This is a genomic window from Klebsiella sp. CB_Kp196, from assembly GCF_040061575.1.
Classification (GTDB): Bacteria; Pseudomonadota; Gammaproteobacteria; order Enterobacterales; family Enterobacteriaceae; genus Klebsiella; species Klebsiella michiganensis.
Genome location: NZ_JBEAFH010000058.1, coordinates 1 through 57,671, shown reverse-complemented (window position 1 = coordinate 57,671; position 57,671 = coordinate 1). Strand labels below are relative to the sequence as shown.

At 56.8% G+C, this 57,671-nt stretch carries 48 protein-coding genes (1 of these 48 running past the window's edge); 12 read left to right on the top strand and 36 right to left on the bottom strand.

The window, feature by feature from the left end; all coding sequences use genetic code 11:
• Positions 1-219: the 3' portion of a DUF4440 domain-containing protein gene (locus tag ABLU87_RS21285; RefSeq protein ID WP_122116664.1), read on the top strand. It extends 159 nt beyond the left edge of the window; 219 of the gene's 378 nt are visible here — the last part of the coding sequence; its start codon lies off the left edge, out of view; its stop codon occupies positions 217-219.
• 65 nt (positions 220-284) lie between these two features.
• On the opposite strand, the gene rpoS is transcribed toward ABLU87_RS21285, so the two are convergent.
• The 13 genes from rpoS to cysG form a co-directional block, all read right to left on the bottom strand.
• Positions 285-1,277, bottom strand: a complete 993-nt coding sequence (rpoS, locus tag ABLU87_RS21280; protein WP_004104962.1) for an RNA polymerase sigma factor RpoS — start codon at positions 1,275-1,277, stop codon at positions 285-287.
• A 159-nt stretch (positions 1,278-1,436) separates the two neighbouring features.
• Complete coding sequence (gene nlpD / locus ABLU87_RS21275) at positions 1,437-2,498, bottom strand: murein hydrolase activator NlpD (protein WP_223852525.1); 1,062 nt, start codon at positions 2,496-2,498, stop codon at positions 1,437-1,439.
• 182 nt (positions 2,499-2,680) lie between these two features.
• Positions 2,681-3,307 (bottom strand): protein-L-isoaspartate(D-aspartate) O-methyltransferase, encoded by a 627-nt coding sequence (locus tag ABLU87_RS21270; protein WP_009651549.1) that lies wholly within the window; start codon positions 3,305-3,307, stop codon positions 2,681-2,683.
• A complete protein-coding gene (gene surE / locus ABLU87_RS21265; protein ID WP_025106440.1) occupies positions 3,301-4,062 on the bottom strand; it encodes a 5'/3'-nucleotidase SurE in 762 nt (253 codons plus the stop codon). Before surE ends, ABLU87_RS21270 begins: the two co-directional genes overlap by 7 nt.
• A complete protein-coding gene (gene truD, locus ABLU87_RS21260; RefSeq protein ID WP_122116665.1) occupies positions 4,043-5,092 on the bottom strand; it encodes a tRNA pseudouridine(13) synthase TruD in 1,050 nt (349 codons plus the stop codon). Before truD ends, surE begins: the two co-directional genes overlap by 20 nt.
• A complete protein-coding gene (ispF, locus tag ABLU87_RS21255; protein ID WP_004853615.1) occupies positions 5,089-5,568 on the bottom strand; it encodes a 2-C-methyl-D-erythritol 2,4-cyclodiphosphate synthase in 480 nt (159 codons plus the stop codon). Before ispF ends, truD begins: the two co-directional genes overlap by 4 nt.
• Positions 5,568-6,278, bottom strand: coding sequence for a 2-C-methyl-D-erythritol 4-phosphate cytidylyltransferase (gene ispD, locus ABLU87_RS21250; protein WP_004853617.1), 711 nt, complete (start codon positions 6,276-6,278; stop codon positions 5,568-5,570). The genes ispF and ispD overlap by 1 nt, the downstream gene beginning before the upstream one ends.
• A gap of 19 nt (positions 6,279-6,297) precedes the next feature.
• Positions 6,298-6,615, bottom strand: a complete 318-nt coding sequence (ftsB, locus tag ABLU87_RS21245) for a cell division protein FtsB (RefSeq protein ID WP_004104977.1) — start codon at positions 6,613-6,615, stop codon at positions 6,298-6,300.
• Between the two features lie 140 nt (positions 6,616-6,755).
• The gene (locus tag ABLU87_RS21240) at positions 6,756-7,082 is read right to left on the bottom strand and encodes a DUF3561 family protein (protein WP_014839365.1); all 327 of its coding nucleotides are present in this window, start codon (positions 7,080-7,082) and stop codon (positions 6,756-6,758) included.
• Positions 7,083-7,135: 53 nt separating this feature from the next.
• On the bottom strand, positions 7,136-7,741 hold the full coding sequence (cysC, locus tag ABLU87_RS21235) for an adenylyl-sulfate kinase (RefSeq protein ID WP_004124289.1): 606 nt from the start codon (positions 7,739-7,741) through the stop codon (positions 7,136-7,138).
• On the bottom strand, positions 7,741-9,168 hold the full coding sequence (gene cysN, locus ABLU87_RS21230; RefSeq protein WP_049071674.1) for a sulfate adenylyltransferase subunit CysN: 1,428 nt from the start codon (positions 9,166-9,168) through the stop codon (positions 7,741-7,743). The genes cysC and cysN overlap by 1 nt, the downstream gene beginning before the upstream one ends.
• 9 nt (positions 9,169-9,177) lie before the next feature.
• Positions 9,178-10,086, bottom strand: coding sequence for a sulfate adenylyltransferase subunit CysD (gene cysD / locus ABLU87_RS21225; RefSeq protein WP_004104981.1), 909 nt, complete (start codon positions 10,084-10,086; stop codon positions 9,178-9,180).
• A gap of 9 nt (positions 10,087-10,095) precedes the next feature.
• On the bottom strand, positions 10,096-11,502 hold the full coding sequence (gene cysG / locus ABLU87_RS21220) for a siroheme synthase CysG (protein ID WP_180978530.1): 1,407 nt from the start codon (positions 11,500-11,502) through the stop codon (positions 10,096-10,098).
• 246 nt (positions 11,503-11,748) lie between these two features.
• On the opposite strand from cysG, the gene ABLU87_RS21215 reads away from it, so the two are divergent.
• Positions 11,749-12,804, top strand: coding sequence for an aminopeptidase (locus ABLU87_RS21215; RefSeq protein ID WP_025106436.1), 1,056 nt, complete (start codon positions 11,749-11,751; stop codon positions 12,802-12,804).
• Between the two features lie 252 nt (positions 12,805-13,056).
• On the opposite strand, the gene ABLU87_RS21210 is transcribed toward ABLU87_RS21215, so the two are convergent.
• From ABLU87_RS21210 to cysJ, 6 genes are all read right to left on the bottom strand, one after another.
• Positions 13,057-13,974, bottom strand: coding sequence for a DMT family transporter (locus tag ABLU87_RS21210; protein WP_122116666.1), 918 nt, complete (start codon positions 13,972-13,974; stop codon positions 13,057-13,059).
• Positions 13,971-15,119, bottom strand: a complete 1,149-nt coding sequence (locus ABLU87_RS21205) for a cysteine desulfurase family protein (RefSeq protein WP_122116667.1) — start codon at positions 15,117-15,119, stop codon at positions 13,971-13,973. The genes ABLU87_RS21210 and ABLU87_RS21205 overlap by 4 nt, the downstream gene beginning before the upstream one ends.
• 18 nt (positions 15,120-15,137) lie before the next feature.
• Complete coding sequence (locus ABLU87_RS21200) at positions 15,138-15,980, bottom strand: hypothetical protein (protein WP_227633893.1); 843 nt, start codon at positions 15,978-15,980, stop codon at positions 15,138-15,140.
• Between the two features lie 617 nt (positions 15,981-16,597).
• Positions 16,598-17,332 carry a phosphoadenosine phosphosulfate reductase gene (gene cysH / locus ABLU87_RS21195; RefSeq protein ID WP_122116669.1) on the bottom strand — a complete coding sequence of 245 codons (735 nt, stop codon included), beginning with the start codon at positions 17,330-17,332 and terminating at the stop codon, positions 16,598-16,600.
• Positions 17,333-17,430: 98 nt separating this feature from the next.
• Positions 17,431-19,143, bottom strand: a complete 1,713-nt coding sequence (gene cysI / locus ABLU87_RS21190; RefSeq protein ID WP_122116670.1) for an assimilatory sulfite reductase (NADPH) hemoprotein subunit — start codon at positions 19,141-19,143, stop codon at positions 17,431-17,433.
• Positions 19,143-20,942 carry an NADPH-dependent assimilatory sulfite reductase flavoprotein subunit gene (gene cysJ / locus ABLU87_RS21185; RefSeq protein WP_122116671.1) on the bottom strand — a complete coding sequence of 600 codons (1,800 nt, stop codon included), beginning with the start codon at positions 20,940-20,942 and terminating at the stop codon, positions 19,143-19,145. Before cysJ ends, cysI begins: the two co-directional genes overlap by 1 nt.
• Positions 20,943-21,372: 430 nt before the next feature.
• Between cysJ and queD the strand changes: the two genes are divergently transcribed.
• Complete coding sequence (gene queD, locus ABLU87_RS21180; protein ID WP_122116672.1) at positions 21,373-21,735, top strand: 6-carboxytetrahydropterin synthase QueD; 363 nt, start codon at positions 21,373-21,375, stop codon at positions 21,733-21,735.
• Positions 21,736-21,791: 56 nt separating this feature from the next.
• Here queD and queE read toward each other — a convergent pair whose 3' ends face one another.
• The gene (queE, locus tag ABLU87_RS21175; protein WP_004124321.1) at positions 21,792-22,463 is read right to left on the bottom strand and encodes a 7-carboxy-7-deazaguanine synthase QueE; all 672 of its coding nucleotides are present in this window, start codon (positions 22,461-22,463) and stop codon (positions 21,792-21,794) included.
• A gap of 460 nt (positions 22,464-22,923) precedes the next feature.
• Between queE and ABLU87_RS21170 the strand changes: the two genes are divergently transcribed.
• Complete coding sequence (locus tag ABLU87_RS21170) at positions 22,924-24,033, top strand: SDR family oxidoreductase (protein ID WP_025106430.1); 1,110 nt, start codon at positions 22,924-22,926, stop codon at positions 24,031-24,033.
• 66 nt (positions 24,034-24,099) lie between these two features.
• Here ABLU87_RS21170 and eno read toward each other — a convergent pair whose 3' ends face one another.
• From eno to rlmD, 5 genes are all read right to left on the bottom strand, one after another.
• The gene (gene eno / locus ABLU87_RS21165; RefSeq protein ID WP_004124327.1) at positions 24,100-25,398 is read right to left on the bottom strand and encodes a phosphopyruvate hydratase; all 1,299 of its coding nucleotides are present in this window, start codon (positions 25,396-25,398) and stop codon (positions 24,100-24,102) included.
• 80 nt (positions 25,399-25,478) lie between these two features.
• On the bottom strand, positions 25,479-27,116 hold the full coding sequence (gene pyrG, locus ABLU87_RS21160; protein WP_004105009.1) for a glutamine hydrolyzing CTP synthase: 1,638 nt from the start codon (positions 27,114-27,116) through the stop codon (positions 25,479-25,481).
• Between the two features lie 227 nt (positions 27,117-27,343).
• Positions 27,344-28,135 (bottom strand): nucleoside triphosphate pyrophosphohydrolase, encoded by a 792-nt coding sequence (gene mazG, locus ABLU87_RS21155; protein WP_014226596.1) that lies wholly within the window; start codon positions 28,133-28,135, stop codon positions 27,344-27,346.
• 68 nt (positions 28,136-28,203) lie between these two features.
• Positions 28,204-30,441 carry a GTP diphosphokinase gene (gene relA / locus ABLU87_RS21150; RefSeq protein WP_004853643.1) on the bottom strand — a complete coding sequence of 746 codons (2,238 nt, stop codon included), beginning with the start codon at positions 30,439-30,441 and terminating at the stop codon, positions 28,204-28,206.
• A gap of 97 nt (positions 30,442-30,538) precedes the next feature.
• The gene (gene rlmD, locus ABLU87_RS21145; RefSeq protein ID WP_122116673.1) at positions 30,539-31,882 is read right to left on the bottom strand and encodes a 23S rRNA (uracil(1939)-C(5))-methyltransferase RlmD; all 1,344 of its coding nucleotides are present in this window, start codon (positions 31,880-31,882) and stop codon (positions 30,539-30,541) included.
• 122 nt (positions 31,883-32,004) lie between these two features.
• Between rlmD and barA the strand changes: the two genes are divergently transcribed.
• On the top strand, positions 32,005-34,758 hold the full coding sequence (gene barA / locus ABLU87_RS21140; RefSeq protein ID WP_122116674.1) for a two-component sensor histidine kinase BarA: 2,754 nt from the start codon (positions 32,005-32,007) through the stop codon (positions 34,756-34,758).
• 49 nt (positions 34,759-34,807) lie between these two features.
• Here barA and ABLU87_RS21135 read toward each other — a convergent pair whose 3' ends face one another.
• The 8 genes from ABLU87_RS21135 to syd form a co-directional block, all read right to left on the bottom strand.
• Positions 34,808-35,947 carry a glycerate kinase gene (locus ABLU87_RS21135; RefSeq protein WP_122116675.1) on the bottom strand — a complete coding sequence of 380 codons (1,140 nt, stop codon included), beginning with the start codon at positions 35,945-35,947 and terminating at the stop codon, positions 34,808-34,810.
• Between the two features lie 71 nt (positions 35,948-36,018).
• Complete coding sequence (gene gudD / locus ABLU87_RS21130; RefSeq protein WP_014226600.1) at positions 36,019-37,359, bottom strand: glucarate dehydratase; 1,341 nt, start codon at positions 37,357-37,359, stop codon at positions 36,019-36,021.
• A gap of 19 nt (positions 37,360-37,378) precedes the next feature.
• Complete coding sequence (locus ABLU87_RS21125; protein WP_014226601.1) at positions 37,379-38,719, bottom strand: enolase C-terminal domain-like protein; 1,341 nt, start codon at positions 38,717-38,719, stop codon at positions 37,379-37,381.
• Complete coding sequence (gene gudP / locus ABLU87_RS21120; protein ID WP_004124361.1) at positions 38,716-40,074, bottom strand: galactarate/glucarate/glycerate transporter GudP; 1,359 nt, start codon at positions 40,072-40,074, stop codon at positions 38,716-38,718. The genes ABLU87_RS21125 and gudP overlap by 4 nt, the downstream gene beginning before the upstream one ends.
• 484 nt (positions 40,075-40,558) lie before the next feature.
• Positions 40,559-41,002, bottom strand: coding sequence for a flavodoxin (locus tag ABLU87_RS21115; protein WP_014226602.1), 444 nt, complete (start codon positions 41,000-41,002; stop codon positions 40,559-40,561).
• Between the two features lie 2 nt (positions 41,003-41,004).
• Positions 41,005-41,799 (bottom strand): tRNA pseudouridine(65) synthase TruC, encoded by a 795-nt coding sequence (truC, locus tag ABLU87_RS21110; protein WP_014226603.1) that lies wholly within the window; start codon positions 41,797-41,799, stop codon positions 41,005-41,007.
• Positions 41,799-42,128, bottom strand: coding sequence for a YqcC family protein (locus ABLU87_RS21105; RefSeq protein ID WP_014226604.1), 330 nt, complete (start codon positions 42,126-42,128; stop codon positions 41,799-41,801). Before ABLU87_RS21105 ends, truC begins: the two co-directional genes overlap by 1 nt.
• Positions 42,129-42,761: 633 nt before the next feature.
• Complete coding sequence (gene syd, locus ABLU87_RS21100) at positions 42,762-43,319, bottom strand: SecY-interacting protein (protein ID WP_014226606.1); 558 nt, start codon at positions 43,317-43,319, stop codon at positions 42,762-42,764.
• Between the two features lie 69 nt (positions 43,320-43,388).
• On the opposite strand from syd, the gene queF reads away from it, so the two are divergent.
• The 5 genes from queF (at position 43,389) to ABLU87_RS21075 (ending at position 50,055) form a co-directional block, all read left to right on the top strand.
• Complete coding sequence (queF, locus tag ABLU87_RS21095) at positions 43,389-44,234, top strand: NADPH-dependent 7-cyano-7-deazaguanine reductase QueF (RefSeq protein ID WP_122116676.1); 846 nt, start codon at positions 43,389-43,391, stop codon at positions 44,232-44,234.
• A 111-nt stretch (positions 44,235-44,345) separates the two neighbouring features.
• A complete protein-coding gene (gene ppnN / locus ABLU87_RS21090) occupies positions 44,346-45,713 on the top strand; it encodes a nucleotide 5'-monophosphate nucleosidase PpnN (RefSeq protein WP_004853652.1) in 1,368 nt (455 codons plus the stop codon).
• Positions 45,714-46,257: 544 nt separating this feature from the next.
• The gene (locus ABLU87_RS21085) at positions 46,258-47,547 is read left to right on the top strand and encodes an HAAAP family serine/threonine permease (RefSeq protein ID WP_004124376.1); all 1,290 of its coding nucleotides are present in this window, start codon (positions 46,258-46,260) and stop codon (positions 47,545-47,547) included.
• A 50-nt stretch (positions 47,548-47,597) separates the two neighbouring features.
• On the top strand, positions 47,598-48,965 hold the full coding sequence (locus ABLU87_RS21080) for an L-serine ammonia-lyase (RefSeq protein ID WP_032751051.1): 1,368 nt from the start codon (positions 47,598-47,600) through the stop codon (positions 48,963-48,965).
• A 148-nt stretch (positions 48,966-49,113) separates the two neighbouring features.
• Positions 49,114-50,055 carry an aliphatic sulfonate ABC transporter substrate-binding protein gene (locus tag ABLU87_RS21075; protein WP_014226608.1) on the top strand — a complete coding sequence of 314 codons (942 nt, stop codon included), beginning with the start codon at positions 49,114-49,116 and terminating at the stop codon, positions 50,053-50,055.
• Between the two features lie 152 nt (positions 50,056-50,207).
• Here ABLU87_RS21075 and ABLU87_RS21070 read toward each other — a convergent pair whose 3' ends face one another.
• The 3 genes from ABLU87_RS21070 to ssuD all read right to left on the bottom strand — a co-directional run bounded on the left by ABLU87_RS21070 (position 50,208) and on the right by ssuD (position 54,299).
• Complete coding sequence (locus ABLU87_RS21070; RefSeq protein ID WP_014226609.1) at positions 50,208-51,614, bottom strand: LLM class flavin-dependent oxidoreductase; 1,407 nt, start codon at positions 51,612-51,614, stop codon at positions 50,208-50,210.
• A gap of 73 nt (positions 51,615-51,687) precedes the next feature.
• Positions 51,688-53,085, bottom strand: coding sequence for an FAD-dependent oxidoreductase (locus ABLU87_RS21065; protein ID WP_122116677.1), 1,398 nt, complete (start codon positions 53,083-53,085; stop codon positions 51,688-51,690).
• Between the two features lie 41 nt (positions 53,086-53,126).
• Positions 53,127-54,299, bottom strand: a complete 1,173-nt coding sequence (ssuD, locus tag ABLU87_RS21060; protein WP_014226611.1) for an FMNH2-dependent alkanesulfonate monooxygenase — start codon at positions 54,297-54,299, stop codon at positions 53,127-53,129.
• Between the two features lie 270 nt (positions 54,300-54,569).
• Between ssuD and ABLU87_RS21055 the strand changes: the two genes are divergently transcribed.
• Together ABLU87_RS21055 and xni are read left to right on the top strand one after the other, a co-directional pair.
• Positions 54,570-56,513: a sigma-54-dependent Fis family transcriptional regulator gene (locus ABLU87_RS21055; RefSeq protein WP_049079281.1), complete on the top strand. Its 1,944-nt coding sequence runs from the start codon at positions 54,570-54,572 to the stop codon at positions 56,511-56,513.
• Positions 56,514-56,622: 109 nt separating this feature from the next.
• Positions 56,623-57,378: a flap endonuclease Xni gene (xni, locus tag ABLU87_RS21050; protein WP_014226613.1), complete on the top strand. Its 756-nt coding sequence runs from the start codon at positions 56,623-56,625 to the stop codon at positions 57,376-57,378.
• Positions 57,379-57,671 lie beyond the last annotated feature (293 nt).

The window sequence follows — 57,671 nt, the reverse complement described above, 5'->3', positions numbered from 1 at the left end:
GCCTTTTTTCACGGGGCTCGCGCCAGCCGTCCAGGCTTAAAGATTGTCGTCGATAGTGCCGCCATACTTGCCGAATGGCGCGATGGCGCAGCGGTGAGCTACCGGGAAACACACGCGCTCCCCGGCAAAGCGGAAACCGCGCGCTGGTCGACGGTTCTTTTCCGTCTGCAGGAAGAGAAAATCATCTGGCGGCACCTCCACGAGACGGCGATCGCGTAAGCGACGGAGGCCCAAAAAAGAAAAAGGCCCAATCAAACGATTGAGCCTTTTTTAAGAAAGGTGTCTTACTCGCGGAACAGCGCTTCGATGTTCAGCCCCTGGCTTTGCAGGATCTCCCGCAGACGGCGGAGACCTTCTACCTGGATCTGACGCACGCGTTCGCGGGTCAGGCCAATTTCGCGGCCCACATCCTCAAGCGTCGCGGCTTCATAGCCGAGCAGACCAAAGCGACGAGCCAGCACTTCACGCTGCTTGGCGTTCAGTTCGAACAGCCATTTGACGATGCTTTGTTTCATGTCATCGTCCTGCGTGGTGTCTTCCGGGCCGTTGTCTTTTTCATCGGCCAGAATATCCAGCAGCGCTTTTTCCGAGTCGCCGCCCAGCGGTGTATCCACCGAGGTAATGCGCTCGTTCAGACGCAGCATCCGGCTCACGTCATCAACTGGCTTATCCAGCTGTTCGGCTATCTCTTCCGCGCTTGGCTCGTGGTCCAGCTTATGGGACAACTCGCGTGCGGTACGCAGATAAACGTTCAGCTCTTTGACGATATGGATAGGTAAACGAATGGTACGGGTTTGGTTCATGATCGCCCGTTCAATCGTTTGGCGAATCCACCAGGTCGCGTAAGTCGAAAAACGGAACCCACGTTCCGGGTCAAACTTCTCAACTGCGCGAATCAGCCCCAGGTTACCTTCTTCAATCAGATCCAGCAGAGCCAGACCGCGATTGCCGTAACGGCGGGCTATCTTGACGACCAGACGCAGGTTACTTTCGATCATCCGGCGGCGTGACGCAACGTCACCACGCAGCGCGCGACGCGCAAAATAAACCTCTTCTTCGGCCGTCAGCAGTGGGGAATAACCAATCTCTCCAAGATAAAGCTGCGTCGCATCGAGCACCCGTTGGGTTGCTCCCTGCGAAAGAAGCTCTTCCTCAGCCAGATCGCTATCACTGGGTTCCTCTTCAACTAAGGCTTTCTCATCAAAAACCTCGACTCCGTTCTCATCAAATTCCGCGTCTTCATTTAAATCATGAACTTTCAGCGTATTCTGACTCATAAAGATGGCTCCTACCCGTGATCCCTGAGCAAAGCACCTTCCGCTAAACATCACTTAAAAGACGCCCGGACGAGAACCTTTTCTGCCCCGGTAAAGCAGGCATTCTGGCCGCCCTGGCGCCTCTTTTAGCGATACTGAGCTTATCCGTACTTTGCCAAATTATCGCTGCGGTAAATACTGCAGCGGGTTGACGGATTTCCCCTTGTAACGAATTTCAAAATGCAAACGTGTAGAACTTGTACCTGTGCTACCCATGGTAGCGATTTTCTGCCCCGCCTTGATATCTTGTTGCTCTTTTACCAGCATCGTATCGTTATGTGCGTAGGCGCTCAGGTAATCATCGTTGTGTTTGATGATAATAAGATTACCGTAACCGCGCAGTGCGTTACCGGCATAGACGACGCGCCCGTCTGCGGTCGCGACAATAGCCTGTCCTTTACTGCCTGCAATATCAATACCTTTATTGCCACCTTCGGCACCACTAAAGTTCTCGATAACCTTGCCATCAGTCGGCCAGCGCCATGAAGAGATCGGCGAACTGGTTGACGTACTGCTTGCAGTCGATTGGGTTGTGCTGACAGCCGGGGCCGTAACAGGCGCGACGGTTGTCGTCGTCGTCGCAGGCTTGTTATTCGGCAACATCTTATTAGCACTCTGTTCACCTGAAGATTCAGAATACGTAATAGTTGGTTGGGACGCAACCACCGCGGTGGATTTTTGTGCAGAATTTGCGGTTAACATCCCGCCGCTGCTGGCCTTCACGCTGGCCTGGGCGACAGGGTTATCTCCGGTGATTGGCTGACCGGACGCGTTGCCAACCTGCAGCGTCTGACCCACGTTCAGACCGTACGGCGCCGGGATATTATTACGCTGCGCCAGGTCGCGGAAGTCGTTCCCGGTGACCCACGCAATATAGAATAGCGTGTCGCCGCGTTTAACAGTATAGGTACTGCCGCCGGTGTAGCTACCTTTCGGAATATCCCCATACTTACGGTTGTAGACAATTTTGCCGTTCACCGTTTGTACCGGCTCCTGAGCCATCGGCTGAACCTGAGCGGGCTGCGTCTGCACCGGCTGCGTTTGTACCGGGCGCGCCTGCGGAACGTTATTTGACGGAGGCGTGATCAGCATTCCGGAATTCGTGCTGGAAGACGAAGTCCCGCCAGCCGAGCTGACCGGCGCAGGCGGATTGTTGGAGCTGCTGCAGCCTGCCAGCCACAGTGACACCAGTGATAAAGCCGCAATGCGGCTTAAGGTAAAATTTGGGCTTCCCGCGCTCATTTATCCCCCAGGAATATGTTAACTACCAATATCTTGCTCACCGGACGGCGCCCGGCCAGGACACGAAAAATGCGTCCACCCTATGCCTAATTGCAGGCAAAAAAACCTGGAATAATCCGGGTTCAGGCTAACTCCCCCTTCACGAGGGGAACAAAGCGCACGGCTTCGACAGTATCAATGACAAACTCGTTGCCGCGCCGACGGATCCGCTTCAGGAACTGATGCTCTTCGCCAACCGGCAGCACCAGTACGCCGCCATCGTCCAGCTGCGCCAGCAGCGCGGCCGGAATTTCCGGCGGCGCGGCGGTAACGATAATCGCGTCGAACGGCGCACGCGCCTGCCAACCCTGCCATCCATCGCCGTGACGGGTTGAAACATTATGTAAATCAAGTTGTTTAAGGCGACGGCGCGCGTGCCACTGCAAACTCTTAATTCGCTCAACCGAGCAAACGTGATGCACCAGATGCGCCAGAATCGCCGTCTGATAGCCAGAGCCGGTGCCGATTTCCAGCACCCGGGACTCCGGCGTTAGCGTCAGAAGCTCGGTCATCCGCGCCACCATGTAGGGTTGCGAGATGGTTTGCCCCTGACCAATCGGCAGCGCCGTGTTTTCCCACGCCTTATGTTCAAAGGCTTCATCAACAAACTTTTCTCGCGGCACCATGGCGATCGCGTTCAGCACGCGCTCGTCAATAATGCCCTGCGTGCGGAGCTGATTGAGAAGACTTTCAACACGTTTACTTACCATTGCGTATCAACTCCAACGCGATCCAGCCAGCCGCTAACCACCTCATGCGCGCCGTGGGCGGTTAAATCGACGTGTAGCGGCGTGACCGACACATAGCCTTCATCCACGGCGGCAAAGTCGGTATCCGGCCCAGCGTCGTACTTTTCGCCCGGCGGTCCGATCCAGTACAGCGTATTGCCGCGCGGATCTTTTTGCGGGATCACCTGGTCGGAAGGATGGCGACTGCCGCAGCGGGTCACGCGGATACCTTTGATCTGCTCAAGAGGCAGATCCGGCACGTTGATATTGAGAATGCGCCCGGTGCGCAGCGGCTCGCGGCCTAAAGCGCGCAGAATAGAGCAGGTGACCGCAGCGGCGGTATCGTAATGCTGATAGCCGTTTAGCGAGACGGCCAGCGCCGGAAAGCCCAGATGACGGCCTTCCATCGCGGCGGCAACGGTGCCGGAATAGATGACGTCGTCACCGAGGTTGGGTCCGGCGTTAATGCCGGAAACCACGATATCCGGACGCGGCCGCATCAGGGCGTTGACCCCGAGATAAACACAGTCCGTCGGCGTGCCCATCTGTACGGCGATATCGCCGTTATCAAAAGTGAAAGTGCGAAGCGAAGATTCCAGCGTCAGGGAGTTCGACGCTCCGCTGCGGTTACGATCGGGTGCAACTATCTGAACCTCAGCGAATTCCCGTAAGGCCTTTGCCAGGGTCTGAATGCCCGGCGCATGAATCCCATCATCGTTACTCAGCAATATTCGCATAGTCACCCGTTGTATTGATAAGCTCCCTTACTACGCTGGTGGCGAAGCTGCCCGCGGGCAGCCAGAAACGCAGTTCAACGGTAACGTCATCCCACCAGTTCCAGCTCATCTGCTGGGGATAAAGCAGCATCGCCCGGCGGGCGGCCTCTACTTTTTCACGCACCAGCAGCGCCTGTAGCTGCGTCTCTTCGGCCACTGCCGCCTGTTCGGCGGCCAGCGCATCCCGTTGGCTTCCCCAGTCGCCGCTGCCCACAAGCGCAGCGGTAATCATCAGCTCGCGGTTATCTACCCGCGCCTGGAGTTCCGTCAGTTCTTCAGAGGCCGCAACGAACCAGCTTCCGCGCCCCGCTAATTGTAGCGCATCGCCATCAACAACCTGATTAAATTCCGGTTTTTTTAATCTAATACCAACCTGTTGATTAAACAATGCGCTGCGGGCCGCCGACAACCAAAAACTGCGTTTATTGCGATCGCGCACCGGCGCGCCGCTCTCGGCCCAGCGCAGCGCCCCCAGCAGGTTACTGCCGCCGATACCGAAGCGCTGGGCGCCAAAATAGTTGGGTACGCCATGCTCAGCAATCGCCTGTAAACGCGTTTCGACATCGTCGCGATCGCTGATTTCGCGCAGCACCAGCGTAAACTGGTTCCCCTTCAGCGCCCCGAGGCGCAGCTTGCGCTTATGGCGCGCGTACTCCAGCACCTGACAGCCTTCAAGCTGAAATTTGCTCAGGTCGGGCATCTCTTTGCCCGGCACTCGGGCGCACAGCCACTGTTCAGTGACCGCGTGTTTGTCCTTCTGCCCGGCAAAGCTCACTTCACGCGCATGAATTTTAAGGAATTTTGCCAGCGCGTCAGCAACAAAACGGGTATTGCAGCCGTTTTTCAGAATACGCACCAGCACATGCTCGCCTTCGCCGTCAGGCGCAAAGCCGAGATCCTCAACCACCACGAAGTCCTCCGGGTTGGCTTTTAGCAGCCCCTGGCTCAGCGGTTTTCCATGCAGATAAGTGAGTTCGTCAAAAGCGATCATTTCTCCGCCTTACGCAGCAGCGCCACCGCTTCACAGGCAATGCCTTCGCCGCGACCGGTAAAGCCCAGCTTTTCCGTGGTGGTGGCTTTGACGTTAACATCGTCCATATGGCAACCGAGATCTTCGGCAATAAAGATGCGCATCTGGGGAATATGCGGCAGCATTTTTGGCGCCTGGGCGATAATGGTGACGTCAACGTTGCCAAGGGTATAGCCTTTCGCCTGAATCCGCCGCCACGCTTCGCGCAGCAGTTCGCGGCTGTCGGCGCCCTTAAAGGCCGGGTCGGTATCCGGGAACAGCTTGCCGATGTCGCCCAGCGCCGCCGCGCCGAGCAGCGCATCGGTCAGCGCGTGCAGCGCGACGTCGCCGTCGGAGTGGGCCAGCAGCCCTTTCTCGTAGGGTACGCGCACGCCGCCGATGATGATTGGGCCTTCACCGCCAAAAGCGTGTACGTCAAAACCGTGTCCAATTCGCATTAAGCCTTCTCCTGGTGTCGGGAACGGGTAAGGTAAAATTCGGCCAGCGCCAGGTCTTCCGGGCGCGTCACTTTAATATTATCAGCTCGTCCGGCGACCAGTTCAGGATGAAAGCCGCAGTACTCCAGCGCCGAGGCTTCGTCGGTGATGGTCGCCCCTTCATTAAGCGCCCGCGTCAGGCAATCAACAAGCAGTTCGCGAGGGAAAAATTGCGGCGTCAGCGCGTGCCATAAATCGTTACGTTCAACGGTATGGGCGATGGCTGCCCTGCCCGGCTCCGCGCGCTTCATCGTGTCGCGAACCGGAGCGGCCAGAATGCCGCCCGTACGGCTGGTTTGGCATAGCTGAAGCAGGCGGCTGAGATCGTCCTGGTGCAGGCAGGGGCGCGCGGCATCGTGCACCAGCACCCAGTCGGCTTCGCCAAGAACCTTCAGGCCAGCGAGAACGGAGTCCGCGCGTTCCGTGCCGCCATCAACGACGGTGATTTGGGAGTGGTTCGCCAACGGCAGTTGGCTGAAGCGAACGTCGCCCGGGCTGACGGCAATCACCACCCGCTGTATAAGGGGGTTTGCCAACAGCGCGGCGACCGCGTGCTCGAGAATCGTTTTGTTACCGATTGAGAGATATTGTTTAGGGCATTCCGTTTGCATGCGGCGGCCAAAACCGGCTGCCGGCACCACGGCGCAAACGCCCGGAAAAGTGGCTGCCATGTTGTAATCCTGGGCCTGTTTATCGATTATTCTGCTGTTGCCCCGCGGCCTGGTTGCGTTTTGACGCATCCGGCACCAGACGATAAAACGTTTCGCCCGGGCGGGTCATACTGAGTTCATTGCGCGCGCGCTCTTCGATAGCTTCCTGACCGCCGTTGAGGTCGTCAATTTCGGCGAACAGCTGATCGTTGCGTGCTTTTAATTTAGCGTTCGTTGCCTGCTGCGCGGAGACATCGTCGTTAACCCGGCTATAGTCGTGCAGACCATTTTTGCCGAACCATAGCGAGTACTGCAGCCAGACCAGCAAAGCCAATAACAGCAGCGTTAGTTTACCCATCCTGCCCCCTGAAAAACGGCATCATCATCCCATAACTCGCCCGAGTTCTCTACTCTGGCGCGCGGACGACGCCGCGTAACGCGGGGACTGTACCACATTTTTACCGTTGATACCCAGGCTAGATTCATTCGTAGAAAGGACTACCCCAGTAGCCAGAGGAACAGCAGACCGAACATCAGTCCGACGGTTAAAATCGTCGCGCAGACGCTGTACTGAAGTTTGCCGTCCATCAGCGAATGCAGCGCGATGCCAACCACGACGGCAACCGGCATTAATGCCAGGAAGAACGGCCAAGTGTAGAGGAAGACAAATAGCGTGTTACTGCCATAGATCAGGAAGGGAATACCCAGCGCCAGCAGCCATGAAATAAAGCCAACAGCAGCGCCCGACAGAGACCAGGTGGTCTCGTCGCTGACTGCCGGCGGCGGTTCTGAACGAATAATACTGATGTTCTGGGTATTGCGCATATCGAATCCTGTTGACCTGGCGATCGGCATCCTGTGATGATGCCGCTGCCGTTTCAGGATCTGATAATATCGCTCTGTCGTAGCAGGTCTAATAATTGGTGCACCAAATTTGTTACCAATTGTTCACCGTCGAGGTGAATTTCGGCGCGCTCCGGGGATTCATACACTGAATCAATTCCGGTAAAGTTGCGCAGCTCCCCGGCCCGTGCCTTCTTGTACAGCCCTTTCGGATCCCGCGCTTCGCAGATCGCCAGCGGCGTATCGACAAAGACTTCAATAAAGCGCCCTTCGCCCAAACGTTCGCGCACCATCTGCCGCTCTGCGCGATGCGGTGATATAAACGCAGTCAATACTACCAGCCCGGCATCCACCATCAGCTTCGCCACTTCACCCACCCGGCGAATGTTTTCTTTGCGGTCGTCGTCGCTGAAGCCAAGATCGCTGCACAGGCCGTGACGCACGTTATCGCCATCCAGTAAATAGGTGCTCACGCCGAGCCGATGCAGCGCCTCTTCCAGCGCGCCGGCAACGGTGGATTTCCCCGAGCCCGAAAGCCCGGTGAACCACAGCACCACGCCGCGATGGCCATGATGCTGCTCGCGCTGCTCCTGCGTGACAGGATGTGCGTGCCAGACGACGTTTTCGTCATGTCGGGCCATTACTTGCCTCCCAGCAGGTCGCGGGCGTCCCAGTGCGGGAAGTGCTTGCGAATAAGCTGGTTCAGCTCAAGCTCAAACGCGCTGTATTGCGAAGCGCCTGCCTGAGCCTGCTCGTTCGGTTCGCGTACCATCCCTGCGCCAACGGTCACGTTGGTCAAACGATCGATAAAAATCAGGCCCCCGGTGACCGGGTTATCCTGGTATTTATCCAGCACCAGCGGCTCGTCGAAAGTCAGATCCACCAGCCCAATGCCGTTGAGCGGCAGCGATTCCACTTCGCGCTGGGTCAGGTTGTTAATATCAACCTGGTAGCGTACGCCATCCACGCGGGCGCGGGTTTTCTTACCGGCGATTTTAATGTCATAGCTCTGGCCAGGCGTTAGGGCCTGCTCCGCCATCCATACCACATCAACGCTGGCGCTTTGTACCGCAGGCAGAGAGACCGTCGCGTCCACCAGCAGGTCACCGCGGCTGATATCAATTTCATCCTTCAGCACGAGAGTGATCGCTTCCCCGGCCGCCGCTTCCGGCAGATCGCCGTCAAAGGTGACAATGCGCGCCACGGTGGATTCTACCCCCGACGGCAGCACTTTCAGGCGCTGTCCTACGCTCACGCTGCCGGCGGCAACCGTACCGGAGAACCCGCGGAAGTCGAGGTTCGGGCGGTTGACGTACTGCACCGGGAAGCGCAGCGGCTGGCTTTCCACCACGCGCAGAATCTCAACGGTTTCCAGCACTTCCAGCAGCGTAGGGCCGCTGTACCACGGCATTTTATCGCTCTGGCTGGCGACGTTGTCCCCTTCAAGCGCGGAAAGCGGGACAAAGCGAATGTCGAGATCGCCTGGCAGCTGTTCAGCAAAGGTCAGATACGCTTCACGAATGGTGTTAAAGGTATCTTCGCTAAAATCGACGAGGTCCATTTTGTTCACCGCCACCACCAGGTGTTTGATCCCCAGCAGCGTGGAGATAAAGCTGTGACGACGGGTTTGATCGAGCACGCCTTTGCGCGCGTCGATCAGCAGGATCGCCAGGTCGCAGGTTGACGCGCCGGTCGCCATGTTGCGGGTATATTGTTCGTGTCCCGGGGTGTCGGCGATAATAAATTTGCGCTTCTCGGTAGAGAAGTAACGGTAGGCGACGTCGATGGTGATGCCCTGCTCACGCTCGGCCTGCAGACCGTCCACCAGCAGCGCCAGATCGAGTTTTTCGCCCTGGGTACCGTGACGTTTGCTGTCGTTATGCAGCGAAGAGAGCTGATCTTCGTAAATCTGACGGGTATCGTGCAGCAGGCGGCCAATCAGCGTACTTTTGCCGTCGTCGACGCTGCCGCAGGTCAAAAAGCGCAGCAGGCTTTTGTGCTGCTGGGCATGCAGGTAGGCTTCAACGCCGCCTTCATTGGCAATTTGTTGTGCAATAGTCGTATTCATGGCGGCTCCTTAGAAATAACCCTGACGTTTCTTCAGCTCCATGGAGCCTGCCTGGTCGCGGTCAATCACGCGCCCCTGTCGTTCGCTGGTGGTCGAGACCAGCATCTCTTCGATGATCTCCGGCAGCGTTTGCGCATTGGACTCCACCGCGCCGGTCAGCGGCCAGCAGCCGAGGGTGCGGAAGCGTACCATCTGTTTTTTGATCATCTCGCCGGGCTGTAAATTGATGCGATCGTCATCGATCATCATCAGCATCCCGTCGCGCTCCAGCACCGGACGCTCCGCCGCCAGGTACAGCGGAACAATTTCAATATTTTCCAGATAGATGTACTGCCAGATGTCCAGCTCGGTCCAGTTGGAGAGCGGGAACACGCGGATACTTTCGCCCTTGTTAATCTGGCCGTTATAGTTGTGCCACAGCTCCGGGCGCTGGTTTTTCGGATCCCAGCGGTGGAAGCGGTCGCGGAAGGAGTAAATACGCTCTTTAGCGCGGGATTTCTCTTCATCGCGACGGGCGCCGCCGAACGCGGCATCGAAGCCGTATTTGTTCAGCGCCTGCTTGAGGCCTTCGGTTTTCATGATATCGGTATGCTTGGCGCTGCCGTGAACGAACGGGTTAATCCCCATCGCTACCCCTTCCGGGTTTTTGTGCACCAGCAGCTCACAGCCGTAGGCTTTAGCTGTACGGTCACGGAACTCGTACATTTCGCGGAATTTCCAGCCGGTATCGACGTGCAGCAGCGGGAACGGCAGGGTGCCCGGATAAAACGCTTTACGCGCCAGATGCAGCATCACGCTGGAGTCTTTGCCGATGGAGTACATCATCACCGGGTTAGAGAATTCGGCGGCCACCTCACGAATGATATGGATGCTTTCCGCCTCCAGTTGCCGCAGGTGAGTAAGTCGTTTTTGGTCCATAACCGTTCCTTAAGCCAGATTTACTACAGAAGCCTTAAAGGCGTCTGAGGATGAGGTGTGTTGAAACCAGGCGAGCTGTTGATGTAATTGCACCACTTCACCCACCACCAGCAGCGCGGGCATCGGGGCGTCTTTCGCCAGGTTTTCAAGCTGTTGTAATGTGCCGGTCTTCGTTTGCTGATCGGCGCGAGTGCCGCGCGAGATTACCGCCACCGGGGTATCGCCTCCGCGGCCGTTGGCGATCAGCTGAGCGCTGATTTCCGCCGCTTTCAGGCTACCCATATAAATGGCCAGGGTCTGGCCGCTTTGCGCCAGCCGCGCCCAGTCGAGCGGCGAATTTTCAGCGCCAAAGTGCCCGGTAATAAAGGTTACGCTCTGGGCATAATCACGATGCGTCAGCGGAATACCGGCATAAGCCGTTACGCCCGCCGCCGCCGTGACGCCCGGGACGACCTGAAACGGAATGCCCGCTGCGGCTGCGGCCTGCAGCTCTTCACCGCCGCGGCCAAAAATAAACGGGTCGCCGCCCTTCAGGCGAATCACCGTTTTGCCCGTTTTCGCCGCTTCCAGCAGCAGGCGGTTGATCTCCTGCTGCGGTACAGATACGCCGGCGGCGCTTTTGCCGACGCAGATTGTCTCCGCGTCCCGGCGCACCAGTTCACGTACTTCCGGGGTGACCAGGTTGTCGTAAAACACCACATCCGCCTGCTGAAGGGCCTGCAGGCCGCGCAGGGTCAGCAATCCGGCATCGCCTGGCCCTGCCCCGACGAGAATAATTTCACCAGGGCGTTTTTCCGGCTGCCGAAGTTCATCTTCCAGCGCTTTTTCCGCTTCATCTTTATTGCCCGCCAGCATCAGGCTGGCAAAGCGACCGGTAAACACGCGCTCCCAAAAGCGGCGGCGTTCGGCGGTGGTTTTCAGATGGGTTTTAATATGGTGACGCCAGTAGCTCGCCGTTTCAGCCAGCCGCCCCAGGTTGGTGGGCAGCAGCGCTTCGATTTTTTCGCGCAAAATCCGCGACAGCACCGGCGCTTTTCCGCTGGAAGAGATAGCCACCAGCAGCGGAGAGCGATCGACAATGGATGGAAAGACAAACGAGCACAGCGCCTGATTATCCACGACGTTGACCAGCCGATAGCGCGCGTTAGCCGCGACATAAACGCGTTGGTTCAGCTCGTCATCTTCCGTGGCGGCAATCACCAGGAATACGTCGTCAAGCTGCTGCTCTTCGAATACGGTTGCCCGCCACTGAATTTCCTCGCGCTCGACCTTTTCGGCAAGTTCCGGTATCAACGTTTCGGCGACAATTTGCACCTTCGCTTCAGCACGCAGCAAAAACGTAATCTTACGCGCGGCTATCTCGCCGCCGCCGATCACCAGCACGGGTCTGTCTTTCACTTCGGCAAATATCGGCAAGTATTCCACTGCGCAACAACTCTCTTACAATCAGCAATAGAGCGACTATAGGGTGCGGTTTAGAGCAAATGAAATTACGAAATGGAATGAGTTGTTACTCAAAAGAATAACGACCTGGGAAAGCAAATATCAAAAAGTGCTTAACACGCGGTTTTTCCACCATTTAAGAGCGATTGAAATTGTTTAACCCCGGTCACAGTTTCATACTACGCGGGTGAAATTGTTTTAAGTGCTAAAGGACCCCCTATGTTTTCCGCATTGTGCCGTCGCCTGCTCCCCCTGGCGTTGGGCGCAGGTTTTGTCTTCTCCGCCGCCCCGGCATTCAGCGCCCCGGGCGAAACTGCCAATGCCCAGGCTCGTCATATCGCCACCTTTTATCCCGGAAGAATGACCGGCACGCCGGCCGAGATGCTGTCGGCCGATTATCTCCGCCAGCAGTTCGCCCAGATGGGCTACCAGAGCGATGTGCGCAGCTTCAATACCCGTTACGTCTATACCGATAGCAATCAGCGTAAAAACTGGCATAACGCCACCGGCAGTACGGTGATCGCCGCTCATGAAGGCCAATCTCGTCAGCAGATTATTATTATGGCGCACCTGGATACCTACGCGCCGCAGAGCGATAAAGATGTTGAAAACAACCTCGGTGGCCTGACCCTGCAGGGGATAGACGACAACGCGATGGGTCTCGGCGTCATGCTGGAACTTGCTGAACAGTTAAAGAACGTTCCTACCCGTTACGGTATTCGCTTCGTTGCCACCAGCGGCGAAGAAGAAGGCCGGCTGGGTGCGCAGAATCTGCTTAAGCGCATGAGCGACGCGGAAAAGAAAAACACCCTGCTGGTGATTAATCTCGATAACCTGGTGGTGGGCGATAAGCTGTACTTTAATAGCGGCCGCAGCACGCCAGCATCGGTGCGCAAGCTCACCCGCGACCGGGCGCTGGCTATCGCCCGTAGCCACGGCATAGCGGCCTTCACCAATCCTGGGATGAACCGGGACTTCCCGAAAGGCACCGGCTGCTGCAACGACGCCAGCGTTTTTGATAGCGCCGGGATCCCGGTACTGTCGGTGGAAGCGACCAACTGGTCATTAGGTAAGAAAGACGGTTATCAGCAGCGGAGCAAATCACGCAGCTTCCCGCAGGGCACGAGCTGGCATGACGTACAGCTGGATAACCTGCAGTATATTGATAAAGCGCTGCCGGGGCGTATTGAGCATCGCGGACGCGATGTGATGAAAGTGATGCTGCCGCTGGTGAAAGAACTGGCGAAGGCGGAGAAGAGACCCGCCTCAAAATAGACTAACGGTAAAAATCCGGCAACAAGGACTGTCGCCATGATGCGTTTTCATTTTTTAATACCGCTAGCACTTCTCCGGGAGTGCTTTTTTAACAATCCTCGCTCAATCAGCAGGCGGTATGTCTCTCGCCGTCTCCACAGCCAGAAGTCATTCAGCTTGCTGGCCAACCTGCGGGGAAAAGGGGTTTTCCTGTACCGTTGGCTGGGCACCGTCCTGTTGCCTGGACGGCGCAAGCACCGTCTGAACACACCGCTACAATCCGCGTAACCGATCCGTTGGATTTACGTTAGAGCGCTTCGAAAATATCTTCAGAATACCCGGAAGGCACATCCCTATCAGAATCAATCCTCCCCCGAAAATAACATTGGCGGAAAACGTTTCATGCAATAACCAGAGTGCGAATAGTGCGGAAAACACCGGCTCCAGATTGTAAATCAGAACGGCTCGCGTTGGCGTTGAATACCGCTGGAAATGCGCCTGAACCCAAAAAGCAATGACAGTAGAAAAGACTGCCGTTATCCCTAGCGCGATGACAAGCTTGCTACTCCAGTTACAAGGGAGAATCTCACCTCCGCTGATGTGCTGTAGCCCCAGAAAGATTACGGCCATCGTAGAGATCTGTAAAAACGTTAGTGTCATATTATTATGACGCGCGCAGAAACGATCGAGCGCAATAATATGTATGGCGGTGAACAACGATCCAATAACAACCAGCCCATCTCCCAGATGGAGCTGCCATCCCTGGATATCGGCCATCAGATATAAACCCGCAAGACCAAACAATGTCGCTAATATCGCGTCAAAAGAGGGGCGTTTCCCCATCAATGGTCCCGTGAGCAATAAGACCCAAATGACGCTGAGCCCCGCAAGAAAACCGGTATTTGAGGCCGTTGTTAACTGAAGACCATAAATAAGGAACACAAATGAAGTTCCCAATAGCAGACCCAGTAGTAGACCAGACAGCAATGTTTGTCGCGATAATGTTCCCAATCCTCTCAAGCTGAACGGCAGCAAAAAGAAGGCCGAAAGCAGAAAGCGTAGCCCTAACACCATCATTACCGGATAGGTATTGACCACCATTTTCATAACCGGAAAACCAATCCCCCAACCCGCCGCGACAACGGCCAGCAATAGCTCGGCAACCCAGCGTTTTGGCACTCTGGGCTTCATTTAATCCCCCCCAGGCGCTGTGCTGTACCGGCAAGCAACTCCACTGCTGTTTTAAGTTCTTCACGCTCCGTCATATGGCTAAAGCTCATGCGAATTGCCCCTTGAAGCAAGGCATCATCCAGCCCCATAGCGCTTAAAACATGGCTGGGTTTTTGTTCCGTTGAATGACAGGCTGAGGCACTACTGAGCGCAACTTTCATTTTGAGTTTTTTCAGAAGCATACTGGACTTAATGCCAGGCAAAGAGAAGTTCACGGTATTAGGCAGGCTTTGCGTCCTACAGCCATTTATCACAACGTCCGGCATTATTGATTCGAGGAGATCGATAAAATAACTCTTCATCTCTTTTTGAAACGCAATGCGCTGCGGATATGAGGAGATAAACAGCTCAGTAGCCTTTGCCATTCCAGCAATAGCAGGAAGATTCACTGTGCCGCTACGGATGCCTGACTCCTGACCTCCTCCATGAATGAGTGGCGAGTGCCGGAGGATGTCAGGCCGTGAGCTGTAGAGTGCGCCGACGCCTTTGGGGCCATAGAATTTATGAGCTGAAAAACTGACAAAATCAGGGCTGGACTGTGTCACCGAGAAGGGGAGTTTCCCCACGAGCTGGGCGGCGTCGCTATGGAATAATATACCGTGCTGGCGCGCTATAATTCCAATTTGATCCAGAGGCTGTAGAACACCAGTTTCATTATTCGCTGCCATGACAGAAATTAGTCGAGTTTCTGGACGGATAGCCTCTTTTAGAGCCTCAATGGAGACGCGTCCCAGACGATCGACAGGCAGAAAAGTAATGTCGACACCGTGTCGCCTGACATACTCACAAACTTTTAGCAGGCATTCGTGCTCAATCGAACTGGTAATGATATGAATGTTGCCGGTGTGTAAGAAGTAATCACACACAGCTCGAATAACCGTGTTATTTGCTTCAGAAGCACCAGAATTGAAAGTGATAAATTCCGCATTGGCCCCAATCATTTGTGCCACAATGGCCCTGCACTCTTCTAAATAATTTTGCGCTCTGATCCCTTCATAATGACTGACAGAAGATGCATTGGCGAAGTATTCGTCAAAGCAGTGTATAACAGTAGCGCGGACTTCAGGAGCCATGTTGGTTGTTGCGTTATTATCCAGATAAATCATGTTTATATCCACTTCCTGTTAGACAACCATAGGGTCTGCTTTTATAGACGATACGGCACTGTATTCCATTTTAGCGATGTGGCCTTCATCATCGCCAAAAAATATATTAGCGATGGTGAGATTATGATTTTGCGGTTTTTGCATAACAGTTAATGCGGTGCGGCCTTGTACCACCTTATTGTGATCTGAAAAATCAGACCAGTCGATGATCACAAAGTCACGGGATTCTGTAAATCGCTGTTTCAGTTTGAAAAGTATATCTTTATAGTGTTGGAAAATGATAGCTGGACATTTAGCAGTAAAAACGTCACCATTTTTTCTTGCTAAGACAAAAGGAATGACATCAGGGACTGATAACTTTATTTCAGTATGAGATCCATTTTCAGTAATCAATAATCCTTCCGTATTGTCCTTGAGTTTCTTTTTTATACTTTCGATGGACCGATTTTTACTGGTTCGCTCGGAAAAAACCATTAATTTATCGCGTTTGATGAGAGTATTTTTTTGGATAAAAAATTCAATTTCCTCAGGAAGTTCTCCAGCCGTTTGCGGTTCTGATATCTTTTCGAGTTGAGGGAGAGTACAGCTATCTTCAGAACAGGCAATCCCGAGATCGTCTACCAGAATACCGTAAACGAGTTTGATATTTTTTTGATATTTACTGATAAGTTTTTTTCCGAAAGCAACGGCATCAGATAGCGTGTTAAGCGCAAACTCGTCTGCGCCAAATTGCCGATTGAAATGACCGCCTTCGAGATAGACCACGAGCTTACCGGTACTTGTGGAGTAACAATTTTCGATTATAACTTCCAGGGACGAATGATAATCACCTTTAGGTACTATTTCCTTTTCTAATGACATGACGCTACCTTGCGCTTTATTTAAGAAAAAACTCCCCAGCAACAGCCAGTAAAAGGGGGGAAAGCGAGGCGTTCAGCAAATATTGTAGCATTCGAATGAGGAGAGAAAATCCGAAATATATTCTTTCTGTATTCGCCATGACTCAAAAATATAAATACAATTTGTGGCCTGTGTCAAGCAAGGTAAAAATGAGAACCTCAATCACAACGGATAATTATGAGATAATATCGTAATGAAACATAAATCACTTATATTTCTAATGGGTATAGTTTAAAAGACCAGGAATAATAGTTCATGATCGATGGAGATTTTGTCAAAGCAGATTTGTAGTTGCAGAAAAATCCATGACGCCGGGAGACTGAAAATCGAGGCAAATCCCGGCAGCCCATCTTTCAGCCTTCCACGCAGACAAGGACGAGGCCCGGCGACAAGTCAGCGGTTATATTCTGGTGAATGACCATAGCGCCAGGCTTCATCATGACAACAGTGTGCTGAAGCCGGAAGAATCAGATAGCAGATACCCTTTTTACTGTAAAATCGTCGCCAATATGGCTTACCAGGTCAAAAAAGGGTTCTGCTGTTTTAGCCGGATGTTGTGGAAATCCCACAGGGCTACATTAGCCTTCGTGCAGCCCGCACTCTCTTTTCAGGCCAAAGAAGCGCGTTTCTTCCTCCGCCATCCCCGGCTCCCATTTGCGGGTGGTGTGGGTATCCCCCACCGACAAATAGCCCTGATCCCACAGCGGGTGATACTTCAGGCCGTGCTTTTGCAGATACTGATAGACGGTACGATTATCCCAGTCGATGATCGGCAGCACCTTAAACACGCCGCGCTGGATCGCCAGCACCGGCAGGTGGGCGCGGCTGCCGGACTGCTCGCGGCGCAGGCCCGCAAACCAGGTTTGCGCATTCAGCTCTGCCAGCGCCCGGTTCATCGGCTCAACTTTGTTGATATCATTGTATTTTTCAATACCCTCAACGCCCTGCTCCCACAGCTTACCGTAGCGCGCCTCCTGCCAGGCGGCGCTCTCCTTCGCCCGATAGATCTTCAGGTTCAGATTGAGTTTGTCCGTTAACTCGTCGATAAACTGGTAGGTTTCCGGGAACAGATAGCCGGTATCGGTCAGAATGACCGGAATATCCGGGCGCACCTGATTGACCAGATGCAGGCTCACCGCCGCCTGAATACCAAAGCTCGAAGAGAGCACATATTCGCCCGGCAGGTTTTCCAGCGCCCACGCGACGCGCGCTTCCGCGCTCAGCTTTTCCAGCTGGCTATTGGTTTCCGCCAGCTGCAAAACACGATCGACCTTCGGTAATGCGTTCAGCGCGTTTAGATCGAGTACGGACATAAGAACCTCGCTTGCCTGTTTCGCCGGGCGGTACTGCGTTTGCCCGGCCTACAAAACCCACAGGCCCGGATCGCTGCTCGCCACCGGGCACCTGGATGTTATTCCCAGAAATCACGGGCTGGGTCGAGCACCGGGCGAATGATGCCCGCACGCACCGTAAAGTCGCCGAAGCTTTCACCCGCTTCGCGCTCTTTCGCCCAGCGCCCTACCAGTTCGTCGATCGAATCGAGAATTTCCGACTCGGTAATGTTTTCCCGATACATACGCGGAATACGCGTCCCGCTGCGGTTGCCGCCAAGATGCAGGTTATAGCGGCCCGGCGCTTTACCGACCAGCCCCACTTCCGCCAGCATCGCGCGGCCGCAGCCGTTCGGGCAGCCGGTAACGCGGGTAACGATATGCTCGTCGCCAACGCCATGTTTGCTCATCACCGCCTCGACTTTATCGATAAACGACGGGAGGAAACGCTCGGCTTCCGCCATCGCCAGCGGGCAGGTCGGGAACGACACGCAGGCCATAGAGTTTTCGCGCTGCGGCGTGACGGCGTTCATCAGGCCGTGATCGCGGGCCAGCTTCTCGATCTTCGCCTTCTGATCTTCCGGTACGCTGGCAATAATCAGGTTCTGGTTCGCCGTAATGCGGAATTCGCCTTTGTGGATCTTCGCAATCTTCAGCAGGCCGGTTTTCAGCGGGCGACCCGGATAATCAAGGATACGACCATTTTCAATAAACAGCGTCAGGTGCCAGTTATTGTCGATACCCTTCACCCAGCCGATACGATCGCCGCGGCCGGTGAATTCGTACGGACGGATCGGCTCAAACTTGATGCCCGCCCGACGTTCCACTTCCGCCTTAAAGGTCTCAACGCCAACGCGTTCGAGGGTGTATTTGGTTTTCGCATTTTTACGATCGGTACGGTTACCCCAGTCGCGCTGGGTCGTGACCACCGCTTCCGCCACCGCCAGAGTGTGCTCCAGCGGCAGATAGCCAAACTCGCTCGCCGTACGGGCGTAGGTTTTCTTATTGCCGTGCTCAATCGATAAACCGCCGCCGACCAGCAGGTTGAAGCCGACCAGCTTGCCGTTTTCGGCGATGGCCACGAAGTTCATATCGTTCGCGTGCAGATCGATATCGTTCTGCGGCGGGATCACCACGGTCGTTTTGAACTTACGCGGCAGATAGGTCTGACCGAGGATCGGCTCTTCATCGGTGGTGGCGACTTTCTTCTGATCCAGCCAGATCTCGGCGTAGGCGCGCGTGCGCGGCAGCAGGTGCTCGGAGATCTTCTTCGCCCATTCGTAGGCTTCAGTATGCAGCTGGGACTCGTACGGGTTAGAGGTACACAGCACGTTACGGTTCATATCGTTGGCGGTGGCCAACGCGTCCAGCCCGACCGAATGCAGCATCTGGTGCACCGGCTTGACGTTCTTCTTCAGAATGCCGTGGAACTGGAAGGTCTGACGGTTGGTCAGACGGATACTGCCGTAGATGGTGTTATCGGCGGCGAATTTATCGATCGCCTGCCACTGTTTGGTGGTGATCACCCCGCCCGGCAGGCGGCAGCGCAGCAGCATCGCGTGACGCGGCTCCAGCTTCTGCGCCGCGCGCTCGGCGCGGATATCGCGGTCATCCTGCTGGTACATACCGTGAAAACGGATCAGCAGAAAGTTATCGCCTTTAAAACCGCCGGTCAGGCCGTCGTTCAAATCTTCCGCAATGGTGCCGCGCAGGTAGTTGCTTTCGAGCTTCATGCGCTCGGCATCAGTCAGTTTACCTTCGACCACCAGCGGGCCTGGATGTTTTTCGCTCATTAGTAGACATCTCGCTGATAACGGCGCTCAACGCGCAGCTCACTTAAAAATTCGTCCGCCGCTTCGGCGTCCATCGCGCCGTATTCGGCAATCACTTCCAGCAACGTCTGCTCAACGTCTTTTGCCATACGATTGGCATCGCCGCAGACATAAATATGGGCGCCGTCGTTAATCCAGCGCCACAGTTCAGCCCCCTGCTCGCGCAGCTTGTCCTGAACGTAGACTTTTTGTTGTTGATCGCGGGACCAGGCCAGATCGATGCGGCTCAGCAGACCTTCTTTGACGTAGCTTTGCCACTCCACCTGATAAAGGAAATCTTCGGTAAAGTGCGGGTTGCCGAAGAACAGCCAGTTCTTACCTTCCGCGCCTTCCGCCGCGCGCTGCTGCATAAAAGCGCGGAACGGCGCGATGCCGGTGCCGGGGCCAATCATGATCACCGGCGTCTGCGGGTTGGCAGGCAGACGGAAGTTATCGTTATGCTCGATAAAGATGCGCACTTCGCCATCTTCTTCGACGCGGTCAGCCAGGAAGCTGGAAGCGCCGCCGGCCCGAGCGCGGCCTTCGATGTCATAACGCACCACGCCAACGGTGACGTGAACTTCGCTTTCCACTTCCGCCTGCGAAGAAGCGATCGAGTACAGTCGCGGGGTCAGCGGGCGCAGCAGGTCGACCAGCGCCTGGGCATCCAGCTGCGCCGGGGAGAAACGCACCATATCGACAATCGGCGTGGTCGCGGCGTAATGCTGGAGCTGTGCCTTATCGCCCACCAGCGGCAGCAGGGATTCGCTGCGGGTTAAGGTGGCATAATTTTCCACGATGTTACCGGTGTTGACCGTCAGCTCAAAGTGCCACTCCAGCGCTTCGGCGAGCGGCAGCGTTTTGCCGTCAACCGTGACCGGCTCCTCGCCCGTCAGCCACAGCAGCTCTACCAGCTCTTTCACCAGAGCCGGATCGTTCTGGTACCAGACGCCCAGCGCATCGCCCGGCTGATAGCGCAGGCCGGAGTCGCCGAGGTCGATTTCAATATGGCGCACATCTTTTTCAGAATCGCGACCGGTAATTTTTTGATTCACCGCCAGCGTCGCGGTCAGCGGCGCTTCTTTGGTATAGGGGCTGGTGTGGATCTCGTTCACCGATCCGCTGGCAATCAGCTGAGACGGGACGGCGGCAGGGGCGCGCGCTTTCAGCGCCTCAACCACCCGAGCGCGCCATTCGGCGGCGGCGGCCTGATACTCTACATCAGCATCAACCCGGTCGAGCAGGCGTTCACCGCCCAGTTCGGCCAGCTTATTATCAAAATCTTTGCCGGACTGGCAGAAGAATTCATAGGAGGTATCGCCGAGGCCAAACACGGCAAATGCGGTATCGGTCAGCTTCGGCGCTTTCTTCGAAAACAGGAATTTATGCAGCGCGACGGCTTCTTCCGGCGGCTCACCTTCACCCTGCGTTGACGTCACCACGACCAGCAGCTTTTCGGAGGCAATTTGTTTGAATTTATAGTCGCCTGCGTTGACCAGCTTCACGTTCAGCTGCGCGGCCTGCAGATCGTCGCGCAGCGCTTCAGCGACGCGGCGGGCGTTGCCGGTTTGCGATGCCGAAATCAGGGTAATGGAGGGTACTTCAGCCGCCTGGGCTGGTGCAACAACCGCCGCGCCGGGCTGCTGGTTCAGCACCCCCCAAAAATAGCCGGAAACCCAGGCCAGCTGGGTGGGCGTGAAGTCAGTCGTGGCCGCCTGAAGGCGCGCCATTTGCTCCGGACTCAGCGGTAGCAAATTGGAAGGTGGGGCCTGTGTCGTCATGCGTTGTTATGTTCCAGTAAGCAAAGCTGTGATTCACGCCCTGTCAGCGTGATAAACAGAAGATAATGTATTTACTCTAAATAATTCGAGTTGCAGGCAGCGACACAGCGCCCATCAGGGCAAAGCCCAAGGCTGGGCCGAGTTATTGCCAACGCACATGCGGCTCGAAGTATGACGAGTGAGTAGGTTAACGGTGCAAATAGTAACAACTAAATAAAGGATGGAAATAACAAATAACCAAATGGACTAACCTGTTTTAGTTATAGTTATTAACAACAAAATCGATTAAATAAGCCTATGAAATATAGGCAATTAATTTGAACAGGCTGGATGAATGTGGCTATTTTCCGCTCAGGGCCGTTTTAGTTAATGCGAAAAAATGTGCTTTCCGGTACCCTACGGCGGTTTTTTGCCATATTGAGAAGAAAAGATGTCCACCACGCTGTTTAAAGATTTCACCTTTGAAGCCGCTCACCACCTGCCGCACGTGCCGGAAGGTCATAAGTGCGGTCGCCTGCACGGCCACTCTTTTATCGTGCGCCTGGAGATTACCGGTGAAGTCGATCCCCATACCGGGTGGATCATGGATTTTGCCGAGCTGAAGGCCGCGTTTAAACCCATCTACGATCGCCTCGACCATTACTACCTAAACGATATTCCCGGGCTGTCCAATCCGACCAGCGAAGTGCTGGCAAAATGGATCTGGGAGCAGATGAAACCGCGGGTACCGCTGCTGAGCGCGGTGATGATCAAAGAAACCTGCACCGCGGGCTGCGTCTATCGCGGCGAGTGATAGTGCCTTTAGCTGAATAAGACCCTGATAGCCCTGCGCTATCAGGGTTTTTTATATCACGCGATATTGAGGTACTTGTGCGTCTGCATCGATAAGCGCCAGTTGCGGGCGATACAGGTTTCGATGCACAGGCGCGTCGCGTCATCTTTCTGGCTAATCGGCTGAAGCGCGATAATACGCGGCTTTTCATCGGCCAGCGTTGCCAGCAGCTCATCCAGCGCTTCGATATCGCGCACGCGTCCAACCGGATGTTTAATTTCATCAGCCCGCTGTAGCGCCTGAGAGAGTACGTCATAGCCGCCGCGCATGTTCACCTTTGGCGACACCGTCACCCAGGTATGCGGCGTGCAGCGCACTTCATGGGTGCCGCTGGTTTCAATCTGGCAGCTAAATCCGTTTTGCTCCAGTAAAGAGGTTAACGGCGTTAAATCATGAATGCAGGGCTCGCCGCCGGTAATGACCACGTGGCGGGCCGTCCAGCCCTGACGCCCGATGATAGCCAGCAGATCTTCGCTGCTCGCCGGGCCCCATTTATCGCTCTCTTTGGTTTTTGCCAGAATGCTGAACAGCGACACTTCCCGATCGGCAAGCTTATCCCAGGTATGTTTGGTATCGCACCAGGCGCAACCAACCGGGCATCCCTGTAAACGAATAAAAATGGCGGGAACGCCGGTGAAGTAACCTTCGCCTTGCAAGGTCTGGAACATCTCGTTAATCGGGTACTGCATAATCATCTCTGCTTAGGGTTGTGAGCGCGCATTATCGCAGATTTGCCCGCGCAGATCTTGTCCCGCGCTGCGCCGCGTGGTGGGTAGAACCTAAACCTTAATGATAAACCTCCGGCAGCTGGCCGATTCCATTATCCCGCACCGGCTGATTTAATTAGCCTGATAATCATCAGGCGACTATTAAGCGGCACGGCTAAAATTTTTGGTGTAACAAAACATGTATAATTTTGAAAGCCAAAAATAAAATAACAAACTTAAAAATAATAAATTTCAACGATGTACAAATGGATACACGAAATAATGAATTTATTGTCATAGCTTAGGGTCAAATTCGATCCACGACGCTAAATTATCTTAAAATAACCTTAATAAACCGCACCTTATGTTCATTTTCCATTTAATATCCGTTTAATTTTCCGCGCCTAGAATCCAGTCAACCAACCATAATGAGACTGCATTCATGAATACATTATTAATTACTGGCGCGACCGGTTTTCTCGGTGGAGCAGTGTTAGAAAGCATTCTGAATAAAAAGAATGCGCCTAATCTATTACTGTTAGTTCGTGCAGATAATAGTGTAGCTGCCGTAGAACGGGTAAAGGAAAACCTGCGAAAATTCAATATTAGCGAAGAGAGATTAACGGCCCTGACGCCCGGCAACATTCTGCTGGGGGATCTGGCCAATCCGCAGCCCTTTCTCGACGACCCGCGCCTGAATCAGGTTACCCACGTGCTCAACTGCGCCGCCGTCGCCTCATTTGGTAATAATCCGCTTATCTGGAAGGTCAACGTCGAAGGCACGCTGCAGTTTGCCCGGCGGATGGCTCAGGTCGGCGGCCTTGAGCGCTTTCTGCACGTGGGCACCGCGATGTCCTGCTCGCCAGACCCCGATTCGCTGGTAGCGGAAAGCACGGCGTTTCGTGAACGCGCCGAGCATCTGGTCGAGTACACCCACTCTAAATCAACAATTGAGCGTCTCATGCGGCAGGAGTGCCCAACGCTACCGCTGGCGATCGCCCGTCCCTCTATTGTTGTTGGCCACACTCATCACGGCTGTCAGCCCTCCAGCAGCATCTTCTGGGTGTTCAGCATGGGGCTGATGCTGCAAAAATTTATGTGTTCGATGGAAGACCGCATCGATGTAATCCCCGTCGATTACTGCGCCGATGCGCTGCTGATGCTGCTTACCAGCCCGCTGGCGCGCGGAGAGGTGGTGCATATTTCCGCGGGAGAGGAAAACAGCGTAAGGTTTGCGGATATCGATAACGCGATGGCCTCCGCCCTCGAGCAGGCGCCGGTCGGCGATAAATACGCGCAGGTCAGCTATGAAACGCTGGTCAAAATGCGCCGTGAGCTGAAGGCTATTTTTGGCCCCTGCAACGAACGGCTGATGCTAAAAGCCATGCGCCTGTACGGCGCCTTCGCCACGCTTAACGTACGATTCAGCAACGACAAGCTGCTCAGCATGGGTATGCCAAAACCGCCGCGCTTTACCGATTACATTGACCGCTGCGTACAGACCACGCGCGGGCTTTCTATCCCGCAGCAAATGGCGGTAGATTTTAAGTAGCCGCTTTTGCAGGTATAAAAAAAGCCAGCCCGAAGGCTGGCTTTTTCATATCAGATTAAGACAGGCTTATGCCTGACCTTTGATCTCTTTACGACCGTTGTACGGTGCTTTTTCGCCCAGCGCTTCTTCGATACGAATCAGCTGGTTGTATTTAGCAACGCGGTCAGAACGGCTCATAGAACCAGTTTTGATCTGGCCTGCAGCGGTACCCACAGCCAGGTCAGCGATGGTCGCATCTTCAGTTTCGCCAGAACGGTGAGAGATAACGGCAGTGTAGCCAGCGTCTTTCGCCATTTTGATCGCAGCCAGAGTTTCGGTCAGAGAACCAATCTGGTTGAATTTGATCAGGATGGAGTTAACGATGCCTTTCTCGATGCCTTCTTTCAGGATCTTGGTGTTGGTTACGAACAGATCGTCACCAACCAGCTGGATTTTGTCGCCCAGTACTTTAGTCTGGTATGCGAAACCGTCCCAGTCAGATTCGTCCAGGCCATCTTCGATGGAGACGATCGGGTACTGTTTGGTCAGCTCTTCCAGGAAGTGGGTGAATTCTTCAGAGGTGAACGCTTTGTTGCCTTCGCCGGCCAGAACGTATTTACCGTCTTTGTAGAATTCAGAAGCCGCGCAGTCCATCGCCAGGGTGATGTCTTTGCCCAGCTCGTAGCCAGCAGCTTTAACCGCTTCAGCGATAACAGCCAGCGCTTCAGCGTTGGAGCCCAGGTTCGGCGCGTAGCCGCCTTCGTCACCAACAGCGGTGTTCATACCTTTAGCTTTCAGAACTTTAGCCAGGTTGTGGAACACTTCAGAACCCATACGTACGGCTTCTTTCAGGGATTTAGCGCCAACCGGCTGAATCATAAATTCCTGGATGTCGACGTTGTTGTCAGCGTGCTCGCCGCCGTTGATGATGTTCATCATCGGAACCGGCATGGAGTATTTGCCCGGGGTGCCGTTCAGCTCAGCGATGTGCTCGTACAGCGGCTGACCTTTAGAAGCAGCGGCAGCTTTGGCGTTAGCCAGAGAGACGGCCAGGATGGCGTTCGCACCGAAGTTAGATTTGTTTTCAGTACCGTCCAGGTCGATCATGATTTTGTCGATGCCAGCCTGATCTTTGGCATCTTTGCCAAGGATTGCCTGAGCGATCGGGCCGTTAACCGCGCCAACAGCTTTCAGTACGCCTTTACCCATGAAACGGGATTTGTCGCCATCGCGCAGTTCCAGCGCTTCGCGGGAGCCAGTAGAAGCACCTGACGGAGCAGCTGCCATACCGACGAAACCACCTTCCAGGTGTACTTCGGCTTCAACAGTCGGGTTACCACGGGAGTCGATGATTTCACGACCGATGACTTTAACGATTTTGGACATTAGGTTTTCCTCAGTACAAGTTAAACTAAAACTCCAGACAAACAATGCACCCGGATGGGTGCATTGCCGTTCTAACTCTTTTACTTCGCCTGACGCTTCTGGTACTCGCCTGCGGCTTTCACAAAGCCAGCAAACAGCGGATGGCCATCACGCGGCGTCGAAGTAAACTCCGGATGGAACTGACAGGCGACGAACCACGGATGGTTAGGCACCTCGATGATCTCGACCAACTGATCATCCCCGGAACGGCCCGCAATACGCAGGCCCGCATTTTCAATCGGCTTCAGCAACATATTGTTGACTTCGTAGCGGTGACGATGGCGTTCGGTAATGGTTGGCTCGCCGTACAGCTGGCGCACCAGGCTATCTTCAGCCAGCTGGCACTGCTGCGCGCCGAGGCGCATCGTGCCGCCGAGATCGCTCTTATCAGAGCGGACTTCGACATTACCGTCTTCATCACGCCATTCGGTAATCAGGGCCACGACCGGGTACTTACAGTCTGGCACAAATTCCGTTGAGTTGGCGTTTTCCATCCCCGCTACGTTGCGCGCGAACTCAATCAGCGCAACCTGCATCCCCAGGCAAATGCCCAGGTATGGAATGTTGTTTTCACGCGCGTAGCGCGCGGTGGCAATCTTACCTTCAACCCCGCGATAGCCGAAGCCACCAGGAATCAGGATTGCGTCTAAATTCTTCAGAATTTCGACGCCGCGCGTTTCCACATCCTGCGAATCAATCAGCTTGATGTTGACGGTGACGCGATTTTTCAGACCGCCGTGTTTCAGCGCTTCAATCACCGATTTGTAGGCGTCCGGCAGTTCAATGTACTTGCCGACCATACCAATGGTGACTTCACCTGCCGGGTTCGCTTCTTCGTAGATAACCTGTTCCCATTCGGCCAGGTTCGCTTCCGGACAGTTTAAGCTGAATCGTTTACAAATATAATCGTCCAGACCCTGAGATTTCAACAGGCCCGGGATTTTATAAATGGAATCGACATCTTTCATCGAAATAACGGCTTTTTCCGGCACATTGCAGAACAATGCAATTTTGGCACGTTCGTTCGCCGGAATAGCGCGATCGGAGCGGCAGACCAGAATGTCAGGCTGAATACCGATGGAGAGCAGTTCTTTAACGGAGTGCTGGGTCGGCTTGGTTTTGACTTCACCCGCGGCGGCCATGTACGGCACCAGGGTCAGGTGCATAAACAGCGCGTTTTCACGACCGATATCCACCGCCAGCTGGCGAATCGCTTCAAGGAACGGCAGCGATTCAATATCGCCAACGGTGCCGCCGATTTCAACCAGCACCACATCATGGCCTTCACCGCCGGCCAGCACGCGCTCTTTGATCGCGTTGGTGATGTGCGGAATAACCTGAACGGTGGCACCCAGATAGTCGCCGCGACGCTCTTTGCGCAGGACGTCAGAGTAAATACGACCCGTGGTGAAGTTGTTGCGACGGGTCATCTTGGTGCGAATGAAACGCTCGTAGTGACCCAGGTCCAGATCGGTTTCAGCGCCGTCTTCAGTAACGAACACTTCCCCGTGTTGGATTGGGCTCATGGTGCCCGGATCGACGTTGATGTACGGATCCAGTTTCATCATGGTCACGTTAAGCCCGCGGGCTTCGAGAATGGCTGCGAGGGAAGCTGCGGCAATGCCTTTACCCAGAGAGGATACGACCCCGCCGGTCACAAAAATATAGTTCGTTGTCATGCTGAACCTGAGAAGTTAGGTTTAAAAGACGATGGAATAACCAGGACGGGAAAGCAGTATACCCGATCATGACTGACGCCACAAACTTTCATTATCCCTCCTTTTCATCAGGCCCACACAAACGCAGGGAGTGAGAAAATAGCCGCTTTTGGCGAAATGTTTTTGACGTAAATCAAGCGCTTGTTATTTAAAAAATCACACAAATAGCGCTTGATCACGAAAACTCTTTAGAGATCAGTTTCCTGGCGTTTTACTTCCTGCCACACCCGCTCCATGGTATCGAGGTCAACGCCGGTCATTTCCAGGCCGCGCGCGGCGACAATCCGCTCAACTTCGCGGAACCTGCGCTCAAACTTCAGGTTGGCTTTTTGCAGCGCAACTTCGGCTTTTACCCCTAAATGGCGGGATAAATTGACCGTCGCAAACAGCAGGTCGCCCACTTCCTCCTCCAGTTTAGCTTCATCCACCACGGCCTGCTGCGCTTCGTGCATCACTTCATCTATTTCTTCGTGCACTTTATCCAGCACCGGCCCCAGAGAGGTCCAGTCAAAGCCTACCGCCGAGCAGCGTTTCTGGATTTTATGCGCGCGCATCAGCGCCGGAAGGCTATGCGGGATGTCGTCCAGCGCGGAGTGCTGGGACTTTTCCGCTCGCTCAGCGCTTTTGATCTGTTCCCAGCGGGCCAGCACTTCGCTGCTGCTACCGGCGCTCGCCTCGCCGAAAATATGCGGATGACGGCGCTCCAGCTTGTCGCTGATGGCGGCGCAGATATCGTTAAAATCAAAGCGCCCCTCTTCCTGCGCCATCTGAGCGTAGAAGACGACCTGGAACAACAGGTCGCCCAGCTCACCGCGCAGATCGTCAAAATCTTCGCGGGCGATAGCGTCGAGCACTTCATAGGTTTCTTCAAGGGTATACGGCGCGATGGTGGCAAAGGTCTGCTCTTTGTCCCACGGGCAGCCGTTTTCCGGATCGCGCAGACGCCGCATAATGCCGAGCAGGCGTTCGATTTGAGTCATAAGTCTGTCCTGATAAAAAAATGCCGGGTGGCGGTAGCGCCTGACCCGGCTGACATAAGCGTGGGAGTTTATCCGCCGTGCAGACGACGGGCGTCGATGACGTCAGGTACCTGATTCAGCTTCGCCAGTACGCGCCCCAGCACCTGCAGGTTGTAGATCTCAATGGTCATATCGATCGTCGCCATCTGCTGTTTAGTATCGCTGCGGCTGGCAACGCCCAGCACGTTGACCTTCTCATTGGCGAGAATGGTGGTGATGTCGCGCAGCAGGCCGCTACGATCGTTGGCCTGGACGCGCACCACCAGCGAGTAGCCCGCCGAGTAGCTCTCTCCCCACACCGCGTCAACGATGCGCTCGGGAGCATGAGACTGTAGCTCCGCGAGCTGATCGCAATCCGCGCGGTGCACCGAGATCCCGCGGCCCTGGGTGATAAAGCCCACGATCTCGTCGCCGGGAATCGGCTGGCAGCAGCGCGCAATGTGGTGCATCAGATTGCCGACGCCCTCCACCACCACGCGACCATTGTCTTTGCTGCGATTCTGCGGAGCGTGGGTTTTCTGCTGCAGCTGCTTTAACGCCGCCGCATCCTGCTCCGCCGCGCTGGGTTTATTAAACTGCGCCTGCAGGAAATTAACCATCTGGTTGAGGCGAATATCGCCCCCGCCAATCGCCGCCAGCAGTTCGTCCTGCTCGTTAAAGTTGTAGCGCGGCAGCAGATGCTTTTCCGCGTCCTTCAGGCTGATGCCGAGATGCTCGAGCTCATCATCAAGGATCTGTCGCCCGGCAAGAATATTCTTGTCGCGATCCTGCTTGCGGAACCAGGCGTGAATTTTGGAACGCCCGCGGCTGGTGGTGACGTAGCCAAGGTTCGGGTTCAGCCAGTCGCGGCTAGGGTTGGGCTGCTTCTGGGTGATGATTTCAATCTGGTCGCCCATCTGCAGCTGATAGGTGAACGGCACAATACGCCCGCCGATTTTCGCCCCGATGCAGCGGTGGCCGACATCGCTGTGTATATGGTAAGCAAAATCGAGCGGCGTCGAACCCGAAGGCAAATCCACCACGTCGCCCTTCGGCGTAAAGACATAAACCCGGTCATCAAAGACCTGGCTACGCACCTCATCCAGCATCTCGCCGGAATCGGCCATCTCTTCCTGCCAGGCGATCAGTTTACGCAGCCAGGCAATGCGATCTTCATAGCCGCGCCCGCCGCTGGCCGCTGCGCTGGCGCCCTCTTTATACTTCCAGTGCGCGGCTACGCCCAGCTCGGCATCTTCATGCATCTGGCGGGTACGGATCTGAATTTCAATGGTTTTTCCGCCGGGGCCAAGCACGACGGTATGAATTGACTGGTAGCCATTAGGCTTGGGATTGGCGACGTAATCATCGAACTCATCCGGCAGATGGCGGTAATGAGTATGCACGATCCCCAGCGCGGCATAGCAGTCCTGCAGGCGCTCGGCGACAATACGCACCGCCCGCACGTCAAACAGCTCGTCGAAGGCGAGATGTTTTTTCTGCATTTTGCGCCAGATGCTGTAGATATGCTTGGGACGCCCGTAGACCTCAGCCTTGACGCCCTCGGTTTTCATTTCCGTGCGTAAATGGCTGACGAATTCATCAATATAATGTTCACGATCGATGCGCCGCTCGTGTAACAGCTTAGCGATTCGCTTATATTCCGCCGGATGCAGATAGCGGAAGCAGTAATCTTCAAGCTCCCACTTCAGCTGGCCGATCCCCAGGCGGTTGGCCAGCGGCGCGTAAATATTGGTACACTCTTTTGCCGCCAGTACGCGCTCATCTTCCGGCGCATCTTTCACTTCACGCAGATGGGCGATACGCTCGGCGATTTTAATCACCACGCAGCGGAAGTCATCGACCATCGCCAGCAGCATGCGGCGAATGTTGTCCACCTGTTCAGAGGAGACCGAATCCGTATGGGTGGCTTTAAGCTGGCGTATCGCGGCCATGTCCCGCACGCCGTGGATCAGGGTGACGACCGATTTCCCGACGCTCTCCTGCATGATCTCTTCGCTGACGACGTTGCCGTCCGCCAGCGGGAAAAGCATCGCCGCGCGCAGCGTATCGATATCCATGCTCAACATGGAGAGAATTTCCACCATCTCCACGCCGCGCCATAGCAGGAGATCGGCCTGCGGATGCCCCTGCGTTTTCTCTCGACAATAATCCCAGGTTTCGGCTAAGCGTTCACACGACTGCTGGCTGGAAATTCCCAGACTCGCGATCCATTTCTTCGGGTCAAATTCACCAGCTTTATTTAAATGTGCACTTCTTACCGCAACCATTGTCCTCTCCTTAAGGGACCGCCTGCCGAAGTCGGCAAGCCTCAACTTTTACACTTCATCCTTCAAACCGCGTCAACGCTGGCGTTCGTCTTTTATCTCAGTCACCTGCTTCTGAGGATGCCGCTTCACTGCGATTTGAATGATTCTTGTGCTCAAACAACACCATTGATTCCAGATGTCCGGTATGCGGGAACATATCGAGCATCGCCAGGCGTTGAATGGTATATCCCGCCTGCAATAAAACGTCGCTATCGCGCGCCAGGGTCGCCGGGTTACATGAAACATACACCACCCGACGCGGCGCTAATTTTATAATATGTAACATAACGCCCGCCGCGCCGGCGCGCGCCGGGTCGAGCAAGACCTTATCAAAACCGTGCTTCGCCCACGCCTGGCGGGTGACGTCCTCTTCCAGGTTCTCATGGAAGAAAGTCACATTATGCAACCCGTTCAACGCCGCGTTCTCCTGGCCCTTCGTCACCAGCGCGGGAACCCCTTCAACGCCAACCACCTGCGCCGCACGCTTCGCCAGCGGCAGGGTAAAGTTGCCCATGCCGCAAAAGAGGTCCAGCACGCGATCCTGAGGCTGGATATCCAGCCATTCCAGCGCCGTGCGCACCATCAGCTGGTTTACGCCATCGTTCACCTGGATAAAATCGCGCGGACTGAACACTAAGCGTAGACCGTCCGAGGTATACCAGGGGGCTTCCCCGCGAATATGTTCCAGTATCTCGCTTTGCGGGGCGAGGTACAGGGAAAGACCGTGAGATTGCGAAAAACGTTCCAGCTTTTCTTTATCTGCCGCGGGAAGCGCCGCCGTATGGCGCAATACCATCAGCGGGCCGTTATCCGCCTGCACCAGCTCAACGTGGCCAAGCTGACGCACCGATTTCAATTCGCTAAGACATTCACGTACCGCGGGCAATAGCGCACCAAGAGTGGGCGCCAAAACGGGGCACTGCACCACATCGACGATCTCGCTGGCGTTAGCCTTGCGGAAGCCCATCTGTAATTGTTGGGACTTTGGCTGATAATTCAAGCTCAGACGCGCCCGGCGGCGATAGCCCCACGGCGAAGCGGCTATAATGTCATCAACGTCGCGCTTCATCAGCCTCGCGAGCGCGGCGCGTTTGCTCTGCTGCTGCAGTTCAATGCTGGCGTGCTGCTGCTGGCACCCGCCGCAGATGCCAAAATGCGGGCAGCGCGGCGCCTGCCGCTGCGGGCTATCGCTAAGACGGCGTTTAACCTGGGCGCAGGCGTACTGTTTTTTATCTTCGACCACAACAACGTCAGCCTGCTCCTGTGGCAATAAACCGCTGATAAACAGCGCCTTACCCTGATGACGCGCAACGCCCTGGCCGAAGGGGTCAAGGTCATTTACTGTAACGGTTATGATCTGGCGCGTCGTCACACGCCGTTTTGCAGAGTAGAATTGCGCCATCGTAGAGATTTGTCTCAATTAAATATACTGACTCTGGATAAGAGTTCGGTCAGGATGAGCCAGAGTAACAACGCACCAGCCTCCTGAAAGATGATGTGTATATTCTCCCATAATGGAACCGCATGACCAACTACAGCCTTCGTGCCCGCATGATGATTCTTATTCTGGCGCCTACCGTTCTGATCGGTCTGCTGCTCAGTATTTTCTTCGTCGCACACCGCTATAACGACCTACAGCGCCAGCTGGAGGATGCCGGCGCCAGCATTATCGAACCGCTGGCGGTCTCCAGTGAATATGGCATGAATTTGCAAAACCGCGAGTCAATCGGGCAGCTCATCAGCGTGCTGCACCGCCGCCACTCCGATATTGTGCGCGCCATTTCCATCTACGACTCGCACAACAGGCTGTTTGTCACCTCTAACTTTCAGCTCGATCCCGGCGAACTTCAGCTGCCAAAAGGGGAACCCTTTCCCCGCCGCCTGAGCGTGGAGCGCCACGGCGATTTGATGATTTTGCGTACCCCTATTATCTCTGAAAGTTATTCACCGGATGAATCGCCGGGAAGCGATGCCAAGATGCCGGACAATATGCTGGGCTACGTGGCGCTTGAGATGGATCTCAAATCGGTGCGGCTACAGCAGTACAAAGAGATCTTTATCTCCAGCGTGATGATGCTGTTCTGTATCGGTATTGCGCTGATCTTCGGCTGGCGTCTGATGCGCGACGTGACCGGGCCGATCCGCAATATGGTGAACACCGTTGACCGCATCCGCCGGGGCCAGCTTGATAGCCGCGTCGAAGGCTTTATGCTTGGCGAGCTGGATATGCTGAAAAACGGTATCAACTCCATGGCTATGTCGCTGGCGGCCTACCACGAAGAGATGCAGCATAACGTCGATCAGGCGACATCGGATCTGCGGGAAACGCTTGAACAGATGGAAATCCAGAACGTCGAGCTGGACCTGGCGAAAAAACGCGCGCAGGAAGCGGCGCGAATCAAATCCGAATTCCTCGCCAACATGTCCCATGAACTGCGCACGCCGCTCAACGGCGTCATTGGCTTTACCCGCCTGACGCTGAAGACCGACTTAAACACCACCCAGCGCGATCACCTGACGACCATTGAGCGTTCCGCGAATAATCTGCTGGCCATCATTAACGATGTTCTGGACTTCTCTAAGCTCGAAGCCGGGAAGCTTATTCTGGAGAGTATTCCGTTCCTGCTGCGCACTTCGCTGGACGAGGTGGTCACGCTGCTGGCGCACTCGGCGCACGATAAGGGGCTGGAGCTGACGCTGAATATCAAAAACGATGTGCCGGATAACGTCATTGGCGACCCGCTGCGCCTGCAGCAAATTATTACCAACCTGATGGGCAACGCCATCAAGTTTACCGAACACGGCAATATCGACGTGCTGGTGGAACAGCGCGCCATCAGCAACTCAAGAGTACAAATCGAAGTCCAGATCCACGATACCGGTATCGGGATTCCTGAACGCGATCAGTCGCGTCTGTTCCAGGCGTTCCGCCAGGCCGACGCCAGCATCTCCCGTCGCCACGGCGGAACCGGACTTGGGCTGGTCATCACCCAGCGGCTGGTGAAAGAGATGGGCGGCGATATCTCCTTCCATAGCCAGCCTAATCGCGGCTCGACGTTCTGGTTCCATATCAGCCTCGACCTCAACCCCAACGCGGTTCCCGACAGCGTGCCAACCCAGTGCCTGGCGGGTAAAAAGCTGGCCTATATCGAGGCCAACGCGGCGGCGGCGCAGTGTACGATGGAGCTACTGGCGACAACGCCGCTGGAGGTGGTTTACAGTCCGACGATGACCGCCCTACCGGATGCTCACTACGATATCCTGCTGGCCGGCATTCCCGTATCAATACGCGACCTGAGCCAGCATCGCGATAAGCTGGAAAGAGCCAGCAAGCTTGCCGATCATCTGGTGCTGGCCCTGCCGTGCCACGCCCAGGTCAGCGCCGAAACGCTGCGCCAGGACGGCATTGCCGCCTGTTTGCTTAAGCCATTGACCTCAACGCGCTTACTGCCGGCGCTGACGGCCTCCTGCCAGACGCAGCCGACGGTTCTGCCGCCGCGTTCCGATAGTAAGAAGCTTCCGATGACGGTCATGGCCGTTGATGACAATCCGGCGAATCTCAAGCTTATCGGCGCCCTGCTGGAGGATTTAGTCCAGCACGTTATCCTCTGCGACAGCGGCCAGCACGCCGTCGAGCGGGCCAGAGAAACGCAGCAGGATCTGATTCTGATGGATATTCAGATGCCGGAGATGGATGGGATCCGCGCCTGCGAACTGATTCACCAGCTCCCTCATCAGCAGCAAACGCCGGTGATCGCCGTGACCGCCCACGCCCTGGAAGGGCAGCGAGAGAAATTACTCAGCGCGGGGATGAACGACTATCTGGCGAAACCCATTGAGGAGGATAAGCTCTACAGCCTGCTGCTGCGCTACCAGCCGGGAAAGACGCTACCGCCGCAGGTCGCCGCGGAGCCTGTTGAGCCGCCCGTTAACCATGACATCACCCTCGACTGGCAGCTGGCGCTGCGTCAGGCGGCGATGAAACCGGATCTGGCGCGGGAAATGCTGCAGATGCTGCTCGCCTTTATGCCGGAGGTGCGTAACAAGGTAGAAGAACAGCTGGTGGGAGAACAGCCGGAAGGCGTGCTGGATCTTATTCATAAGCTTCACGGCAGCTGTAGCTATAGCGGCGTGCCGCGGCTGAAAAAACTGTGTCACACCCTTGAGAGCCAGCTACGCGCGGGCACCTCCGCCGAGGAGATGGAGCCGGAGTTTCTGGAGCTGCTGGATGAAATGGACAACGTCGCGCGCGAAGCCTGTAAGCTGTTGGGGATTTAGAGGATATAAAACGCGAGCCCCGGTCTGCGCTTCGCGACCGGGGGAAAACCTATAATAGCCGGCCCATTTTCAGCACAGCGGCGACGTTTCTCGCCGTCATACGCACGTTTTCGGCGGCATTTTCCAGTGCTTGCTCCAGGGTGCAAACGGAATAAATCACGCTGAATACCGCATCCAGGCCGTGCTGATGCACGACGCCGACGTCAGCCGTCAGGCTCCCGGCAATGCCGATGACCGGCAGGTTGTAGCGTTTTGCCACCCTCGCCACGCCAACCGGCACTTTGCCGTGAACCGTCTGGCTATCGATACGCCCTTCGCCGGTGATCACCAGGTCCGCATCCGCCACGATATCGGCAAGATGGAGCGCATCGGTCACAATCTCAATGCCCGGCCGCAGCTTTGCGCCGCAAAAGGCGTACAGGCCCGCGCCCATCCCCCCCGCCGCGCCGCCGCCTTCAAGATGCAGCACATCAAGTTCTAAATCGCGATGGATAATATCGGCAAAATGGGCCAGCGCGTTGTCAAGGCAGGAGATCATCTCCGCCGTCGCCCCTTTCTGCGGCCCAAATACCGCCGTCGCACCCTGTGGTCCCGTCAGCGGGTTGGTAACATCGCAAGCGACGTCAATACGACAGCCGGCCAGGCGTTTATCAAGTTCGCTAACGTCGATGCGCGCGAGGCTCTCCAGCGCGCGTCCGCCGGCGGCAATCTGCTGGTTATCTTTGGTCAGCAGTTTCGCCCCCAGCGCCTGTACCATCCCGGCGCCGCCGTCGTTCGTCGCGCTGCCGCCGATGCCGATAATAATTTGCCTCACTCCGGCATCCAGCGCATGGCGAATCAGCTCGCCGGTCCCCCATGAAGTGGTCAGCAAAGGATTTCGCCGCGCCGGCGGTACGCTCTCCAGGCCGCTTGCCGCCGCCATTTCAATAAACGCGCACTGCCTATCGCCCGACAGGCCATAGAAGGCCTCCACGGGTTCACCGAGCGGACCGGTGACGGTGACCGCAATCCGGCATCCCTGGGTCGCGGCAACCATGGCTTCAACGGTTCCTTCGCCACCGTCGGCAACCGGCAGCTTAACGTACTCCGCATCGGCGTAAATTTCCCGAAAACCTTGTTCTATCGCGGTTGCGACATCCAGCGCACTCAGGCTCTCCTTGTATGAATCCGGTGCGATCACTATCTTCATATGCTGTCCTTAAAATGAACGATTACCCGACGCCGTGCAGGAAACCGGTCCCCGAAGGGACCGGTATTTCTTTAGCGCACCATGCACGGACGCTTGTTATCAAACGTCCAGTTCGGGATCAAATACTGCATGCCCATCGCGTCATCGCGCGCGCCCAGGCCGTGTTTCTGGTACAGCTCATGGGCTTTCATCACCCGATCCATATCGAGCTCCACGCCCAGACCCGGTTTCGCCGGTACCTGTACCATCCCACCTTTAATTTCAAAAGGCTCTTTGGTCAGACGCTGGTTACCCTCCTGCCAGATCCAGTGGGTGTCGATGGCGGTAATTTTACCCGGCGCTGCCGCTGCCACGTGGGTAAACATCGCCAGCGAGATATCAAAGTGGTTGTTAGAGTGCGAGCCCCAGGTCAGGCCAAACTCGTGGCACATCTGCGCCACGCGGACGGAACCCTGCATGGTCCAGAAGTGCGGATCCGCCAGCGGAATATCGACGGACTGCAGCGACAGCGTGTGGCCCATCTGACGCCAGTCGGTCGCGATCATATTGGTCGCCGTCGGCAGGCCGGTGGCGCGGCGGAACTCCGCCATCACTTCGCGTCCGGAGAAGCCCTGTTCTGCGCCGCACGGATCTTCCGCATAGGCCAGAGAGCCTTTCAGGTATTTGCCAATTTTGATCGCTTCATCCAGCGACCACGCGCCGTTCGGATCGAGGGTCACGCGCGCCTGCGGGAAGCGCTTCGCCAGCGCAACGATGGACTCCGCTTCCTCTTCCCCAGCCAGTACGCCGCCTTTCAGTTTAAAGTCATTAAAGCCATATTTCTCATACGCCGCTTCCGCAAGGCGCACCACCGCATCCGGGGTCATCGCTTCATCATGACGCAGGCGATACCAGTCGCATTTGTCATCCGGCTGGCTCTGATACGGCAGCGGCGTGGCTTTGCGGTTACCGACGAAGAACAGGTAGCCGAGCATTTCCACTTCGCTGCGCTGTTGGCCATCGCCCAGCAGAGACGCCACGTTCACGCCCAGATGCTGGCCCAGCAGGTCAAGCATCGCCGCTTCGATCCCGGTCACTACGTGAATTGTGGTACGCAGATCGAAGGTCTGCAAACCGCGTCCACCGGCGTCGCGGTCGGCGAAAGTATTGCGCACGGCGGTCAGCACGTTTTTGTATTCACCCAGCGTCTTACCGACCACCAGCGGGATCGCGTCCTCCAGGGTGGTGCGGATTTTCTCTCCGCCGGGGATTTCACCGACGCCGGTATGGCCGGAATTATCTTTGATCACCACGATATTGCGCGTGAAGAACGGGGCGTGCGCGCCGCTCAGGTTCATCAGCATGCTGTCGTGGCCCGCGACCGGAATGACCTGCATAGAAGAAACAACGGGGGTCGAAAATTGTGCGCTCATAATTTAGTCCTTATTCAAATCAGTGACGGCCGAAAACGGGGCGTTTACGGTCAAAAGTCCATCCGGGGATCAGGTACTGCATTGGGCCTGCGTCATTACGCGCGCCGCCGGGCAGCTTTTTATACGCCTCATGCGCTTTCTGTACCTGCTCCCAGTCCAGCTCAACGCCAAGTCCTGGCGCGTCCGGAACAGCAATTTTTCCGTGCTTAATCTCCAGCGGATTTTTGGTCAGGCGGCAATCTCCCTCCTGCCAAATCCAGTGGGTATCGATGGCCGTGGGGTTACCCGGCGCCGCCGCGCCGACGTGGGTGAACATGGCCAGTGAAATATCAAAGTGGTTATTGGAATGACAGCCCCAGGTCAGGCCCCAGTCATCGCACAGCTGCGCCACGCGCACCGCGCCGGACAGGGTCCAGAAGTGCGGATCGGCCAGCGGAATATCCACGGCGTTCAGCATCACCGCATGGCCCATTTCGCGCCAGTTGGTGGCGATCATGTTAGTTGCCACCGGCAAACCGGTGGCGCGGCGAAACTCCGCCATCACTTCGCGGCCGGAAAAGCCCTGCTCGGCGCCGCAGGGGTCTTCGGCGTAGGTCAGCACATCGTTCAGCCCTTTGCACAGGGCGATGGCTTCATCCAGCAGCCAGGCGCCGTTAGGGTCGACCGTAATGCGCGCATCCGGGAAACGCTTCTTCAGCGCGCGGGCGGTTTCGATCTCCTGCTCGCCGGGCAGCACGCCGCCCTTGAGTTTGAAATCTTTAAAGCCGTAGCGATCCTGCGCGGCTTCCGCCAGCCGCACCACCGCCTCGCTGTTCAGCGCTTCCTGATGACGCAGGCGATACCACGCGTGGCTGCCCGGCGTGCTTTCCAGATAGGGCAGATCGGTCTTCGTACGATCGCCCACGTAGAACAGGTAGCCCAGCACGGTCACCGCATCGCGCTGCTTGCCCGGCCCCAGCAGTTCGCAAACCGGCACGTTGAGCGCCTTGCCCAACAGATCCAGCAGCGCAGCCTCCAGCGCCGCCACCGCGTTCACCCGCAGTTCGAACGTCCAGGCGCCTTTACCAAAGGTGTCAAAATCCGCGGCCTGGTTGCCTTTATGCACCTGCTGAACCACTTTATTCAGGCGGGCGATTTCCTGCCCCAAAACCATCGGGATCGCCTCCACCAGCGTCTGATAAATCACCTCGCCGCCGGGCGCTTCGCCGACGCCGGTATTGCCGGCGCTGTCGGTCAGCACCACGATATTACGGGTAAAGTACGCGTTATGGGCACCGCCGATATTGAGCAGCATACTGTCCTGCCCGGCCACCGGGATAACCTTCATGTCGGTGATAACGGGGCTCGATTGCGTTGTCATGATGATTGTCCTGCCACAGGTTTCAGTTCAATACGCTTAATATCGCCGACCAGAACCAGATAGCTCAGCACCGCCACCAGCGCATGGACGCCCACATAAATCAGCGCGCCGTTAAACGAACCGGTGGTGCCAACGATGTAGCCGATAGCAATTGGCGTCACGATACCGGAGATATTGCCGAACATGTTGAACAGACCGCCGCTCAGCCCGCTGATCTCTTTCGGTGCCGTATCCGCCATGACCGCCCAGCCCAGCGCGCCGATGCCTTTACCGAAGAAGGCCAGCGCCATAAAGCCGATGATCATCCACTCCACGTTGACGTAGTTACAGAACACCATCACCATCGACAGCAGCATCCCCATCACGATCGGCGTTTTACGCGCGATGTTCAGCGAGCCGGTACGACGCATCAGCCAGTCGGAAATAATCCCGCCGAGCACGCCGCCCGCGAAGCCGCAGATAGCCGGCACCGAAGCGACAAAACCGGCTTTCAGAATGGACATGCCGCGCGCCTGCACCAGATAAACCGGGAACCAGGTGATAAAGAAATAGGTTAAAGCGTTAATGCAGTACTGTCCGATATAGACGCCAATCATCATGCGGGAGCCCAGCAGCTGCTTAATTTGCCCCCATTTTACGCTAAACGGCACCTTAGCTTTGGCCGCCGCCTGATCCATGTTGATCAGCGCGCCGCCAGCGGCGATGTAATCCAGCTCTTTTTGGTTCACGCCCGGATGCTGGTTGGGTTCATGAATGACCTTCAGCCAGACAAAGCTGATGATAATCCCGAGTCCGCCCATAAAGAAGAACACGTGCGACCAGCCCACCTCATGGGTCAGCCAACCCATGATTGGCGCAAAAATAACGGTGGCAAAGTATTGCGCGGAGTTAAAGATAGCCACCGCGGTGCCCCTCTCCTGCGCCGGGAACCACGCCGCGACGATACGGCTGTTTCCGGGGAAAGATGGCGCTTCGGCCAGGCCGACAAGGAAACGCAGGGTAAACAGCGCGACGATAATGCCGAAGCCGCTGAAGATATCGACGAAGCCCTGCAGCAGGGTAAACATGGACCAGATAAAAATGGACCAGAAGTAGACGCGTTTTGAACCGAAACGGTCAAGCAGCCAACCGCCCGGGATTTGGCCGATCACATAGGCCCATGAAAACGCGGAGAAAACATACCCCATGCCAACGGCGTCAAGACCAATATCTTTGGCCATCTCCGATCCGGCAATGGATAAGGTGGCGCGGTCGCCGTAGTTGAAGGATGTGACGATAAACAGCATCACCACTATCCAGTAGCGAGCATTGGTGCGCTTTTCAGCGCCGCTCGCCGCCTGACTTAATGAACTCATTGTTGCACTCCTGAATCATAGCGTTAGCTACGTTCATTCTGAACAGCACAACCTGTAGGGTACTCAGAATGACGTGTTAGTGTTTTTCATTGTTTTCGTTATATCTGGCACTGCATTGGGAACTGGCAGGGAAAGTATAAAAAGAGGGGCTGGCGGGCTCACCGTGCAAATACACAGCTTTCACCGGCTGAGTAAATGTGATTTATGGCGTATGCCTAATGAGATGGGGGATGGTTCACGGAAATGAAAAACCGCGCGCGTTCAGAGGCGGAAACGGCGGTGCAAAAGGCAGGAGTGTGAATCAACTCTCTTGACCCCGTGAAATAGCCCGGTAAAGGCCCTGGCATTACACAGGTTTTAAGGCAAATGCCCGAAGCCAGCCACGTGGAGAATTGGTACGATCTTTTTGACCGTTAATCTGGCTCTGGCATTGAACATCAGTAAAAAAGGAGCGCCCTCTAGTGTAGGGAGAGGGCGAAACTTTTTAATCGAGCAGCGACGCCCACTGCGTTACCCATGGGTTAGAGACGCTTTCGGGTTCCGGATCTTCGCTGGCGTCAATCATCAGCATCTCGCCAACGCGCGTGCCGCCCTGTTCCTGCAATAACGCATCAAACTTTAGGCCGCCGCCGCAGAAGTTAGCGTAGGTGCTATCGCCCAGGGCGATAATCCCATAGCGTAAATGCGGCTGATACATATCTTTGATGCCTTCGTACAAGGGCACGATACTGTCCGGTAAATCGCCCTGTCCGGTGGTCGATGTCACCACCAGCACATATCTACCGCTATACGACTCCCAGTCTTTGACCTCGGGATCCTCAAAGACTTTCGCCTGATGCCCCAGCCCGCTCAAAATAGCCTGCGCCTCTTCGGCGACCAGGAGCGAATTTCCATACATCGTGCCGACAAAAATTCCGACTTCTGCCATGACTATCTCCCTGAATTGACCTGTATCTCTTCATCCTGACCGCAGTCGTCGGCAAACTCAACCCTTTCATTTAGCGGGAGAAGGCCGCGCCAGCCAAACTGCGACAGCGCGCGCATCCAGACGTCGTCAAGACCGGCGCGAATAACCAACGGTTCGCCGGTAAAGGGATGCGTTAACGAGAGCTGGCTGGCGTGCAGCATCAGCCGATCGCAGCCAAAGTGCGCCGCCGCGCTGCGATTCTGCCGCAAATCGCCGTGTTTGCTATCGCCGATAATCGGATGGCGAAGATGGGCAAGATGGCGACGTAGCTGGTGTTTACGTCCGGTTTTCGGTTCCAGCTCCACCAGGCTATAGCGGGTCGTGGGGTAACGGCCGGTCGCCACCGGCATCTCTACCGTCGCCAGGCCGCGATAATGCGTCACCGCCGGCTGCGGGTCTTTATTTTCGCGGGCAAACTTATCGGCGATTTTATCCAGTTCCTCAACCAGCGGGTAATCAAGCACCGCTTCGTCGTTCAGCCAGCCGCGAGCGATCGCATGATAGCGTTTCTGCATTTGATGCTGCTCGAACTGCTGCGACAGCAATCTTCCCGCTTCGCTCGACAGCCCCATCAGCAGCACGCCGGACGTCGGCCTGTCGAGGCGATGGGCGGTGAACACGTGCTGGCCTATCTGGTCGCGCACGGTCTGCATCACCACCACTTTTTCATCACGATCCAGCCAGCTGCGGTGCACCAGCCAGCCCGATGGCTTGTTCACCGCGACCAGCCACTGGTCCTGATATAAAATCTCCAGCATCAGGCTTCGCCGCCGGCAAACAGCGCATCCAGCAGGACCAGTTCGGCCAGCACCCGCTCGCGCACGGGGTGAGCATTATCCAGAGCCATCTCATAATAGGGCGCAACGGCGAAGTTCTGCGGCAGCGGCGTTCCGCTTTCCAGAAGCTGGTGCATACGCGGAATCAATACCCACTGCAGCCATTCAAGCGGCTCCATGGTGTCGAGGCAAAACGGCTGTTCGCTGGCAAACGCGCGGCTATCGGGGGCACTATCCTGCCAGTGTTCCGTTTCGCGCAGCAGCGCTTCAATGGCGAGCAGGCGCTCGCGCACGCGATGGTCAAGAGTCATGGGAAACCTCGGTGAGTTAAAAACCGGCGCAGAATAGCAAATTCAGACGAGAAATAAAAAAAGGGAGCACTGTATAAAACAGTGCTCCCGGTTCGTTTTGCAGCAATCCAGCTACATTGGTGCTCCCTGCTCGTCCTTGAAAACTTTTCCTGAGGTCTCCTGACCATGTTCATCCATAAACAGTTGCATCCTGCTTTCACACCACCCCGATGCGAAATAACTCATCCTTAAGTCTGTCCTGATCTTCCTGATCCACCGAACGTCCCGCTCGGCTCTCGTTCTCCTTCCTGGAGGTGTCCTTTTACGCAATCCTGCGTTATCCTGTGCTTCATCCTGAAGCCTGTCCTTGCAACGCCATCCTGGCGGGTCCTGCAGAAGCGTCATCATCCTGATGTTCACTTCGTTTATCAACTCCCTGTCGATGTGTATAGAATCCCTGATTCCGCCCTGTCTTACAACCCTTGTTAAGACAATATCTTAAGATTAATCGTCAGTATCCTTAATGAGAAAATCATTAATCACTTGAAAAATATTATATTTCTTAAAATACAACCCCTGGAGGATCGGCTTAAATGATGACGATCTCTTACAGGTCTTGTAAGAGATCTCTCACAAAAGTTTGGGTACTGTGGATTACAGAACTGGCTTAAGGGAATTAAGGAAACTCGCAAGCGAGGGAGAAAGGGTCGTCCGTTTTCGGGTGCCGAGGGTCTCTTTGATCACTTCACCGCTCATATTACAGACCGAAATGACCTCCAGTTCGCTGTCCAGCGTGGCGATAAACAGCGTGGGCGACAGCTTCAAACGCTTTTGCACCAGCAGATGACCAATCAGGTTCTCCTGCACCCGCTGGAAATCATCCGGGCTCCAGGTTTGCAGCAGCGTCATGGTTTCATCGGCAGTTTCATCGGCAAAACGCGCCTGCATATCACCGGCAAACTGAGTGGTATAATAAGCATGAAGCGGTTGTTGTACCACAATCTCCAGCGCCCGTTCAACCGCGTCAATATTTTGTGCTAATGAAAACGGCTGCGGCTGCCAGAAAACGCCGTCATCATCCGTGCCGTTGACGCACGGCGACGGGATACCGTAAAGCTCTTCGCTGCGCGGCAGGCTGGAGCGCTGCTGCTGCCACGCCTCACAATAACGTTGGGTAAATGCTTGTAGCGCTTCTGCGGTTTGCTGGTCCACCGGTTTCTCTCTTCACGTTAGACAGGATACACTTGGCATATAGTGTAACCACTTTAACTATGGTGAAACATGTCTTCTTACGATAATCATCAGGCGCTGGCCGGCCTGACGCTCGGAAAATCAACTGATTACCGCGACACCTACGACGCCAGCCTGCTTCAGGGCGTCCCACGCAGCCTGAACCGCGACCCGCTGGATCTGCACGCCGATAACCTGCCGTTTCACGGCGCCGATATCTGGACGCTGTATGAGCTCTCCTGGCTGAACGCCAAAGGCCTGCCGCAGGTCGCCGTGGGCCACGTGGAGCTCAGCGATACCACCATAAACCTGGTGGAATCAAAAAGCTTTAAGCTCTATCTCAACAGCTTCAACCAGACGCGCTTTGCCGACTGGCAGGCGGTCGAGGCGACGCTGGCGCGCGATCTCAGCGCCTGTGCGCAAGGAGAAGTGAAGGTAGCGCTGTATCGCCTCGATGAGCTCGAAGGCCAGCCGGTCGCTCATCTGCACGGCACCTGCATCGACGACCAGGATATTGAAATCGATAATTACCAGTTCAGCGCCGATTATCTGCAGGACGCCGCGGCCGGCAAAGTGGTCGAAGAGACCCTGGTCAGCCATCTGCTGAAGTCCAACTGCCTGATTACCCACCAGCCAGACTGGGGGTCGGTGCAAATCCAGTATCGCGGGGCGAAAATCGATCGCGAAAAGCTGCTGCGCTATCTGGTGTCATTCCGCCACCACAACGAGTTCCACGAGCAGTGCGTAGAGCGCATCTTCAATGACATTCAGCGTTTCTGCCAGCCGGAAGCCCTTTCCGTTTATGCGCGCTACACGCGACGAGGCGGTCTCGATATCAACCCGTGGCGCAGCAATACCGATTTTGTGCCGGCCACCGGTCGCCTCGCCCGTCAATAGTAAACATTTTCACAATTTGCGCGCGTTAACCCGCGCGCAAGGTTGTGAAAACGCCATCAGCAGGGCTATTGTAATCACAGGAAGACGATAATCGTCCTGTAAGGAGTTCACTTGATTACACATGTTAGCCCGCTTGGTTCAATGGATATGCTGTCGCAGCTGGAAGTGGATATGCTTAAACGCACCGCCAGCAGTGACCTGTATCAACTCTTTCGCAACTGCTCGCTTGCTGTGCTCAACTCGGGGAGCCTGACCGATAACAGCAAGGAGCTTCTGTCTCGTTTTGAAAACTTCGATATTAACGTGCTGCGTCGCGAACGCGGCGTGAAGCTGGAACTGATCAACCCGCCGGAAGACGCTTTCGTTGACGGGCGTATTATCCGTTCCCTGCAGGCCAACCTGTTTGCCGTACTGCGCGATATCCTGTTCGTCTACGGCCAGATCCACAACACCGTTCGCTTCCCGAATCTCGATCTTGAAAGCTCGGTGCATATCACCAACCTGGTATTCTCCATTTTGCGTAACGCCCGCGCCCTGCACGTCGGCGAAGCGCCAAACATGATTGTCTGCTGGGGCGGCCACTCGATTAACGAAAACGAATATCTGTACGCCCGCCGCGTCGGCACCCAGCTGGGCCTGCGCGAACTGAATATCTGTACCGGCTGTGGACCGGGCGCGATGGAAGCGCCGATGAAAGGCGCCGCCGTCGGCCACGCGCAGCAGCGTTACAGAGACAGCCGCTTTATCGGTATGACCGAGCCGTCGATTATCGCCGCCGAGCCGCCGAACCCGCTGGTGAACGAACTGATCATCATGCCGGATATCGAAAAACGCCTGGAGGCGTTCGTGCGCATCGCCCACGGCATCATCATCTTCCCGGGCGGCGTGGGCACGGCGGAAGAGCTGCTCTATCTGCTGGGCATTTTGATGCACCCGTCGAACAAGTCGCAGGTTCTGCCGCTGATTCTCACCGGGCCAAAAGAGAGCGCCGATTATTTCCGCGTGCTGGATGAGTTTATCGTCCATACGCTGGGTGAAGCCGCCCGTCGTCACTATCGCATTATCGTTGACGATGCCGCGGAAGTGGCCCGCCAGATGAAAAAAGCGATGCCGATGGTGAAAGAGAATCGCCGCGAGACCGGCGACGCCTACAGCTTCAACTGGTCGATGCGCATTGCGCCGGACCTGCAGATGCCGTTCGATCCGACCCATGAGAATATGGCCAATCTTAAGCTCTATCCGGACCAGCCGGTGGAAGTGCTGGCAGCGGATCTCCGCCGCGCCTTCTCCGGTATCGTCGCCGGTAACGTTAAAGAGGTGGGTATCCAGGCTATCGAGAAATTCGGCCCGTATAAGATTCACGGCGACCCGGCAATGATGCGCCGCATGGACGATCTGCTGCAGGGCTTTGTGGCGCAGCATCGTATGAAGCTGCCGGGCGGCACCGCTTACATCCCCTGCTACGAAATCTGTTCCTGAGTTCTCTTCTGCTCTTCTCCCGGGCGGCGGCTTACGCCCCCGGGCTATTTCTCCCCGCCCGGGCGGCACTCTTTCTCCGCTTTTTCGCTTCTGCATTCGCCCGTATGCTTTCCAGATAAATCATTCCTTTTATGAATTTTTAGCATCGCCTTTACAAAAGCCAATCGTTTGCGTTTCCAAAAACTGCAATAAATATCACCAGGAAAAACGCCTTTTAACGTAAAAACGTCGAGAACTTCGCATTTTTACAGTAAAAACCTCGTTATTACGTCGCGCCACTATTCTCTCATATGCTGAAAATGATAGCCTCCGCGCCACAAATCTCTGGCTGATCACCAGAAACAGGCTGTTGGACTAAAATTGCTTACATTTAAAGTGGATTATTGCATTTGAGATCGCGATCACTGATGCATTCACCATATAAATGTATCTTCCCGCACCAATTGTTACGGAGAAAATGCCTAAAAAACCGTAAACAAACGAATTTCATATTATTTGGTCTTTTTTATTCAATAGATTTTGTTGCTTCCTCCAGGAGATACAGATGGAAACCACTCAAACCAGCACCATCGTTTCGGATGCTACCCGTAGCGGTTGGCGTAAGACGGACACCATGTGGATGCTGGGCCTGTACGGCACGGCTATCGGCGCGGGCGTCCTGTTTCTGCCGATCAACGCCGGCGTCGGCGGCATGATCCCGCTGATCATCATGGCGATTCTGGCCTTCCCGATGACCTTCTTCGCCCACCGCGGGATGACCCGTTTCGTGCTGTCCGGTAAGAATCCGGGCGAAGACATCACTGAAGTGGTCGAAGAGCATTTCGGCGTTGGCGCAGGTAAGCTGATTACCCTGCTCTACTTCTTCGCCATCTACCCGATTCTGCTGGTCTACAGCGTGGCGATCACCAACACCGTGGAAAGCTTTATGCTGCACCAGCTGCACATAACGCCGCCGCCTCGCGCCATTCTTTCCCTGATTCTGATTGTCGGCATGATGACCATCGTGCGCTTCGGCGAGCAGATGATTGTGAAAGCGATGAGCGTGCTGGTGTTCCCGTTCGTGGTCGCGCTGATGATTCTGGCCTTTTATCTGATTCCGCAGTGGAACGGCGCGGCGCTGGAAACCCTCTCCCTGAGCAGCGCGACCGCGACCGGCAACGGCCTGTGGATGACCCTGTGGCTGGCGATTCCGGTGATGGTGTTTTCTTTTAACCACTCGCCGATCATCTCCTCCTTCGCCGTCGCGAAACGCGAAGAGTACGGCCAGGGCGCAGAGAAAAAATGTTCCAGCATTCTGGCCCGCGCGCACATCATGATGGTGCTGACCGTCATGTTCTTCGTCTTCAGCTGCGTACTGAGCCTCTCCCCGGCGGATCTGGCGGCGGCGAAAGATCAGAACATCTCGATTCTGTCTTACCTGGCGAACCACTTTAACGCGCCGATCATCGCCTGGATGGCGCCGATCATTGCGATGATCGCCATCACTAAATCCTTCCTTGGCCACTACCTGGGCGCTCGCGAAGGCTTTAACGGCATGGTGATTAAATCCCTGCGCGGTAAAGGCAAGTCCATCGAAATCAATAAACTGAACAAAATCACCGCCCTGTTCATGCTGGTCACCACCTGGATTGTGGCGACGCTGAACCCCAGCATCCTCGGGATGATCGAAACCCTGGGCGGCCCGATTATCGCGATGATTCTGTTCCTGATGCCGATGTACGCGATTCAGAAAGTCCCGGCGATGCGTAAATACAGCGGCCACGTCAGCAACGTTTTCGTGGTGATTATGGGCCTGATTGCTATCTCCGCGATTTTCTACTCTCTGTTTAGTTAATATCCCTCGCGCCGCCTGACGGCGGCGCTCCCGACAGCACTGGATGCATCATGATCAGCGTATTCGATATTTTTAAAATCGGCATTGGCCCTTCCAGCTCCCACACCGTTGGACCGATGAAAGCGGGCAAACAATTCACGGACGATCTTATTGAGCGCGGGCTGCTTTCCGAGGTAACCAAAGTCGTCGTCGATGTCTACGGCTCCCTTTCCCTGACGGGAAAAGGCCACCATACCGATATCGCGATTATTATGGGCCTGGCGGGCAACCTGCCGGATACCGTCGACATCGACGCGATTCCCGGCTTTATCCAGGACGTCAACACCCATGGCCGCCTGATGCTGGCAAACGGCCAGCAGGAAGTGGCGTTCCCGGTCGATCAGTGCATGAATTTCCACGCCGACAACCTGTCGCGGCATGAAAACGGCATGCGTATTACCGCCCTCGGCGGCGAGAAGGTTCTCTACAGCCAGACGTATTACTCCATCGGCGGCGGGTTTATCGTCGATGAAGACCATTTCGGCGTGACCCGCGAGGCGCCGGTCGCCGTACCTTATCCGTATAAAAACGCCGCCGATCTGCAGCGCCACTGCCGCGAAAGCGGGCTATCGCTCTCCGGGCTGATGATGCAAAACGAGCTGGCGCTGCACAGTAAAGAAGCGCTGGAGCAGCATTTTGCCGCGGTCTGGGAAGTGATGAGCAGCGGAATTGAGCGCGGCATCACCACCGAGGGGGTTCTGCCGGGCAAGCTGCGGGTGCCGCGTCGCGCCGCCGCGCTGCGCCGGATGCTGGTAAGCCAGGACAACACCAACAGCGACCCGATGGCGGTCGTTGACTGGATTAACATGTTCGCCCTGGCGGTTAACGAAGAGAACGCCGCCGGCGGGCGCGTCGTGACCGCGCCGACCAACGGCGCCTGCGGTATCGTACCTGCGGTGCTGGCCTACTACGACAAGTTCATCCGCAAAGTGAACGCCAACTCGCTGGCGCGCTATATGCTGGTCACCAGCGCCATTGGCTCGCTCTATAAGATGAACGCCTCGATTTCCGGCGCCGAAGTGGGCTGCCAGGGTGAAGTCGGCGTAGCCTGTTCAATGGCGGCGGCCGGTCTGGCTGAACTGCTTGGCGGCAGTCCGGGTCAGGTATGCATCGCGGCGGAAATTGGTATGGAGCACAACCTCGGTCTCACCTGCGATCCGGTTGCCGGCCAGGTGCAGGTGCCTTGCATCGAGCGTAACGCTATCGCGGCGGTTAAAGCGGTCAACGCCGCACGTATGGCCCTGCGCCGCACCAGCGAGCCGCGGGTGTGCCTCGATAAAGTCATCGAGACCATGTACGAAACGGGCAAAGATATGAACGCCAAATATCGTGAAACCTCGCGCGGCGGCCTGGCAATGAAGATTGTCGCCTGCGATTAACGCCCCCCTCCCGGTATGCTGCGGCATGCCGGGCTTCTTTTCCCTGCCCTCCTCCTTCATTTATGTTATATAAATGATAATTTAGTTATTTATTAGTTATAAAGACGATTTGTTACCTTACGGAAAAACCGCTCAAGGAGAACAAATCATGCTCAGATTATCCCGCCCGGCGCTGCTGCTACTGCTGGCAGGCTTATCCGCTTCCGCGCTGGCGAAAGCGCCGGAGACCGTGAATATCGGTTATCAGAAAGCTAATATCTTCGCGCTGCTTAAATATCGCGGCACCCTCGATGAAAGCTTCAAAAAGCAGGGTATCGCCGTCCGCTGGATTGAATTTCCCGCCGGGCCGCAGATGCTGGAAGGGCTGAACGTCGGCAGCATCGACCTCGCCGCCACCGGCGATGCGCCGCCGGCCTTTGCCCAGGCGGCGCAGGCGGATCTGGTCTATTTAGCCCACTCCCCGGCGAACCCAAAAACCGAGGCCATCGTGGTGGCGGAAAACTCGGCAATTAAGAGCGTGGCCGATCTTAAGGGCAAGCGCGTGGGGCTCAATAAAGGCTCCGACGTAAACTACCTGCTGGTGACCGCGCTGGAGAAAGCCGGGCTGAGCTATAAAGATATCACGCCGGTCTATCTGCCGCCTGCTGACGCCCGCGCCGCCTTCCAGCGCGGCGCTATTGACGCCTGGGTTATCTGGGATCCGTTCCTCGCCGAAGTGGAAACGAACGCCAAAGCGCGACAGATTGGCAATGCCGAAGGGCTGGTGCCGCACTACACTTTCTACCTGGCCAGCCGCAAATTTGCCGACACCTATCCGGATACCGCAAAGCAGGTGGTGGATGAGCTGGGTAAACTGAGCGAATGGGCCAACAGTCATCAGGACGATGCCGCCGGGATCCTCTCCACCTCAACCGGGCTGGATAAGGCTATCTGGCTGAAGACGCTGGCGCGTCTGCCTTATGGTGCCGAACGTATGACGCCTGCGGTCTATAACGAACAGCAGGCGCTGGCGGATACCTTCACCCGTATCGGCCTGCTGCCGGTGAAAGTCGATGTTCGCAGCGCGACCTGGTCGCTGGATAAGCAGTAAGCCTTCCCTTCCCGGGTCGCGGCGCAGGCGCCTTACCCGGGCTACCGGCCCGCAGACGACGGTGGATCCGTAGCCCGAGCGCCGCCTCCGGGAAAAACCTCCCGCCCCACAGTTCAGCCCCTCACCCTTCGGGGAGAGGGGGACCGGCAAAATTAACTCACCTTCTCTTCACTTCCGACCGCGACCTGCGCGCCGTAGCGATAGCCTGCGCCCGGATGCGGCGCAGCCAGCCGCGGGCCGGCGCCAAACAGCTTCTCGCGCAGGGTTCCCTCGCGATACTCCTGCTTAAACACGCCGCGCTTTTGCAGCTCCGGAACCAGCAAATCCACCACGTCGCGGAAGGTTTCGTGGGTCACCGCATAGGCGAGGTTAAACCCATCGACGTCGGTCTCTTCGACCCAGGACTGCAGCTCATCGGCGACCGTCTGCGGGCTGCCGACCACCAGCGGCCCGAAGCCGCCGATCCCCGCCCAGTCCGCCAGCTTCTGCACGGTCCACTGGCTGTTCGGATCGGCGGTGGAAAACGCCTCTACCATCGACTGAATCGCGTTGGTATGCAGATACTCCAGCACCTGATCCGGCTGATACTGACCAAGGTCGATGCCGGTCCAGCCGGAGAGCAGAGCCAGCGCCCCTTCGTAGCTGACGTACGGTTTATACTCCTGCCATTTAGCCTGAGCTTCACGGTCGGTTTCGCCGACGATGACCGTCTGCATATTGAAGATCAGGATGCTGCGCGGATCGCGCCCGGCCTCCTCGGCGCGACGGCGAATATCCGCCACCGTCTTTTTCAGCAGCACTTTCGACGGCGCGCCGACAAATACGCACTCCGCGTGGCCGGCGGCGAACTGCTTGCCGCGGCTGGAGGCGCCCGCCTGATAGAGTACCGGCGTACGCTGCGGCGACGGCTCGCAGAGGTGGATCCCCGGCACCGAGAAGAAGTTCCCCTGATGGTTAATCGGGTGAATTTTTCGCGGATCGCTGAAGATCTTACGTTCCCTGTCGCGCAGCACCGCGCCATCCTCCCAGCTCCCCTCCAGCAGCTTATAGACCACCTCCAGATATTCATCGGCATAGTCGTAGCGGGCGTCGTGGTCGGTCTGCGCTTTCTGGCCAATATTACGCGCCCCGCTCTCAAGATAGGAGGTCACGATATTCCAGCCCACTCGCCCCTTGGTCAGATGGTCGAGAGTTGAAAGACGGCGGGCGAACGGATAGGGATGCTCAAAAGAGAGCGAAGCGGTCAGGCCGAATCCCAGATGCTCCGTCACCAGCGCCATCGGCGTAATCAGCGCCAGCGGATCGTTGACCGGCACCTGCGCCGCCTGGCGGATCGCCGCATCGCCGTTGCCGTTCAGCACGTCATAGACGCCCAGCACATCAGCGATAAATAGCCCGTCAAACTTGCCCCGCTCCAGCAGACGCGCCAGGTCGACCCAATACTCGAGGTCTTTATACTGCCAGGAGCGGTCCCGCGGATGGGCCCACAGCCCCGGCGACTGATGGCCGACGCAGTTCATATCAAAAGCGTTCAGACGAATTTCACGTTGTGATGACATAGCACTCTCCACGGCGCGCCCCGCTGTCGGGACGCGCGCATAATCATTAAAGGAATCAGGGGATAAAAGGCGTTCAGAACGCCGGACATCGGGCGGATTGTTTGACGCCCAGGGTCCGCAGCGCTTCGTCGGCCACGGCGGCGGCATGGTCGGCCACCTGCGGCAGCCCCATTAATTCTCCGAAATACGCCCGCGCGGCGGGTCCGGAAACCAGCAGATTGGGCGTAATCCGCCCTTCCCGGCCAATCGCCCGCGAGCGTCGATCGACGTCCAGGCCAAGGCCAAACGCATCGGCGCGAATCAGCCCACGCTGGCTCAGCTGACGCAGCAGCGGCTGGCTGTCGGTCAACCCGCCGTGCGCCGGGCCGGTGGTTAAAATAAAGTGGTCAGCGCTCACCCGCAGCGTTTCACCGCGCCGGGGAGCCAGGGTTAGCGCCAGCTTTTGCGCGTCGCCTTCCAGCGCCGTCAGCCTGGCCGCCAGCACCCGCAGGCTGCCGTCGCGCTGGCGCTGCTCAAGGACCCCGGCGACCTGCGGAGCGATACGGTAGCGGTGAACGTCCCAGTAGCTGCGCAAATGACGCAGGAAGCGCTGGCGATCGGCCACCGTCAGCCCCTGCCAGATGCTCTGCCCCTGATTACGCACCGCGTCCAGCACCACCTGCCAGGCCTGTCCCTGCTCCGCCGCGCGCTCGATATCCAGACGGATTTGCCGCAGCCGCTGGCGCAGCGTTCCGCGATCGTATTCGCCAGGCCAGGGTTCACTACTGCCGCTGAGGTTGCTGCGGGACAGCAGCCCGCGGCGTGAAAATGCCGCGATCGGCCCCCGATGGCCCAGACGCGTCAGGGTCGCGACGGTGTCCGCCATCGTCAGGCCGGTGCCCATGACCGCGACGCTCGCTTCCGGGGCGATAGTTGCCAGCACGCCCGTTCGCCAGGGGTTAGCGATGAGCGCCGGATGCGTTGCGAACGGCGTCGCCAGCAACGGCAGCGACGGCGGCGGATGGCTGATGGCCAGCACCAGCAGATCGGCCTGCAGCCGACGCCCGCCGTCGGTGACAACTTCACCATGATTAACGCTCAGCGCCTGCTCGCGCAGATGCGTCAGCCGCCCGCCGCTGGCGCGCGCCTCCTCGGCGAAACGCTGGGCGACATAGCGGCCAAACTGACCGCGCTGCGGATAGACCGCGCCGTCTGCCAGCAGGGCATGCGGGTCATCCGCAAAGGCGGGCTGGCTGCGGTACCAGCGATCGAACGCGCCCTCCTCTTCACCGGCAAGCTGCATCCGCGCGGCAGGAACGTTAATCCGATGGCTCGGTTCGGTCGTGGAGTAGGCCACGCCCGCGCCGGGCACCTCGCGCGGCTCCAGCAGCGTGACCCGCACGCCAACCGGCGCCAGGCGCAGGAGATGAATCGCCACCGCCGCACCGCTAAATCCGCCGCCGACAATCACCACGTGCGGTTCAGTTTGCATAGCCCACCGCCTTCACAAATCGGTGTAACATACGCGCCTCCTCAGCTTGCGCTGACCTGTTTCACCGGACGCTTATCGCCGCCGATGGTTTCGCCAAACGGGCCGGTATTGACGCTACGCGCCTTCGGCTGATCGTGGCCTGCCAGCGGCAATAGCGGCATGACCAGGTCAGCGAAACGATGGGCTTCTTCCAGATGCGGGTAGCCGGAGAAGATAAAGTTGGTGATACCGAGCGCCTGATATTCACGAATGCGTTCTGCCACCTGCTGCGGATTGCCGACCAGCGCCGTCCCGGCCCCGCCGCGCACCAGCCCCACGCCCGCCCACAGGTTCGGCGCAATACGCAGATTGTCGCGCGATCCTTTATGCAGCGAACTCATTCGCGCCTGGCCGGTGGAGTCCATACGGGCAAAAATTTTCTGCGCCTGGGCGATAGTTTCGTCATCAAGGTGTGAAATCAGCCGATCGGCGGCGGCCCACGCCTCCTCTTCGGTTTCGCGAACAATCACATGCAGACGAATCCCGTACTGCAACGTGCGGCCCCGCGCGGCGGCGCGCTCGCGCACTATCGCCAGCTTTTCGGCCACCAGCGCCGGCGGCTCCCCCCAGGTCAGGTAGGTATCGATTTGATCGGCGGCGACGTCGATGGCTTCCTCAGAGGAGCCGCCAAAAAACAGCGGCGGGCCGTTTTCCTGTACCGGCGGAAACAGCACTTCCGCTCCTTCCACGTGGATATGCTCGCCGTGATAATCCACCTTTTCGCCTTTCAGCAGGCGCGAGTAGACGTCGAGAAATTCGCGGGTGACCTGATAGCGTTCGCCGTGGCTGAGGAAAATACCGTCGCCTTTGTTCTCCACCGGATCGCCGCCGGTCACCACGTTAATCAGCAGCCGACCGCCCGACAGGCGGTCGAGCGTCGTCGCCATCCTCGCCGCCAGCGTCGGCGGCTGCAGGCCCGGACGAACGGCCACCAGATAGCGCAGGCGGCGGGTCAGCGGTGCCAGCGCCGAGGCCACCAGCCAGGAGTCTTCGCAGCTTTTCCCCGTTGGGATCAGCACGCCGTAGTAGCCGAGGCTGTCGGCCGCCAGCGCCACCTGCTGCAGGTAAGGCAAATCAACCGGGCGTCCGCCCTCCGAGGTGCCCAGGTAGCGGCCATCGCCGTGGGTGGGCAGAAACCAGAACACGTTGATTTTATCGTCGGTTTTTTGCGTCATTATCCATTTCCTATATAACCATATCCGATATTTATCGAAGAGTTGTTTTAATTTGGTTATATGAGTGTTAGCGATAATCGTGCCAATGGTGAATAAAAAATTAACAATATAAATTCAGTGAGTTACAGAAAACCGAACCTTACGCCGCTGTTGCAAATGCCGCAGCCAATGCGTCCGGACTGCGGCATTTGCAACAGACCGGCGAGTTAGCCCTCTGGTTTCCGTCCCCGGCACAGGATAACTTCAGGACATCAAATACCGGAGGTCACCATGCTGAATCCTGAATTTCCATCCTCTACGCCCGCGCTGATCGACCCGGCGTCAAAAGCGTTTCAGAGCCTGCTGGATAAACTGGCCCCCACCGAGGCGACCGTGCTGATTGTCGGCGAAACCGGCACCGGTAAGGAGGTCGTCGCCCGCTACCTGCATCACCATAGCCCGCGCCGCCACCGGCCGTTTCTGGCCGTCAACTGCGGCGCGCTCAGCGAAAGCCTGGCGGAAGCGGAGCTGTTCGGCCATGAAAAAGGGGCGTTTACCGGCGCGGTACAAGGCCATCCCGGCTGGTTCGAGGCGGCGGAGGGCGGCACCCTGCTGCTCGATGAAATCGGCGAGCTTAGCCTGCCGCTTCAGGTCAAACTGCTGCGCGTTCTGCAGGAGCGCGAAATCACCCGCGTCGGCTCGCGCAAGGCCATTAAGGTGGACGTGCGGGTGATCGCCGCCACCCACGTGGACCTGATGCAGGCCATCCGCGAGCGTCGTTTCCGCGAAGACCTCTACTATCGCCTGAATATCGCCCTCGTCCCGCTGCCGCCGCTGCGCCAGCGTCGCCAGGATATTCCCGTACTGGCGGACCATTTTCTCTCGCTCTACGCCCGCCGCCTGGGCCGCCCGGCTCGTCGTCTGGCCCCGGAGACGCTGGCAAGGCTGATGGAGTACCCCTGGCCGGGCAATATTCGCGAGCTGGAAAACACCCTGCATAACGCGGTATTGCTGAGTAAAGAAGAGGAGATCGGCCCCGCCCAGCTGCGGCTGACGACGCTAAACAATGAGCCCTCGGCGGCGGGCGATAATGAGCTCGACGATTTTATTCGTCGTCAGCTTTCCCTGCCGGGCGAGCCGCTGTGGGAGAGGGTCACCGGGGCGTTAATACGCGGCGCGATGGCCCACAGTGACGATAATCAAAGCCAGGCCGCGGCGCTGCTCGGTATTAGCCGCCACACGCTGCGCACGCAGCTGGCCAATTTTGGCATCATTAAAAGCCGCCGCCGTCAGGAGCCTCTCTTCGGCGCGGCGGTCAACAGCGTCTCTCGCGACCGGGAATTGCGCATCGGCTTCCAGCGCTTCGGCAATCTTGGCATCCTGAAAGCGCGGCAAAGTCTCGAGCAAGCCTTTGCCAGCCGCGGCGTCAGCGTGCTGTGGAGCGAATTCCCCGCCGGGCCGCAGCTGCTGCACGCCCTCGCCTGCGATGAGATCGATTTTGGCACCACCGGCGAAGCGCCGCCGGTTTTCGCTCAGGCGAGTAACGGCGAGCTGGTCTACGTCGCCTGGGAACCGCCCGCTCCGCAAAGCGTGGCGATGGTCGTCCCGCAGCACAGCGACATTCGCACCATTGCCGACCTGCGCGGCAAGCGTATCGCGCTGAATAAGGGCTCTAACGTGCACTGGCTGCTGCTGCATATCCTGGAAGAGGCCGGGCTGGCATTAAACGACGTCAAAGTGGTCTATATTCCGCCGAAATATCCGCTGACCGCCAGCGATTACCTGGCGGTGGACGCCTGGATGATGTGGGATCCGCTGCTCAGCGACGCGGAATATAGCGGCGAATTACGGGTTGTTGCCAGCGGCGAGGGGCGCGTCAATAATCACCAGTTCTACCTGTCGCGCCGCGACTACGCCAGCCGCAATAGCGATATCATGCAGCGCCTGTTAGCCGAGCTGGCGCAGACCGGCCAGTTTATTGACCAGCACCGGGAGCAAGCCGCCGGACTGCTCTCCGCCGAGCTGGGGCTTAACGCCGCCTCTCTGACGCGCGCCTTATCGCGCCGCAGCCATCGTCCGCGGCCGATGGATCTCAACGTGATTCGCGCCCAACAAAGTATCGCCGATCGCTTTTACGCGCTGGGGCTTATCCACAAACCGGTTTCGGTGCGCGAGGCGGTCTGGTACGGTGAAGCCACCAATAGCGATCTCGGCCTGCTGATGCACGTTGATTAGCCGGAAACTGCGAGTCATCTTCCTGATTTCCCTGGCGCCAATAGCCTCATCCGCGCGGCGATGTTACCCTGAAAGGCACTGCAATAAGAGCCTATTTATGAGGATATTCGTGGCCGTTCATCTGTTAATCGTCGACGCACTTAATCTGATTCGCCGCATCCACGCGGTGCAGGGGTCACCCTGCGTCGACACCTGCCTGCATGCGCTTGAACAGCTGGTAGTCCATAGCCAGCCAACCCACGTGGTGGCGGTATTTGATGATGAAGACCGCGGCCACGGCTGGCGACATCAGCGTCTGCCCGATTATAAAGCCGGGCGCGCGCCGATGCCGGAGACCCTCGAAGCGGAAATGCCGGCGCTGCGGGCGGCGTTTGAGCAGCGCGGGTTTCGCTGCTGGGCGCTCAGCGGCAGCGAAGCCGACGATCTTGCCGCGACCCTGGCGGTCAAAGTGGCGCAGGCCGGCCATCAGGCAACCATCGTTTCAACCGACAAAGGCTACTGCCAGCTGCTGTCGCCAACGATCCGCATCCGCGACTATTTTCAGAAGCGCTGGCTTGATGCGCCGTTTATCGCCAAAGAGTTTGGCGTGACGCCGGAACAGCTGCCTGACTACTGGGGGCTGGCGGGCATCAGCAGCTCAAAGGTTCCCGGCGTGGCGGGCATTGGGCCGAAAAGCGCCGCCCAGCTGTTAACCGATTTTCAGGATCTGGAAGGGATCTACGCGCGGCTGGCGGACGTGCCGGAGAAGTGGCGCAAGAAGCTGGAAGAACAGAAAGAGATGGCCTTCACCTGCCGGGACATCGCGCGCCTGCAAACCGATTTACAGCTGGACGGCAACCTGCAGCAGCTGCGGCTGGCACGATAGCGCCGGGCCGCGGTGCGCGCGGCTTCCCGGAGGCGATGCTGCGCATCTGTCCGGGCTACCGGACCGCAGACGGTGAGCGCATTCCCCGGGTCGCGGCTTACGCCTTACCCGGGCTACCGCAGACGGCTGAATACCCGTAGCCCGGGCAAGGCGCGTCAAGCGCCGCCCCCGGGAGCAGCGCGCAGCGTGGCACCATTTCCCCGGAGGTGATGCTGCGCATCTATCCGGGCTACCGGATCGCAGACGGTGAGCGCATTCCCCGGGTCGCGGCTTACGCCTTACCCGGGCTACCG

Excerpts from the sequence above, each read along its gene's own strand:
- ABLU87_RS21125 (WP_014226601.1), bottom strand. The coding sequence starts at position 38,719 with ATGACAACGCAATCGAGCCCCGTTATCACCGACATGAAGGTTATCCCG.
- ABLU87_RS21200 (WP_227633893.1), bottom strand. The coding sequence starts at position 15,980 with ATGTCATTAGAAAAGGAAATAGTACCTAAAGGTGATTATCATTCGTCC.
- queF (WP_122116676.1), top strand. The coding sequence starts at position 43,389 with ATGTCTTCTTACGATAATCATCAGGCGCTGGCCGGCCTGACGCTCGGA.
- mazG (WP_014226596.1), bottom strand. The coding sequence starts at position 28,135 with ATGACTCAAATCGAACGCCTGCTCGGCATTATGCGGCGTCTGCGCGAT.
- queE (WP_004124321.1), bottom strand. The coding sequence starts at position 22,463 with ATGCAGTACCCGATTAACGAGATGTTCCAGACCTTGCAAGGCGAAGGT.
- ABLU87_RS21205 (WP_122116667.1), bottom strand. The coding sequence starts at position 15,119 with ATGATTTATCTGGATAATAACGCAACAACCAACATGGCTCCTGAAGTC.
- cysN (WP_049071674.1), bottom strand. The coding sequence starts at position 9,168 with ATGAATACGACTATTGCACAACAAATTGCCAATGAAGGCGGCGTTGAA.
- relA (WP_004853643.1), bottom strand. The coding sequence starts at position 30,441 with ATGGTTGCGGTAAGAAGTGCACATTTAAATAAAGCTGGTGAATTTGAC.
- surE (WP_025106440.1), bottom strand. The coding sequence starts at position 4,062 with ATGCGAATATTGCTGAGTAACGATGATGGGATTCATGCGCCGGGCATT.
- ABLU87_RS21080 (WP_032751051.1), top strand. The coding sequence starts at position 47,598 with ATGATCAGCGTATTCGATATTTTTAAAATCGGCATTGGCCCTTCCAGC.
- ABLU87_RS21065 (WP_122116677.1), bottom strand. The coding sequence starts at position 53,085 with ATGCAAACTGAACCGCACGTGGTGATTGTCGGCGGCGGATTTAGCGGT.
- cysJ (WP_122116671.1), bottom strand. The coding sequence starts at position 20,942 with ATGACGACACAGGCCCCACCTTCCAATTTGCTACCGCTGAGTCCGGAG.
- gudP (WP_004124361.1), bottom strand. The coding sequence starts at position 40,074 with ATGAGTTCATTAAGTCAGGCGGCGAGCGGCGCTGAAAAGCGCACCAAT.
- ABLU87_RS21075 (WP_014226608.1), top strand. The coding sequence starts at position 49,114 with ATGCTCAGATTATCCCGCCCGGCGCTGCTGCTACTGCTGGCAGGCTTA.
- rlmD (WP_122116673.1), bottom strand. The coding sequence starts at position 31,882 with ATGGCGCAATTCTACTCTGCAAAACGGCGTGTGACGACGCGCCAGATC.
- cysC (WP_004124289.1), bottom strand. The coding sequence starts at position 7,741 with ATGGCCCGACATGACGAAAACGTCGTCTGGCACGCACATCCTGTCACG.
- ispD (WP_004853617.1), bottom strand. The coding sequence starts at position 6,278 with ATGGCAGCCACTTTTCCGGGCGTTTGCGCCGTGGTGCCGGCAGCCGGT.
- truD (WP_122116665.1), bottom strand. The coding sequence starts at position 5,092 with ATGATCGCTTTTGACGAACTCACTTATCTGCATGGAAAACCGCTGAGC.
- cysD (WP_004104981.1), bottom strand. The coding sequence starts at position 10,086 with ATGGACCAAAAACGACTTACTCACCTGCGGCAACTGGAGGCGGAAAGC.
- pyrG (WP_004105009.1), bottom strand. The coding sequence starts at position 27,116 with ATGACAACGAACTATATTTTTGTGACCGGCGGGGTCGTATCCTCTCTG.
- ABLU87_RS21270 (WP_009651549.1), bottom strand. The coding sequence starts at position 3,307 with ATGGTAAGTAAACGTGTTGAAAGTCTTCTCAATCAGCTCCGCACGCAG.
- ABLU87_RS21070 (WP_014226609.1), bottom strand. The coding sequence starts at position 51,614 with ATGTCATCACAACGTGAAATTCGTCTGAACGCTTTTGATATGAACTGC.
- queD (WP_122116672.1), top strand. The coding sequence starts at position 21,373 with ATGTCCACCACGCTGTTTAAAGATTTCACCTTTGAAGCCGCTCACCAC.
- eno (WP_004124327.1), bottom strand. The coding sequence starts at position 25,398 with ATGTCCAAAATCGTTAAAGTCATCGGTCGTGAAATCATCGACTCCCGT.
- rpoS (WP_004104962.1), bottom strand. The coding sequence starts at position 1,277 with ATGAGTCAGAATACGCTGAAAGTTCATGATTTAAATGAAGACGCGGAA.
- ABLU87_RS21085 (WP_004124376.1), top strand. The coding sequence starts at position 46,258 with ATGGAAACCACTCAAACCAGCACCATCGTTTCGGATGCTACCCGTAGC.
- ssuD (WP_014226611.1), bottom strand. The coding sequence starts at position 54,299 with ATGACGCAAAAAACCGACGATAAAATCAACGTGTTCTGGTTTCTGCCC.
- cysH (WP_122116669.1), bottom strand. The coding sequence starts at position 17,332 with ATGTCCGTACTCGATCTAAACGCGCTGAACGCATTACCGAAGGTCGAT.
- ABLU87_RS21240 (WP_014839365.1), bottom strand. The coding sequence starts at position 7,082 with ATGCGCAATACCCAGAACATCAGTATTATTCGTTCAGAACCGCCGCCG.
- ABLU87_RS21210 (WP_122116666.1), bottom strand. The coding sequence starts at position 13,974 with ATGAAGCCCAGAGTGCCAAAACGCTGGGTTGCCGAGCTATTGCTGGCC.
- gudD (WP_014226600.1), bottom strand. The coding sequence starts at position 37,359 with ATGAGCGCACAATTTTCGACCCCCGTTGTTTCTTCTATGCAGGTCATT.
- truC (WP_014226603.1), bottom strand. The coding sequence starts at position 41,799 with ATGCTGGAGATTTTATATCAGGACCAGTGGCTGGTCGCGGTGAACAAG.
- ftsB (WP_004104977.1), bottom strand. The coding sequence starts at position 6,615 with ATGGGTAAACTAACGCTGCTGTTATTGGCTTTGCTGGTCTGGCTGCAG.
- ABLU87_RS21115 (WP_014226602.1), bottom strand. The coding sequence starts at position 41,002 with ATGGCAGAAGTCGGAATTTTTGTCGGCACGATGTATGGAAATTCGCTC.
- ABLU87_RS21215 (WP_025106436.1), top strand. The coding sequence starts at position 11,749 with ATGTTTTCCGCATTGTGCCGTCGCCTGCTCCCCCTGGCGTTGGGCGCA.
- ABLU87_RS21055 (WP_049079281.1), top strand. The coding sequence starts at position 54,570 with ATGCTGAATCCTGAATTTCCATCCTCTACGCCCGCGCTGATCGACCCG.
- cysI (WP_122116670.1), bottom strand. The coding sequence starts at position 19,143 with ATGAGCGAAAAACATCCAGGCCCGCTGGTGGTCGAAGGTAAACTGACT.
- ABLU87_RS21105 (WP_014226604.1), bottom strand. The coding sequence starts at position 42,128 with ATGACTCTTGACCATCGCGTGCGCGAGCGCCTGCTCGCCATTGAAGCG.
- ispF (WP_004853615.1), bottom strand. The coding sequence starts at position 5,568 with ATGCGAATTGGACACGGTTTTGACGTACACGCTTTTGGCGGTGAAGGC.
- ABLU87_RS21135 (WP_122116675.1), bottom strand. The coding sequence starts at position 35,947 with ATGAAGATAGTGATCGCACCGGATTCATACAAGGAGAGCCTGAGTGCG.
- barA (WP_122116674.1), top strand. The coding sequence starts at position 32,005 with ATGACCAACTACAGCCTTCGTGCCCGCATGATGATTCTTATTCTGGCG.
- ABLU87_RS21170 (WP_025106430.1), top strand. The coding sequence starts at position 22,924 with ATGAATACATTATTAATTACTGGCGCGACCGGTTTTCTCGGTGGAGCA.